Source organism: Deinococcus sp. HSC-46F16 (genome assembly GCF_024171495.1).
Classification (GTDB): domain Bacteria; phylum Deinococcota; class Deinococci; order Deinococcales; family Deinococcaceae; genus Deinococcus.
On sequence record NZ_JALJZW010000005.1, the window covers coordinates 162776 to 218130 of the forward strand.

At 70.4% G+C, this 55355-nt stretch carries 57 protein-coding genes (2 of these 57 running past the window's edge); 19 read left to right on the forward strand and 38 right to left on the reverse strand.

Annotated features, from left to right (window positions below):
- Positions 1–32 carry the 3' end of a hypothetical protein gene (locus L1280_RS11895; protein ID WP_253582513.1) on the forward strand. Its footprint begins 2170 nt before the window's first position, so 32 of the gene's 2202 nt are visible here — the last part of the coding sequence; the start codon falls outside the window, past its left edge; it ends in the stop codon at positions 30–32.
- Here L1280_RS11895 and L1280_RS11900 read toward each other — a convergent pair.
- Both L1280_RS11900 and L1280_RS11905 read right to left on the reverse strand, forming a co-directional pair.
- Positions 4–717, reverse strand: a complete 714-nt coding sequence (locus L1280_RS11900; protein ID WP_253582514.1) for a tRNA (adenine(22)-N(1))-methyltransferase TrmK — start codon at positions 715–717, stop codon at positions 4–6. The genes L1280_RS11895 and L1280_RS11900 overlap by 29 nt on opposite strands.
- Positions 714–1268: an MOSC domain-containing protein gene (locus L1280_RS11905; RefSeq protein WP_253582515.1), complete on the reverse strand. Its 555-nt coding sequence runs from the start codon at positions 1266–1268 to the stop codon at positions 714–716. Before L1280_RS11905 ends, L1280_RS11900 begins: the two co-directional genes overlap by 4 nt.
- A 193-nt stretch (positions 1269–1461) precedes the next feature.
- Between L1280_RS11905 and tyrS the strand changes: the two genes are divergently transcribed.
- Complete coding sequence (gene tyrS / locus L1280_RS11910) at positions 1462–2700, forward strand: tyrosine--tRNA ligase (RefSeq protein ID WP_253582516.1); 1239 nt, start codon at positions 1462–1464, stop codon at positions 2698–2700.
- A gap of 128 nt (positions 2701–2828) precedes the next feature.
- Here the strand turns inward: tyrS and pyk are convergent, their stop codons facing one another.
- From pyk to L1280_RS11980, 14 genes are all read right to left on the reverse strand, one after another.
- Positions 2829–4277 carry a pyruvate kinase gene (pyk, locus tag L1280_RS11915; RefSeq protein ID WP_253582517.1) on the reverse strand — a complete coding sequence of 483 codons (1449 nt, stop codon included), beginning with the start codon at positions 4275–4277 and terminating at the stop codon, positions 2829–2831.
- A 109-nt stretch (positions 4278–4386) separates the two neighbouring features.
- Positions 4387–5655 (reverse strand): phosphopyruvate hydratase, encoded by a 1269-nt coding sequence (eno, locus tag L1280_RS11920; RefSeq protein WP_253582518.1) that lies wholly within the window; start codon positions 5653–5655, stop codon positions 4387–4389.
- A gap of 134 nt (positions 5656–5789) precedes the next feature.
- Positions 5790–6872, reverse strand: coding sequence for a DNA polymerase III subunit beta (dnaN, locus tag L1280_RS11925; protein WP_253582519.1), 1083 nt, complete (start codon positions 6870–6872; stop codon positions 5790–5792).
- A gap of 382 nt (positions 6873–7254) precedes the next feature.
- On the reverse strand, positions 7255–8631 hold the full coding sequence (dnaA, locus tag L1280_RS11930; RefSeq protein WP_253582604.1) for a chromosomal replication initiator protein DnaA: 1377 nt from the start codon (positions 8629–8631) through the stop codon (positions 7255–7257).
- A 248-nt stretch (positions 8632–8879) separates the two neighbouring features.
- Entirely contained in the window at positions 8880–9869 is a 990-nt protein-coding gene (locus L1280_RS11935) for an SDR family oxidoreductase (RefSeq protein WP_253582520.1), read from the reverse strand.
- Positions 9870–9902: 33 nt separating this feature from the next.
- Positions 9903–10163 (reverse strand): hypothetical protein, encoded by a 261-nt coding sequence (locus tag L1280_RS11940; RefSeq protein WP_253582521.1) that lies wholly within the window; start codon positions 10161–10163, stop codon positions 9903–9905.
- A 7-nt stretch (positions 10164–10170) separates the two neighbouring features.
- Positions 10171–11259, reverse strand: coding sequence for a DNA-processing protein DprA (dprA, locus tag L1280_RS11945; protein ID WP_253582522.1), 1089 nt, complete (start codon positions 11257–11259; stop codon positions 10171–10173).
- 30 nt (positions 11260–11289) lie between these two features.
- Positions 11290–12672 carry an ATP-binding protein gene (locus tag L1280_RS11950; RefSeq protein WP_253582523.1) on the reverse strand — a complete coding sequence of 461 codons (1383 nt, stop codon included), beginning with the start codon at positions 12670–12672 and terminating at the stop codon, positions 11290–11292.
- Positions 12673–12756: 84 nt separating this feature from the next.
- Positions 12757–13419, reverse strand: coding sequence for a response regulator transcription factor (locus L1280_RS11955; RefSeq protein WP_253582524.1), 663 nt, complete (start codon positions 13417–13419; stop codon positions 12757–12759).
- Positions 13420–13830 carry a hypothetical protein gene (locus tag L1280_RS11960; RefSeq protein WP_253582525.1) on the reverse strand — a complete coding sequence of 137 codons (411 nt, stop codon included), beginning with the start codon at positions 13828–13830 and terminating at the stop codon, positions 13420–13422.
- A gap of 172 nt (positions 13831–14002) precedes the next feature.
- Positions 14003–15592 (reverse strand): dihydrolipoamide acetyltransferase family protein, encoded by a 1590-nt coding sequence (locus tag L1280_RS11965; protein WP_253582526.1) that lies wholly within the window; start codon positions 15590–15592, stop codon positions 14003–14005.
- Positions 15593–15626: 34 nt separating this feature from the next.
- Positions 15627–15860: a hypothetical protein gene (locus tag L1280_RS11970; RefSeq protein ID WP_253582527.1), complete on the reverse strand. Its 234-nt coding sequence runs from the start codon at positions 15858–15860 to the stop codon at positions 15627–15629.
- 13 nt (positions 15861–15873) lie between these two features.
- Complete coding sequence (locus tag L1280_RS11975) at positions 15874–16896, reverse strand: alpha-ketoacid dehydrogenase subunit beta (protein ID WP_253582528.1); 1023 nt, start codon at positions 16894–16896, stop codon at positions 15874–15876.
- The gene (locus L1280_RS11980; protein WP_253582529.1) at positions 16893–18008 is read right to left on the reverse strand and encodes a thiamine pyrophosphate-dependent dehydrogenase E1 component subunit alpha; all 1116 of its coding nucleotides are present in this window, start codon (positions 18006–18008) and stop codon (positions 16893–16895) included. The genes L1280_RS11975 and L1280_RS11980 overlap by 4 nt, the downstream gene beginning before the upstream one ends.
- Before the next feature lie 222 nt (positions 18009–18230).
- Here L1280_RS11980 and mnmG point away from each other — a divergent pair, with 222 nt between their 5' ends.
- The 4 genes from mnmG to L1280_RS12000 all read left to right on the forward strand — a co-directional run bounded on the left by mnmG (position 18231) and on the right by L1280_RS12000 (position 22421).
- Positions 18231–20039, forward strand: coding sequence for a tRNA uridine-5-carboxymethylaminomethyl(34) synthesis enzyme MnmG (mnmG, locus tag L1280_RS11985; RefSeq protein WP_253582530.1), 1809 nt, complete (start codon positions 18231–18233; stop codon positions 20037–20039).
- A gap of 69 nt (positions 20040–20108) precedes the next feature.
- Positions 20109–20843 carry a 16S rRNA (guanine(527)-N(7))-methyltransferase RsmG gene (rsmG, locus tag L1280_RS11990; RefSeq protein ID WP_253582531.1) on the forward strand — a complete coding sequence of 245 codons (735 nt, stop codon included), beginning with the start codon at positions 20109–20111 and terminating at the stop codon, positions 20841–20843.
- The gene (locus L1280_RS11995; RefSeq protein ID WP_253582532.1) at positions 20840–21589 is read left to right on the forward strand and encodes an AAA family ATPase; all 750 of its coding nucleotides are present in this window, start codon (positions 20840–20842) and stop codon (positions 21587–21589) included. The genes rsmG and L1280_RS11995 overlap by 4 nt, the downstream gene beginning before the upstream one ends.
- Positions 21573–22421, forward strand: coding sequence for a ParB/RepB/Spo0J family partition protein (locus tag L1280_RS12000; RefSeq protein WP_253582533.1), 849 nt, complete (start codon positions 21573–21575; stop codon positions 22419–22421). Before L1280_RS11995 ends, L1280_RS12000 begins: the two co-directional genes overlap by 17 nt.
- A gap of 235 nt (positions 22422–22656) precedes the next feature.
- Here L1280_RS12000 and L1280_RS12005 read toward each other — a convergent pair whose 3' ends face one another.
- From L1280_RS12005 to fdhF, 4 genes are all read right to left on the reverse strand, one after another.
- Positions 22657–24063: an OFA family MFS transporter gene (locus L1280_RS12005; protein WP_253582534.1), complete on the reverse strand. Its 1407-nt coding sequence runs from the start codon at positions 24061–24063 to the stop codon at positions 22657–22659.
- A 100-nt stretch (positions 24064–24163) separates the two neighbouring features.
- Positions 24164–24988, reverse strand: a complete 825-nt coding sequence (gene fdhD, locus L1280_RS12010) for a formate dehydrogenase accessory sulfurtransferase FdhD (protein ID WP_253582535.1) — start codon at positions 24986–24988, stop codon at positions 24164–24166.
- A 4-nt stretch (positions 24989–24992) separates the two neighbouring features.
- The gene (locus tag L1280_RS12015) at positions 24993–25493 is read right to left on the reverse strand and encodes a DUF1641 domain-containing protein (protein WP_253582536.1); all 501 of its coding nucleotides are present in this window, start codon (positions 25491–25493) and stop codon (positions 24993–24995) included.
- Complete coding sequence (fdhF, locus tag L1280_RS12020; RefSeq protein ID WP_253582537.1) at positions 25493–28492, reverse strand: formate dehydrogenase subunit alpha; 3000 nt, start codon at positions 28490–28492, stop codon at positions 25493–25495. The genes L1280_RS12015 and fdhF overlap by 1 nt, the downstream gene beginning before the upstream one ends.
- Positions 28493–28761: 269 nt before the next feature.
- Between fdhF and L1280_RS12025 the strand changes: the two genes are divergently transcribed.
- Positions 28762–29028: a hypothetical protein gene (locus L1280_RS12025; RefSeq protein WP_104992092.1), complete on the forward strand. Its 267-nt coding sequence runs from the start codon at positions 28762–28764 to the stop codon at positions 29026–29028.
- 79 nt (positions 29029–29107) lie between these two features.
- Here L1280_RS12025 and L1280_RS12030 read toward each other — a convergent pair whose 3' ends face one another.
- Both L1280_RS12030 and L1280_RS12035 read right to left on the reverse strand, forming a co-directional pair.
- Positions 29108–30355 carry a VanW family protein gene (locus L1280_RS12030; protein WP_253582538.1) on the reverse strand — a complete coding sequence of 416 codons (1248 nt, stop codon included), beginning with the start codon at positions 30353–30355 and terminating at the stop codon, positions 29108–29110.
- 67 nt (positions 30356–30422) lie between these two features.
- Entirely contained in the window at positions 30423–31448 is a 1026-nt protein-coding gene (locus L1280_RS12035; protein WP_253582539.1) for a YpdA family putative bacillithiol disulfide reductase, read from the reverse strand.
- Between the two features lie 92 nt (positions 31449–31540).
- Between L1280_RS12035 and L1280_RS12040 the strand changes: the two genes are divergently transcribed.
- Together L1280_RS12040 and fumC are read left to right on the forward strand one after the other, a co-directional pair.
- The gene (locus L1280_RS12040; protein ID WP_253582540.1) at positions 31541–32119 is read left to right on the forward strand and encodes a hypothetical protein; all 579 of its coding nucleotides are present in this window, start codon (positions 31541–31543) and stop codon (positions 32117–32119) included.
- 27 nt (positions 32120–32146) lie between these two features.
- Positions 32147–33556: a class II fumarate hydratase gene (gene fumC, locus L1280_RS12045; RefSeq protein ID WP_253582541.1), complete on the forward strand. Its 1410-nt coding sequence runs from the start codon at positions 32147–32149 to the stop codon at positions 33554–33556.
- A gap of 21 nt (positions 33557–33577) precedes the next feature.
- Here fumC and L1280_RS12050 read toward each other — a convergent pair whose 3' ends face one another.
- Complete coding sequence (locus tag L1280_RS12050; RefSeq protein WP_253582542.1) at positions 33578–34201, reverse strand: uracil-DNA glycosylase; 624 nt, start codon at positions 34199–34201, stop codon at positions 33578–33580.
- A gap of 183 nt (positions 34202–34384) precedes the next feature.
- On the opposite strand from L1280_RS12050, the gene L1280_RS12055 reads away from it, so the two are divergent.
- Both L1280_RS12055 and nth read left to right on the forward strand, forming a co-directional pair.
- Positions 34385–34582, forward strand: a complete 198-nt coding sequence (locus L1280_RS12055; RefSeq protein ID WP_253582543.1) for a hypothetical protein — start codon at positions 34385–34387, stop codon at positions 34580–34582.
- 55 nt (positions 34583–34637) lie between these two features.
- A complete protein-coding gene (gene nth, locus L1280_RS12060; protein ID WP_256488293.1) occupies positions 34638–35312 on the forward strand; it encodes an endonuclease III in 675 nt (224 codons plus the stop codon).
- Between the two features lie 3 nt (positions 35313–35315).
- On the opposite strand, the gene L1280_RS12065 is transcribed toward nth, so the two are convergent.
- Genes L1280_RS12065 through def form a run of 3 tightly spaced genes read right to left on the reverse strand, consistent with a single transcriptional unit; the run spans position 35316 to position 37568 of the window.
- Positions 35316–35930, reverse strand: a complete 615-nt coding sequence (locus L1280_RS12065) for a hypothetical protein (RefSeq protein WP_253582545.1) — start codon at positions 35928–35930, stop codon at positions 35316–35318.
- A gap of 16 nt (positions 35931–35946) precedes the next feature.
- The gene (fmt, locus tag L1280_RS12070; RefSeq protein WP_253582546.1) at positions 35947–36879 is read right to left on the reverse strand and encodes a methionyl-tRNA formyltransferase; all 933 of its coding nucleotides are present in this window, start codon (positions 36877–36879) and stop codon (positions 35947–35949) included.
- 29 nt (positions 36880–36908) lie between these two features.
- Entirely contained in the window at positions 36909–37568 is a 660-nt protein-coding gene (gene def, locus L1280_RS12075; RefSeq protein ID WP_253582547.1) for a peptide deformylase, read from the reverse strand.
- Between the two features lie 179 nt (positions 37569–37747).
- On the opposite strand from def, the gene L1280_RS12080 reads away from it, so the two are divergent.
- The 3 genes from L1280_RS12080 (at position 37748) to L1280_RS12090 (ending at position 40206) form a co-directional block, all read left to right on the forward strand.
- Positions 37748–38911, forward strand: a complete 1164-nt coding sequence (locus tag L1280_RS12080; protein WP_253582548.1) for a tetratricopeptide repeat protein — start codon at positions 37748–37750, stop codon at positions 38909–38911.
- Between the two features lie 73 nt (positions 38912–38984).
- Positions 38985–39527 carry a hypothetical protein gene (locus tag L1280_RS12085; RefSeq protein ID WP_253582549.1) on the forward strand — a complete coding sequence of 181 codons (543 nt, stop codon included), beginning with the start codon at positions 38985–38987 and terminating at the stop codon, positions 39525–39527.
- 181 nt (positions 39528–39708) lie between these two features.
- Positions 39709–40206 carry a sulfocyanin-like copper-binding protein gene (locus L1280_RS12090; protein ID WP_104991804.1) on the forward strand — a complete coding sequence of 166 codons (498 nt, stop codon included), beginning with the start codon at positions 39709–39711 and terminating at the stop codon, positions 40204–40206.
- A 49-nt stretch (positions 40207–40255) separates the two neighbouring features.
- On the opposite strand, the gene L1280_RS12095 is transcribed toward L1280_RS12090, so the two are convergent.
- On the reverse strand, positions 40256–41323 hold the full coding sequence (locus L1280_RS12095) for a prolyl oligopeptidase family serine peptidase (RefSeq protein ID WP_253582550.1): 1068 nt from the start codon (positions 41321–41323) through the stop codon (positions 40256–40258).
- A 34-nt stretch (positions 41324–41357) separates the two neighbouring features.
- Positions 41358–42332: a S9 family peptidase gene (locus tag L1280_RS12100; RefSeq protein WP_253582551.1), complete on the reverse strand. Its 975-nt coding sequence runs from the start codon at positions 42330–42332 to the stop codon at positions 41358–41360.
- Between the two features lie 79 nt (positions 42333–42411).
- On the opposite strand from L1280_RS12100, the gene L1280_RS12105 reads away from it, so the two are divergent.
- Positions 42412–43584, forward strand: a complete 1173-nt coding sequence (locus L1280_RS12105) for an MFS transporter (protein ID WP_253582552.1) — start codon at positions 42412–42414, stop codon at positions 43582–43584.
- A gap of 10 nt (positions 43585–43594) precedes the next feature.
- Here L1280_RS12105 and L1280_RS12110 read toward each other — a convergent pair whose 3' ends face one another.
- On the reverse strand, positions 43595–44317 hold the full coding sequence (locus tag L1280_RS12110; RefSeq protein ID WP_253582553.1) for a PIG-L family deacetylase: 723 nt from the start codon (positions 44315–44317) through the stop codon (positions 43595–43597).
- A gap of 96 nt (positions 44318–44413) precedes the next feature.
- Positions 44414–45337, reverse strand: coding sequence for a carbon-nitrogen hydrolase family protein (locus tag L1280_RS12115; RefSeq protein ID WP_253582554.1), 924 nt, complete (start codon positions 45335–45337; stop codon positions 44414–44416).
- A 61-nt stretch (positions 45338–45398) separates the two neighbouring features.
- Here L1280_RS12115 and L1280_RS12120 point away from each other — a divergent pair, with 61 nt between their 5' ends.
- Positions 45399–46253 (forward strand): metalloenzyme domain protein, encoded by an 855-nt coding sequence (locus L1280_RS12120; RefSeq protein ID WP_253582555.1) that lies wholly within the window; start codon positions 45399–45401, stop codon positions 46251–46253.
- A 288-nt stretch (positions 46254–46541) separates the two neighbouring features.
- Here the strand turns inward: L1280_RS12120 and L1280_RS12125 are convergent, their stop codons facing one another.
- Positions 46542–47168 carry a phosphoribosylanthranilate isomerase gene (locus L1280_RS12125; protein ID WP_253582556.1) on the reverse strand — a complete coding sequence of 209 codons (627 nt, stop codon included), beginning with the start codon at positions 47166–47168 and terminating at the stop codon, positions 46542–46544.
- Positions 47161–47400, reverse strand: coding sequence for a hypothetical protein (locus tag L1280_RS12130; RefSeq protein WP_253582557.1), 240 nt, complete (start codon positions 47398–47400; stop codon positions 47161–47163). Before L1280_RS12130 ends, L1280_RS12125 begins: the two co-directional genes overlap by 8 nt.
- Before the next feature lie 61 nt (positions 47401–47461).
- Here L1280_RS12130 and L1280_RS12135 point away from each other — a divergent pair, with 61 nt between their 5' ends.
- Positions 47462–48718 carry a phosphotransferase family protein gene (locus L1280_RS12135; protein ID WP_253582558.1) on the forward strand — a complete coding sequence of 419 codons (1257 nt, stop codon included), beginning with the start codon at positions 47462–47464 and terminating at the stop codon, positions 48716–48718.
- Between the two features lie 30 nt (positions 48719–48748).
- Positions 48749–50083, forward strand: a complete 1335-nt coding sequence (locus L1280_RS12140) for an MATE family efflux transporter (RefSeq protein WP_253582559.1) — start codon at positions 48749–48751, stop codon at positions 50081–50083.
- 10 nt (positions 50084–50093) lie between these two features.
- On the opposite strand, the gene L1280_RS12145 is transcribed toward L1280_RS12140, so the two are convergent.
- From L1280_RS12145 to L1280_RS12170, 6 genes are all read right to left on the reverse strand, one after another.
- Entirely contained in the window at positions 50094–50870 is a 777-nt protein-coding gene (locus L1280_RS12145) for an exodeoxyribonuclease III (protein ID WP_253582560.1), read from the reverse strand.
- Between the two features lie 61 nt (positions 50871–50931).
- The gene (locus L1280_RS12150) at positions 50932–51801 is read right to left on the reverse strand and encodes a metal ABC transporter permease (RefSeq protein WP_253582561.1); all 870 of its coding nucleotides are present in this window, start codon (positions 51799–51801) and stop codon (positions 50932–50934) included.
- Positions 51798–52730 (reverse strand): metal ABC transporter permease, encoded by a 933-nt coding sequence (locus L1280_RS12155; protein WP_253582562.1) that lies wholly within the window; start codon positions 52728–52730, stop codon positions 51798–51800. The genes L1280_RS12150 and L1280_RS12155 overlap by 4 nt, the downstream gene beginning before the upstream one ends.
- Complete coding sequence (locus L1280_RS12160) at positions 52727–53521, reverse strand: metal ABC transporter ATP-binding protein (protein WP_253582563.1); 795 nt, start codon at positions 53519–53521, stop codon at positions 52727–52729. The genes L1280_RS12155 and L1280_RS12160 overlap by 4 nt, the downstream gene beginning before the upstream one ends.
- Positions 53518–54420 carry a metal ABC transporter solute-binding protein, Zn/Mn family gene (locus L1280_RS12165; RefSeq protein ID WP_253582564.1) on the reverse strand — a complete coding sequence of 301 codons (903 nt, stop codon included), beginning with the start codon at positions 54418–54420 and terminating at the stop codon, positions 53518–53520. Before L1280_RS12165 ends, L1280_RS12160 begins: the two co-directional genes overlap by 4 nt.
- Positions 54417–55085 (reverse strand): metal-dependent transcriptional regulator, encoded by a 669-nt coding sequence (locus L1280_RS12170; protein ID WP_253582565.1) that lies wholly within the window; start codon positions 55083–55085, stop codon positions 54417–54419. The genes L1280_RS12165 and L1280_RS12170 overlap by 4 nt, the downstream gene beginning before the upstream one ends.
- A 99-nt stretch (positions 55086–55184) precedes the next feature.
- On the opposite strand from L1280_RS12170, the gene L1280_RS12175 reads away from it, so the two are divergent.
- A protein-coding gene (locus L1280_RS12175; protein ID WP_371922913.1) for an RNA polymerase sigma factor crosses the window boundary here: on the forward strand, positions 55185–55355 show its beginning. 384 nt of this gene lie beyond the right edge of the window; the window shows 171 of its 555 coding nt (coding positions 1–171); its start codon is at positions 55185–55187; its stop codon lies beyond the right edge, outside the window.

The window sequence follows — 55355 nt, forward strand, 5'->3', positions numbered from 1 at the left end:
GCCTCACGGCCCCTCCGGCCCCACCGCCGTGACGCCGCGAACACGGCCTTCCAGCACGTCAAGCGCCGCCCGCGCCGTCTCCAGCTCAGTCTGGGCGGTGCGGCCGGGGGCGGCGAGCGGCGTCAGGCGCACCACGTCGTCCCAGACCTGGCGGCGCAGCACGGGGGAGCCTTCGCGCAGCAGGTGGGGACCGTAGCGCAGGGCGGCGGCGAGGGGCAACCCCGCATAGGCCGGGTCCTCTCCTCCAGCCCGCTCCAGCCGCAGCACCGGGTAGGGCCAGTGGCCCGGAATCAGGCGCTCTGCCCGCAGGTGGTAGCCGTGTTCCCGCGCCCAGGTGCGAATGGGCGTAGGTGAATCGTTGGGCTGGAGCACCAGCGCGGGCGGCACCCGTTCCCCCCCCCGGCGCAGGATGCCCGCGATGGTGCCCGCCCCCATGCCAGTCACGCTGGCACTCTCCACCTCGCCGGGGGCCAGGGGACCGAACCCGTCGCCCTCCCGCACCTCCAGCGCCCCCTCCAGCCGCGCCCGCGCCACGTTGCGCCGGGCGAGGGCCAGGGGACCGGGATTGAGTTCGACGATCACGCCGCGCCCGATGCGCCCTTCCCGGATCAGGCGGATGGGGAGATGGGCGTGGTCCGAGCCGATATCGGCGTGCGTGTCGGCGCGAATGAGCGACAGGACCGCCTCCAGCCGGGCATCCAGCGGGGGGTGGCTCACAGCGGCGTCACCACGTCGCCCACCCGGACCACGCCCCCCCGAATGACCCGCGCGGTCAGCCCGCCGTGCCCGCGCACCGCGTTGTAGCCGCCCTCCCCCAGTGTCTCCTCCATCCGCGAGCAGGGATGGCACTCCCCGGTGCCCTCCAGCACGACCTCGCCCACCCGAAAGCGGGCGTCTTTCAAGGCCAGCAACGGAAGGCCGCTGACCACGAGGTTGCGGCGCAGCTGCTCGGGCGTGGCGGTCTCCAGGCCCGCGAGGGCGCCGATCACGGGCAGGTGCTCGGCCTGAATCAGCGTGACCTGCCGCCGTCCGGGGCCGCCGGGGATGGGCGGGGCATGGCTGGGGGTCGCCGCCTCGCCCGGCTCGCCGCTCAAGGCCCGCAGCCGGGGCGGGGCCAGCTTGCCGTGGTCCCCGATCAACCCGACGAGGGGGTGCAGTTCGGCTTCGGGGACGCTCCGCACCGCGGCGCGGCGGGCTTCCCGCAGCCCGATCCACTCCAGGCGACCGGGGCGGGGAAAGGTGGCCCGCAGCTCGTGGATCGTCTTCACGGGAGACAGAGTACGGGAGGCCGCGCCGCTTGCTATGCTGCGCCGCATGAGGCGTCTGACCCGACGTGCCCAACCCGATGAGCACTATCCGCCTCGCCGCTAGGGTGGGAGGGTCAGTCACAGCCTGAAATCCAACCCCGAAGCGGCGCACCGGCCAGAGAGCGAGTGCGCCGCTTTCCTTTGTGGAGACCCCATGACCGAGATTCGAAGAAACCTGCCCGTAGACGAACAGCTCGCCGTCCTGAAGCGCGGCGTCGTGGACCTTGTCTCCGAAGACGACCTGCGCCGCAAGCTCAGCCGCAGCCTGGAAACGGGTACCCCGCTGCGCGTCAAGCTCGGCGCCGACCCCACCCGCCCCGACCTGCACCTCGGGCACGCGGTCATCCTGCGCAAGATGCGGCAGTTTCAGGACCTCGGGCACCGGGTGATCATGCTGATCGGGGACTTCACCGCGATGATCGGGGACCCCTCCGGCAAGTCCAAGACGCGCCCGCCCCTCACGCTGGAAGAAACCCGCGCCAACGCCCAGAGCTACCTCGACCAGTGCAGGCTGATTCTGCGGAGCGACCCGGAGGTGCTGGAGCTGCGCTTCAACGGCGAGTGGCTCGAACCCATGGGCTACGCCGACGTGATCCGGCTGGCGAGCCGCTATACGGTGGCCCGCATCATGGAGCGCGACGATTTCAAGAAGCGCTTTGAGGGCGGCGTGCCCATCGCCGTGCACGAACTCCTCTACCCGCTCACCCAGGGCTACGACTCGGTGGCGCTGCGGGCAGACGTGGAACTCGGTGGCACCGACCAACTCTTCAACAACCTCGTGGGCCGCGCCCTGCAACGCGACTACGAGCAGGAACCGCAGGTCGTGATGACGCTGCCCCTCCTGGTGGGGCTGGACGGCACCGAGAAGATGTCCAAGAGCCTCGACAACTACATCGGCCTGACCGACGAGCCGCACGCCATGTTCGCCGGGCTGATGAAGGTGCCCGACCCTCTGCTGGAGAACTACTTCACCCTGCTGACCGACCTGCCGCAGGAGCGGATCGCCGAGCTGCTCGCCGGGCACCCCGTCGCCGCCCACCGCGAACTCGCCCGCGAGGTCGTGCGCTGGCTGCACCCGGACGCCGATCTGGACGCCGCCGAAGCCCGCTTCAAGGCGGTGGCGAAGGGCGCGATTCCCGACGACATCCCCAGCGTGCCCGTCCCCGCCGACCTCGCGGGCGAAGGGGGGCGCTACAGCGCCGTACGGCTGGCCGTCCTCGCGGGGCTGGAACCCAGCAACGGGGCGGCCAAAAAGCTGGTTCAGAACCGGGGCCTGAAGGTGAACGGCGAGGCCCTGACCGACCCACAGGCCGCCGTCGAACTTCCAGCGGAGGGTGTGGTGCTCCAGAAGGGCAAGGACCGCTTCGTGCGGGTGGTACCGGAAAGACTCTGAGCCACGGCCTCTCCCCCAGAGTTATCCACACCTCCCCTGTGGAAAAATCCGCGCCCTGTGGATAAAAATCCCGCTCCCGCCTGACATCAGCTTGACAGGCGGGAGCGGGATGAACCTGGGGGAAAGACCTAAACGCGGTCGCTCAGGTCTTCCTCACGCAGCCGCTCGACGCGCAGCATGTTGGTGGTGCCGCGCACGCCGAAGGGCACGCCCGCCGTGATGACGTATCGGTCGCCCACGTCGGCCAGACCGCTCTTTTTCAGCTCGTCGTTGGCGATGCGGACCATGTCATCGGTGTCGTGCGGGTCCTCGCTGAGCATGGGCGAGACGCCCCAGGTCAGGGCGAGCTGGTTGCGGGTCTGCTCGTTGGGGGTCAGGGCCAGGATCGCCACCCGGGGCCGGTATTTGGCGATGCGGGTGGCCGCGCCGCCCGTGCTGGTAAAGGTCACGATGGCCGGGGCTTCCAGCTTCTCGCCGATGGAGCAGGCGGCAAAGGCGATAGAGTCCTGCGCGAGTTCGGTCTCCACGACCATCTGGCGCTGAAGGAGTTCGTAGTGCTCGCTGCTCTCGGCCTCGCGGGCGATGCGGTCCATCATGGCGACGGCCTCGACCGGGTACTGCCCGGCCGCCGACTCCGCCGAGAGCATCACGGCGTCGGTGCCGTCGTAGATCGCGTTCGCCACGTCCGACGCCTCGGCGCGGGTGGGCCGGGGCAGACCGATCATGCTCTCCAGCATCTGGGTCGCGGTGATCACGGGTTTCCCAGCCTCGCGGCACAGCCGGATCAGGCGCTTCTGGATGGTGGGCACCTGCTCGGGCCGCATCTCCACCCCGAGGTCCCCACGGGCAACCATGATGCCGTCGACCTCGCGCAGGATGTCCTCGAAACGCTCGACCGCCTGCGGCTTCTCGATCTTCGCCATCAGCTTGGCCCGGCTGCCGAAGCGGGCGAGGTAGTGCCGGGCGAGCAGCAGGTCGTCGCGCGAGCGCACGAACGACAGGGCGACCCAGTCCACCCCCAGCGCGGCCCCGAACTCCATGTCCTGCACGTCCTTTTCGGTCAGGGCCGGGACCGAGAGGTCGGCCCCGGGCACGTTGATGCCCTTGTTGTTCTTCAGGACGCCGCCGATCAGCACGGTGGTCTGGATGTCGTGGCCGCGTACCTGGTCGACCCGCAGGGCGAGGTTGCCGTCGTCGAGCAGCAGGGTCAGGCCGGGGTACACGTCCTGCGCCAGCCCCTTGTAGGTGCTGCCCACCCGCTCCTCGTTGCCCTCCACGTCGTCCATCGTGATGGTGAAGCGCCCCCCGGCCTCCAGCGTGACCTGCCCCTCCGCAAAGCGGGCGACCCGGATCTTGGGGCCTTGCAGGTCTTGCAGAATGCCGATGGTCAGCCCGCGCTCGGCGGCGAGTTCCCGCACCATATGCACGGTGTGGCGGTGGTCTTCCGGGTCCCCGTGGCTGAAGTTCATGCGGACCACGTTCAGCCCCGCGTCCATCATCCGCCCCAGCGTCTGCGGATTGCGGCTCGCCGGGCCAATGGTGGCGACGATCTTGGTGGCTCTGTCGAAGTGTTTCATGGGTGCCTGCTTTCTGGCTTGGAATCAATTCCAGAGGGTGAAACGTCCGGGGATCAGGTCTCAGGAAGTGCCCTCCCCTGACGCCTGATCCCCAGAACTGGACTCCGGGTTACCTCAACGCCCTGCGGCCGAGATAGATGGCCGAGCTGCCCAGCGCGTCCTCGATGCGCAGAAGCTGGTTGTACTTGGCGATGCGGTCCGATCTGGAGGCCGAGCCGGTCTTGATCTGCCCGGCGTTGGTGGCGACGGCGAGGTCGGCGATGAAGGAGTCCTCCGACTCGCCCGAGCGGTGGCTGATGATGGTGCCGTAGCGGCTGCGCTTGGCGAGTTCGATGGCGTCCATCGACTCGGTCAGCGAGCCGATCTGATTCACCTTCACCAGAATCGCGTTGCCCACGCCCGTCTCGATGCCCCGCGCAAGGCGCTCGGGGTTGGTCACGAAGAGGTCGTCCCCGACGAGCTGCACCCGGTCCCCGATCCGTGCGGTGAGCTGCTGCCAGCCGTCCCAGTCGTCTTCCGCGAGGCCGTCCTCGATAGAGACGATGGGGTAGCGCGAACTCCAGTCCGCCCAGAAGTCCACCATCTCGGCGGTCGAGAGCGTGCGCCCCTCACTTTCCAGGTGGTACTGGCCGTCCCTGTACAGCTCGGTCACGGCGGGGTCGAGCGCGATGGCGATGTCCTTGCCCGGCTCGTAGCCCGCCTTCTCGATGGCTTCCAGCAGTACTTGCAGGGCTTCCTCGTTGCTTTTCAGGTCGGGGGCGAAGCCCCCCTCGTCGCCCACGTTGGTGTTGTAGCCGCGCGAGGACAGCACCTTTTTCAGCGTGTGGAAGGTCTCGGCCCCGTAGCGCAGCGCCTCGCGGAAGGAGGGCGCCCCGACGGGCATCACCATGAACTCCTGAAAGTCCACCGAGTTGTCGGCGTGCGCCCCGCCGTTGATCAGGTTCATCATCGGCACGGGAAGCGTCTTGGCGTTGCTGCCGCCCAGGTAGCGGTAGAGGGGCACGTCCAGCTCGGCGGCAGCGGCCCGCGCGGTCGCAAGGCTGACCGCCAGGATCGCGTTGCCCCCCATCTGGCCCTTGTTGGGGGTGCCGTCCACCGCCATCAGCGCGGCGTCCACGGCCCCCTGCTCGGAGGCGTCGAGGCCGACCACGGCGGGACCGAGGGCCTCATTCACGTTCTGCACGGCTTTCAGGACACCCTTACCGCCGTAACGGTCGCCGCCGTCGCGCAGTTCGAGCGCCTCGTGGGTGCCGGTACTGGCCCCCGAGGGCACGATGGCGCGGCCCGAAAAACCGCTGTCGAGATGAACTTCGGCTTCCACCGTCGGGTTGCCGCGCGAGTCGAGCACTTCACGGGCGATCACTTTCTCGATGTTCATGCTGGGACCTCCTGGCCTGCACTCCCCCATGGGGGAAGGTGTATCGCTGACACTATACGGGGGGCGGGTTGGCTGCCTCGGGTGGGGGTGGGGGGCGGCGGAGGGAATGGCCCGTGCCGCCCCTGGGAGGCCCCTCAGACGCGCAGCGTGACCATGACCGCCATATACCCGCCCCCCCCGCTCGCGCGGAAGATGGCGGGGCTGGTGGAGCCCGAGAAAAGAAGTTCGGCTTCCCCCTCGATCGGCCCGAGGGCATCGAGGACGTGCCGGGCGTTGAAAGCGAGGCTCATGGCGGGTTCCATGCCACCCTGCACCACATCGAGGGTGTCCTGGGCGCGGCCGTAGTCGCCCTCGGCGGCGAGGCGCAGCTTGCCCTCGGAGACGAGGAACTCGACCCGGTTATTGGCGTTCTTGTCGGCCAGCACGGCCACGCGGCCCACGGCCTCCTTGAGCGCGGTGGCGGGCAGGGTCACCTGCAACCGGATGTCTTTCGGAATCACCCGCTCGTAGTCGGGAAATTCGCCGTCGAGCAGCTTGAGGTTCATCCGCACCCGCTCGGTGGTCACGCTGAGCATGCCCTCGCCGTAGGTGAAACGGGCCTCGCCGTCGCGCAGCACCCGAATCAGCTCGTCGGCGCTGCGGGCGGGGATGATCAGGTTGCGCCCGTCGCCGTTGGCCGGGAAATCACGCAGGGCCACCCGGTACCCGTCCGAGGCGACCACACGGGCCGACTCCTGCCGGTGCTCCAGCTTGATGCCCCGGAAGACCGCTTGAAACGCTTCGTTGCTCGCCGCGTAGCGCACGCTGCCCAGCGCCCGCGACAGCTCGGCGGCGTCGAGACTCACGTCGGCGTGGGTGGGGAACGAGAGGGGCGGGTACGCGTCGAAATCCCCGATCTGAAGCTTGAAATCGCTGCCGCCCGCCCGCACCGCGAGTTCATTGCCCGCGAGTTCCAGCTCGACCAGTTCGCCCCCCAGGTTCCGCACGATCTGCGCGAACAGGTGCGCGGGCACGACGAGGTTCTGCGGCTCCTGCACCTCGGCCGGCACGAAGCACGACAGGTCGATCTCGAGGTTGGTCCCGCTGAGGGTCAGGCCCTCGGTGCTCGCCTCGACCTTCAGGGACGTGAGCAGCGGGTTGCTGCTGCGGCTGGGGATGACCCGCTCCAGAAGGCCCAGGCCTTCACTGAGAATTTTTTTGGTGACGTGCGCTCTCATCTTCCACCTTTCCCCCTGGAGGGGTCTATCTCTTTCTGTCTTCTAGAAATTAAAAAAATAGTAGTAGTAGTAGTAGGGCCTGTGGATATTGTGGAAAACCTAGTTTAAACCGCACCCAGCGCAGAAAATTTATCCACAAGCGGCCTGTGGAAAACTCGAAAACCTGTGGATAACCTGTGGATAACTCGGGGGGTTTTCCACAGGCCCTTTCCCCCTGTGGAAAACTACCCCACTTATCCACAATTTTATCCACAGAAAATGGCGACTTATCCACAGGTTTTGAGGGTTATCCACAAGTTTGTCCACAGATCGTGAAACCTTGCACACCCTTTTGGAACAGAATTTGGAACTTATTTGCGCGTCAGCAGAACGCATCATGAAGTTACGCCTCTTTTCGCTCATCTTCCACATCTTTAAGCTGGCCCCGGAGGGTCTGGACAGCGGCTGTCAGCTCAAGGTCCTTACCCATCTGTTCAGTCACCTTGGAGACGGCGTGCATGACCGTGGAGTGGTCGCGGCCGAAAAACTGCCCAATCTCCGGCAGCGAGTGCCCGGTGAGGTCGCGCACGAGGTACATGGCGACCTGCCGGGGCACGACGACCTCGCGGGCGCGGCCCGAACCGCGTATCTGGTCGGGCGAGAGGCCGAAGTGCGCGGCTGTCGCCTTGAGCACGTCGATCATCTCGACCTTGACCTCCTGCGGCGCGAAGACGTTGCTCAGGGCCTTGGCAGCCACGACGCGCGACAGCGGCACGTTGTTGAGGCTGGCGTAGGCGACGACGCGCACCAGCGCTCCCTCCAGCTCGCGGATGTTGCTGGTGACCTGCCGAGCGATCAGTTCCAGCACCTCCTGCGGAATGGCCGTGTGACTCTGCTCGGCGTTCATCTTCAGGATCGCCACCCGCGTCTCGAACTCGGGAGACTGGATGTCGGTGATTAGTCCCCACTCGAAGCGGCTGCGGAGGCGGCCTTCGAGCGTCTGGATGTCCTTGGGCGGACGGTCCGAACTCAGGATGATCTGCTTGTGGTTCTCGTAGAGCGCGTTGAAGGTGTGGAAGAACTCTTCTTGCGTGCGCTCCTTGCCCGCCAGAAACTGGATGTCGTCGACCAGCAGCAGGTCCACCGAGCGGTAGCGGTTGCGAAACTGGGTCATCTTGTCTTCGCGAATCGCGTTGATCAGGTCATTGGTAAAAGACTCGGTGGAGACATATTCGATGCGCTTGTCGGGAAACCGCTCGGCGAGGTAATGCCCCACCGCGTGCATCAGGTGGGTCTTGCCCAGGCCCACGTCCCCGTAGATAAAGAGGGGATTGTACGCCTTGCCGGGCGACTCGGCCACCGCGAGCGCCGCCGCGTGCGCGAGGTTGTTGTTGGGACCGACCACGAAGTTCTCGAAGGTGTACTTGGGGTTCAGCGACTTGCGGTTGTCGGCGGGGGCGGGCGCGGCGGGGGCCGCCTTGCCGGGGCCGGGCCGGGGCGGGGGCGGGTCCTCGGGCAGGATCATCGCTTCTTGCACGGCGGGGAGCACCTGAAAGGTGACCTGCGGGTTTTCCGCCCCCAGGTCGCGCAGGGCGTCTTCCAGCAGGAGCTGGTATTGCCGCCGCACGTACTCCTGCGCGAAGGAGTTGCGCACCCCCAGCACCAGCGAGCCGCCCTGAACGCCCAGGTTCTTCATGGGGGCGAACCAGGTCTTGTATTCCACTTCCGAGATATTTTGGCGGACGTACCCCAGCACGTCCGCCCAGATTTCCTGCGTGATAAGGCGCACCTCCCCCGGTCTGCGGGCCGCTCAGTCTTGCGCGGCCAGCATACCACCGCCTTCCCCGTCTCCTTCGCCCCGCTTCTCCCCCCCGCCTGCCTCCGGCCGACGAAGTTCAGGTCCGGCACGCTCCGGGCGGCCCCGACCCGCGCCGCGCCCCCCTCGGCCCCAGACTCGTGCCGTGGGGCGGCGTCAGGGGCCGCCCTAGCCTCCGTTCGGCCGGGGCGGGGCTGCCCCTGCGCACGGGGTTACCCGTGTTCGGCCAGCACCGCTGCCTCGCGTTCGGGGGTCAGAAAAACCTTTTGCGGGGTCCCGGCGCTCCAGGCGCGGGTGTCGCGGGCCGTCGCCCCCGGGTCGGTGAGGGTCAGCCCGGCGGCGACGGCGCGGTCGTTCGCCACGTCCATCAGGCCGCCCTGCTCGCCACTCGCCGGGACGTAGATGGGCAACTCGTTCCAGCCGATGCCCTGCGCTTCCAGCGTGGCCGCGTCCACCCAGACAGCTTCAGCGTTCGCCCCGGTCGCCTCCCGCGCCACGTCCACGAACTCGCGCCACTCCAGACGCGGCCCGGCGAGGTTGAAGACACCAGGAATGTCCTGTTCCAGCACCGTCACCGTGAAGCGGGCGAGGTCGCGGGCGTCAATCACCTGCACGGAGTCCGAGCCGTCCCCCGGCGCGAGGAAGCGGCCTCCCTGCGCTACCCGGTCCACCCAGTACGTGTAGCGCCCAGTCGGGTCATACGGTCCCGCCACGATCTGCGGGCGCAGCAGGGTGGCCCGCTCGCCGTAGACCTCCTCCACGATGTCCTCGCAGGTGACTTTCAGCGGCCCATACGTCTCTCCCGTCACTTCCGTCACGTCCTCGGCAGCAGGAGGAAAACGGGGGTCGTCCTCTCGAACGGGGTGGCGGCCCTGCTCGGCGTACACGCTCACCGTACTGACGAAAACGTAGCGGCCCACCGAATCTCGCAGGGCCTCGGCGCTGGCCCGCACCTGCCGGGGCGTGTAGCCGCTCACGTCCACGCAGGCGTCCCAGGTGCGCCCGGAGAGGGCGGCGAGCCCTTCCGCGCCGCCGTCACGGTCGCCGTGAAGGCGCTCGACCGTCTCCGGCAACTCGTCGGGGGTGCGCCCGCGCGTGAACACCGCGACCCGGTGCCCGGCCGAGAGGAGCGTCTCCACGATATGCCGCCCCACAAACTGGGTGCCGCCCAGCACCAGCACGTCCATACCCTGTTTGGTCATGAGGGCAGCATTCCACGGCGCCGGAGGGTGCGGCTAGGGGGTCCTCCCCTTCTCCCACCCCGTCAGCGCCGCCTCGCCCCGTTCGGTGAGGGTGTATGTCGCCCTGGCCTGTCCGGGGCCGCCTTCCAGCGCGATCAATCCCCGCCCCTCCAGCCCCTTGACGGTGACCACGCCCAGCCGCCGCCCGGCCAGCGTGTAGTACGGGCCGCGCCCGGTCTGCCGCAGGTGCCGGACGAGATCGGCGCCGCCCCGCAGGGCCAGGAGGACCCGCGCCTCCGCGTTTGTCAGGCTCACCTCTCCCCTACCGCCGCGTCCAGCGCCCGCCCACCTCTTCGGCCAGGCCCATGAGTTGCAGCATCACCAGCGCCGTCTGAAGCTCCGCGAGGCCCAGCCCGGTGGCTCCACGCAGGTCGTCGAGGGTGGCGGGCGTGCTCAGCGCCGCGTACACGCGGGCCTGCTCGGGTGGGAGGTCGGGGAGGCGGGCGGCGGGGCCTTCCTCCCAACCCAGTTCGGCCAGCACGTCGCCCGCCGTCTCGGTGAGAACCGCTCCCTCGCGCAGCAGCCGGTGCGGCCCGGCGGCGCGGGGGTCCCCGGCGCGGCCCGGCACGGCGAAGACGGTGCGGCCACATTCCAGCGCATGGGTGGCGGTGATGAGTGAGCCGCTCTTGAGTTCGCCCTCCACGACCACCGCGCCCGCCGAAAGCGCTGCGATCAATCGGTTTCGCGCCGGAAAGTGGTGTTGCGCGGGGCCGGTCCCCAGCGGGTACTCGCTGACCAGGGTGAGCCGCCCGGCCAGCTCCGCGTTCTCGGCGGGGTAGATGTGGTTGACCGCGCTGCCCAGCACGCCGATGCTCAGGCCCCCGGCGTCCACCGCCGCCCGGTGCGCCTCGGTATCGATGCCGCGGGCCAGGCCGCTCACCACGACCACCCCCGCCCGCGCGAGGTCGGCGGCGAGGTCGCGGGTCAGCGAGCGGGCGTGCGGACTCGCGCCCCGCGTGCCCACGATGCCCACCGCGCGGGGCACCGCCGGGAGGTCGGGCAAGTCGCCGAGGACCCACAGCACCGCCGGGGGATCGCCCAGGGCCTCGAGCGCCTCCGGGTAGCCGGGCAGCCCGCGCCCCAGCAGGGTGACGCCCCCGGCTTTCGCCTTCCGCAGCTCCGCCTCGGCCTGCTCGCGGGGCCCCGGCGTGCCGATGGCGGCGACCGTCTTGGCCTCCAGGCCCGGCACCCCCCGCAGCGCGGTCAGGGGAGCCGCGAGCGCCGCCTCCGCCGAGCCGAAGTGCCGCCGCAGGCTCTCGGTGCGGCGCGGCCCCAGCGCGGGCGTGAAGCGCAGGGTCAGCAGCGCGAGCAGTTCGGCCTGGGCTGCGGCGGAGTCGGCGAGGGCGGTCACGCCCGGAGGATAGCGGCTTCGCCCCACCCGTCAGGACGCGGGTGCGGCCGTCCCGATGGGGGTGTCCCCGGGGTGGTCGTCGGCCTGCACCTCGTCTTCCTCGTCGCCCAGTTCCGGTCCCGGCAGGGTCAGGACGAACTCGGCCCCGCCCCCCGGCGCGTTGCCCGCCGTCAGGGTGCCGCCATGCAGCGCCGCGATCTGCCGCGACACACTCAAGCCCAGACCGCTGGAGCCGCTGCCGCTGACGAAGGGTTCAAAGATACGCTCGCCCAGCTCGGGCGGCAGGCCGGGGCCGCTGTCCTGCACGGTGAAGGTGACGTGCCCCGGCGTCTCACACAGGGTCAGCGTGACCTCGCCCTCCGGCCCGGCGGCGCGGCGGGCATTCGCCAGCAGATTCCGCAGCGCCTGGGTCAGGCGGTCGGGGTCGCACAGCAGCATCCCGCCCCAGTCGCCCGCGAAGGTCGTCCCCGGCACCAATCGGTCGAGCCGCCCACGCAGGGTCGCCGCCGGGATGAAGTGCCACGCGACCTTCATCTCCAGTTGCCCCCGCGCGAGCTGCATCAGGTCCTGGGTCGTGAAGGTCAGCTCGTCGGCCACCAGCGCGGCGCGGGCCACCTCGGGATCATCCGTGCGCTCGGTGGCCCGCGTGAGGCTGGCCCGCAGCACCGTGAGTGGAGCGCCCAGCTCGTGCACGATCTGGCCCAGCAGTTGCTTCTCGCGGGCCTGCACCGCCTCGATGCGGACCAGCAGGCGGTTGAGGGCCGCCAGGAGGCGGTGCACCTCGTCTTCCCGTTCCGGCAGCGGCAGGGTCGCCACGCTGCGGGTGGGGTCAATCCGGTCGGCGAGGTCGGCCGCCCCGCTGAGGTTCGCCAGCGCCCGCCGCCCCACCCACCAGCCCACGACCAGCATCACGCCGGGGGTCAGCAGCAGCGCGAGCAGCAGGGCGCGGGTCGCGCTCTCGCGGGCGTTCACGAGGTCGTCTTCCGGGAGGGCCACCCACACGGTGCCGAAGTCCTCCACCGGGCGGGTGGCCGCCCGCATCGGCGTGCCCAGGATGGGAAAGCGCATCTCCCCCGCGTAGGGAAAGGGGGCGCCCGATTCCAGCCGCAGCGACGGCGACGCCTGAATCACCCGGTTCTCGTCGTCCAGCAGCGCCGTGTACCCGCTGATGGGCGGCAGGCTCTGGCCCACGGTTTGCGCGGGGGAAAAGAGCCGCTCGGCAATGGCGTCCGCGCGGTCGTTGAGCCGGGCCTGGAACTGTTCGTCCATTCCGCGCAGCAGCAGGGTCAGCATCCCGATCCCCACCACCCCGATCACCACGGTCGCCAGCAGGGTGTACACCAGCGCCAGCCGAAAGCGCAGGCTGTGCCGCCACGCGACGCGGGCCGACTCGAGGGGGGCGGGACGGGTCACCCCGCCTCCCCCGGACGGCAAAGCCCCCCCACGCGGGCGCGGAGGGGGCAGGCGGCAGTCCACATGGGCGGCTCAGGAGGAAGGTCAGCTCGCCTGAAGCACGTAGCCCACGTTGCGGATGGTCCGAATCCGCAGGTCGCTGGCGGCGTGTTCCAGTTTCTTGCGCAACTGGCTGATGCGGACCTCGACCGAGTTGCTGTTGGGCGTCTCCCAGCCGTAGAGGTGCGACTCGATGTCCGCCCGTGAAAAGACCCGCTCGGGGGTGCGCATCATCAGTTCGAGGATGCGGGCCTCGTGCTCGGTGAGGTTGACGTTCTTGTCATTCACGGTGAGCAGCAGGCTGCTGGTGCTGAGGCTGGTATTGCCCAGGTTCACGCCCGTTCCGGCGGCGGTGCGGCGCAGCAGCGCGGTGATGCGGGCGTCGAGTTCCGGCATGGCGAAGGGCTTGGTGAGGTAGTCGTCGGCCCCGGCGTTCAGCCCGGCCACGCGCTCCTGCACCCCCGAGCGGGCCGAGAGCACCAGCACCGGCGTGCTGGAATACTGCCGCAGCGCCTGCACGAGGTCGAGGCCGTCGCCGTCGGGCAGGTTCAGGTCCAGCAGAATGAGCTGCGCCGAGTGGGTTCCCAGCCACGCCTGGGCGTCCCTCAGGGTCGCGGCGTGGTGCACGAGGTAATCGGCCGACAGGTATTCCTTGAGCAGCGGGCCGAGGTGGGGATCGTCCTCCACGACCAGAATCTGGGCGAGCATTCAGCGGCCTCCTTCAGGGGCAGGTTTCTCGGCGGTGGGCAGGCGCACGCCCGGCATCTGGCCCACGGGCTGGACGGTCAGCGTGAGCTTCAGCCCCGTCAGAAAGCGGGCCAGGGTCTGCTCGGTGTTGCCAACCTCCAGCGTGAGCTGCCCGGCCCTGAGGGTCCCCACGTAGCGGGGCTGGAGACTCAGGAACAGGCCCTCGTTGCGTTCGTCTTCACTGCGGGAAAACAGCAGCACCACGGGGCCGCTGTAGTTCCGGACAAGCTGCACGGTCATGCGGCCCCCGCTGCTTTCGCCGTAGCCCAGATTCAGTTGCAACTCCGGGTCCACCACCCGCAGCTTCAGCGCCCCGGCCCCGGAGGCCAGGGTCAGGAGCAGCAGCGCGGCAAGGGTACGGAAGCGGGTCATCACAGTCACTCTATCCAATCCGGCAGTCCGTGCCCGTGGGCCAGGACCCCATGACCACGCACCCTAGCGCCCCAAGCTGACGCCCCTTTGACCCGGCCCTGACCTCGCCTTCATGCTTTGAAAAGCAAAGCGGCCAGCCGGGGAGGGGCTGACCGTTGGGGGTGGCGAAGCTCTACATCGCTTCCAGCATCAGGCGGTCGGGGTTTTCCAGCAGCCGGATCACTTCCTTGCAGAAGCGGGCGGCTTCGGCCCCGTCGACCAGGCGATGGTCGAAGGACAGCGAGAGGTACATCATGTGCGCGACCTCAATCTCGTCGCGCTCGTTCACGATGGGCCGCTTCACGATGGAGTGGACGCCCAGAATGGCCGCGTCGGGCACGTTGATGATCGGGAAGGAGAACAGCGCCCCGATGGAGCCGATGTTCGTCACCGAGAAGGTGCTGCCCGCCAGCTCGTCGGGGCTGAGCTTGCCCGCCCCCGCGCGGCCCGCGAGGTCGGTGACCTGCCCGGCGAGTTCGAAGATGCTCTTGTGGTTCACGTCCCGCAGCACAGGCACGGTGAGGCCCGCGTCGGTGGCGACCGCCATGCCGACGTTGTAGTACCGCTTCATCACGATCTCGCCCGACGCCTCGTCGAAGGACGAGTTGAGGCTGGGGTACTTCTTCAGCGCGGCGGCGACCGCTTTGAAGATGAACGGCAGGTAGGAAAGCTTGACGCCCGCCGCCTGCGCGTCGCCCTTCACACGCTCGCGGAACTGCACCAGTTTGGTGAGGTTGACCTCGTCCACGGTCAGGGTGCGGACGGTGTAGAGGTGGCTGGCCTGCATCTGGTTGGAGATGGCGCGGCGCATGCCCCGCAGCGGCACCCGGTCTTCGAGGTGCTCGTAGCCCTTGGGCGTGCGGTACTGAACGGGGGGAACGGGCATGCCGCCCGCGCCTTTCGCCGCTGCCGGAGCGGGTTGGGGAGCCGGAGTGGGAGCGGGCTGTGCCTGGGGCTGGGGCGTCGGCGCCGTCACGGGGGACGGGGCGGCCTGCCCAGCCTGCCCGGCGTGGGTCACCACGTCGTCCACCCGCACCCGGCCGTTGGGGCCGCTGCCCGCGACCTGCGCGAGATCGATGCCGAGTTCCCGCGCCCGCTTCCGCGCCGCCGGGACCGCGAGGACCCGCCCGTCGGTGCGCCCGGAGGGGGTCTGCTGGCGGTTCAGGATGCTCCCGGTGCCCCCGGTGTAGGTACCCGGTGCCCCGCTTCCCGCGCGGTTCTCCAGCCCCCGCAGGCTGACCGTCTCGTCGGAGGCGAAAGCCTTGAAGAGGCTGCTCTCGTCCCCGTCGTCCTTCGGGGCGTGCCCGGCTTCCACGATGCTCCCGCCCATCTGCTCGCGCTCCTCGGCGGCCTGGGTGGGAAGCTGGGCGTCCACGGTCGTGGGGTTCTCCCCGGTGTCCTGAATCCCCTGGGTGACGCTGGGGGCGGAGGACTGAGCGGCGTTCTGCACCGTCTCCCCTCCCCCACTGGTGGCTCCGGCCGCCGCGCCCGCTTCCACGATGATGGCAATGGGCGCGTGGACGGCCACCACGTCGCCCTCTTGCGCGAGGCGCTGCTGGAGCACCCCCGCGTAGGGGCTGGGCAGTTCGACGGTGACCTTGTCGGTCATGACCTCGCACAGGGGCTGTTCGAGGGCCACCGTGTCGCCCTCGTTCACCAGCCACTTCAGGATTTCGCCCTCGACCACGCTCTCGGCGAGTTCGGGCAGCAGGACTTGTTTCATGCGTTACCTCGGCAGAAAAGGGGCGGAAAAACGGTCAGCGGAGAAAGAGGAGGCGGGCCAGGCCGTACAGCAGCAGCAGGCCCGCCACCCCCTGAATGAAGCGGTCGCCCTGCGCGTAACGCCACGTCGCCGCGCCCAGCGCCACGAACGCCGTTCCAGCCAGCAGGTCCGGCCACGGCTCCCGCAACCGGCCCAGCAGGGGGTACACCGTGAAGCCGATCGCCAGGCCCAGGGCACCCAACACCCACCGCCAGACGTCGGGCTTCACGGCTTCCCCGGCATCAGTAGTTCAGGGCCTGCACGCAGGCTGCGGCGATGCGGTTCGGGCCGGGAAGGTAGACCTTGTCCTGCACGTAGGGGTACGGGATGTCGAAACCCGCCACCTGCACCACCGGCGAGAGGAGCTGGTCGAACAGTTCCTCCTGAAGGACGTAGGCCACCTCCCCCATGAAGTTGGAGGTGCGCGGCGCCTCGCTGACGAGGACGGCCCGCCCGGTCTTGGAGACGCTCTCCAGCACCAGCTCGCGGTCCCAGGGCACCAGCGAGCGCAGGTCAATGACCTCGGCCTCCACACCTTCGGCGGCCAGCGCGGCGGCGGCCCGCTCGGCGTCGGGCATCACGCCGCCGTAGCCGATGATGGTGAGGTCCCGGCCCTCGCGGCGCACGGCCCCCTTGCCGATCTCGACGGTGTAGTCGCCCGTGGGCACCTCGCCCTTCGCAGCGCGGTAGAGCCGCTTGGGTTCGAAGTAGATCACCGGGTCTTCCCCGCGCACGGCGGCCTTGAGCAGCCCCTTGGCGTCGTAGGGGGTGCTGGGCATCACGACCTTGAGGCCCGGCGTGTGGGTGAAGTAGCTTTCCGGGCTCTGCGAGTGGTGGTGCCCACCCTTCACGCCGCCGCCCGAGGGGGTGCGGATCACCATCGGCGCCGTGAACTGCCCGCCGGAGCGGTAACGGATCTTGGCCGCCTGACTGATGATCTGGTCGAAGCCCGGCCCCATGTAGTCGGCGAACTGGATCTCGGCGATGGGACGCATGCCCCGCACCGCCATGCCGACCGCCGCCCCCACGATGCTCGCTTCCGAGAGCGGGGTGTCGAAGACGCGCGTCTTGCCGAACTCGGCCTGAAGGCCCGCCGTCGCCAGGAAGACGCCGCCACGGGCGCCCACGTCCTCCCCGAAGACCACGACCCGCTCGTCACGGGCGAGTTCCTCACGCATGGCCTCGGTGACGGCCTGAATCAGGGTCAGGGTGCGGGTTTCCCCCGCTCCTGTTCCGGCCTGTGCCTGGTTCTGGATGGCGGTCATGCGCGGCCCCCGGCGGCGGGCTGCTCGGCCCGCAGGAAGTCTTCCTGAAGCTCCAGATGCACCGGCTTGTCGGCGTACACGTCCTCGAACATGATCTCCCAGCCCGGCTGCCCGCTCGCCTCGGCGGTCAGGACGGCCTCGTCCACCTCGCGGTGGGTCGCGGCCACGAGGTCACGGATTTTCTGCGGGTCGATGGGCGCCCCGAGGTGCTCCAGCAGCCGCTCCACGCGGGTGATGGGGTCACGGGCCTCCCACTCGGCCACCTCCTCGCGGGTACGGTAGTGCTTCTCGGCGTCGGCGTCCGCGTTGGAGTGCGAGCCGATGCGGTAGGTCAGGCACTCGACGAGGGCGGGACCCTCCCCCGCGCGGACCCGCTCAGCCACGTGGCCCATCACTTCCATGACCGCCACGATGTCGTTGCCGTCCACGTAGTAGCCGGGCATCCCGTAGGCCTTGGCCTTGATGTGGATCGTCTCGCTGGCGGTCTGCTCGCGCAGGTGGGTGCTGATCGCCCACTGGTTGTTCTCGCAGACAAAGAGGCAGGGCGCTCCGGAGGCCCCCGCCATATTCAGGCCCGCGTGCCAATCGCCCTCGCTGGTCGCGCCATCCCCGAAAGTGCAGACGGTGATCTCGTCCGTGCCGAGGTACTTCTGGGCCATTGCTGTGCCCGCTGCGGGCGGCACCTGCGACGCGATGGACGAGGAGATGGACACGAAGCGCTTGTCCGCCACCCCGAAGTGGTGCGGCATCTGGCGGCCCCGGCACAGGTCGGAGTTGGTGCCCAGGCACTGGCTCACGATGTCCAGCATCGAGATGCCCATCGCCAAGCCCAGCGTGTGGTCGCGGTAATACGGCCAGACCCAGTCGTGCCCCACCCGCAGCGAGTGGGCGAGGCCCACCTGGGTGGCTTCCATGCCGCTGGCCTGGGCATAGAAGGTGGTGCGGCCCTGCCGCAAGAGCGTGACGAGTTTCTTGTCGAACTCCCGCGCCCGCACCATCTGGCGGTGCAGTTCACGCAGCAGCTCGGGCGTGAACCGGGCGGGCAGTTCCCGGATTGGTTGGCCGTCTTCAGACACCCAGCGCAGGGGGTCAGACGTGAACGGCTGAATCATGAGGGGCCTCCTGAGCGGCAGGGCCGGAGGGCGCCCAGGGGGCGCGGCACCGGACATACGACACATAACCTAACGCTCGTTCGGGATTCTAGACCATGCACCTGCGCCGCCGGAGGGATGGGCCACCTGAACCGGACGGAGTTCAGGTTTCACGTGAAACCTCCCCGGCACCGTGAGCCATTCCCGTGTAGGTGGGAGGCCGCCGCTCTACACTCCTTCCCGATGAGCGGCTGGAACGTGATCGTGATCGGCGGGGGACACGCGGGGCTGGAGGCAGCCTGGGCGGCAGCGAAGTTTGCCCGCACCGCCCTGCTCGTGGGCAATCCCGCCACCGTGGGCCGGATGCCCTGCAACCCGGCGGTGGGCGGCCCCGGCAAAAGTCAACTGGTGTTCGAGGTCCAGGCCCTGGGCGGACTGATGGGCCGCTTGGCGGACGAGACGGCGATTCATACCCGCGTGCTGAACGCGAGTAAGGGACCCGCCGTGCAGTCCCTACGCGTGCAGAACGAGCGCGACGCCTACGCCGAGCGTGCCCAGGACGTGATCTTCGGTCACCCCGGGATCGAGATCGTGCGGGGCGAGGCGGCCGACCTTGAACCCGATGGCCGGGGAGGCTGGTTCGTCGTGACGACAGATGGACGGCGCCTGGCGGCCCGGAGTGTGGTCGTTGCGGCTGGAACCTTCCTGCGCGGCGTGACCTGGTATGGCCGCCAGTCCCGTGCCGAGGGGCGTCAGGGCGAGCCGCCCGCCCGATTCCTCAGCCAACCGCTGGCCCGCGCGGGGCACCGGCTCAAGCGGTACAAGACCGGGACGCCGCCCCGCGTCCGGGCTGACTCCGTGCGCTTCGCCAACCTGCTGGAAATCCCCGCCGACCCGCAGCCGCGCGGCTTTACCGGACAGCCCGGCCCCCGCGCCGCCGAGTCACCGACCTGGCAGACCCACACGACCGCCGAGACGCACCGCCTGATTGGCGAGAACCTCCACGAGTCCCCGATGTACGCCGGAGACATCGAGGGTCTCGGCCCCCGCTACTGCCCGAGCATCGAGGACAAGGTCGTGCGGTTTGCCCACCACGATCGCCACCTGCTCTTTGTGGAGCCGGACGGGGTACAGACCAGCGAAGTTTATCTTCAGGGCTTCAGCTCCTCGCTGCCGCCACGCCTTCAGGACGCCCTGGTGCGGACACTGCCCGGTTTCGAGCGGGCGGTGATTCAGCGCTACGCCTATGCGGTGGAATATGACGTGGTGGATTCCACCGAACTCACCCTCAATCTGGAATCCCGGCTTCTCCCCGGCGTATTTACGGCCGGGCAGATCAACGGCACCAGCGGCTACGAGGAGGCGGCGGCACAGGGACTGGTGGCAGGCACAGCGGCGGCGCGGCGGGCCTTGGGTCTGGAGGAGCATCAGGTTTCACGTGAAACGGGGTACATCGGTGTGATGCTGGATGACCTCGTCTTCAAAGGCAGCGACGAACCCTACCGCATGATGACCAGCCGGGTGGAACACCGCCTGCTGGTGCGCCAGGACAACGCCGACGAACGGATGACGGGCCTGGGGCAGCGGCTGGGACTGGTGGGGGAGAGCACCGCGCGAACTGTCGCAGAGAAGTATGCGCGTGTGGAGGCGGGCGTCCAGGCCCTGCATCGGCAGCGAGTCAACGGCCAGCCCGCCGACGCCCTGCTGCGGCGCCCGGAATTCACCCTGGCCGATGTGGAGGCGCTGGGCGCCGTGCTGCCGCCCCTGGGGGAAGGCGAGCGCGAGGCCGTCGAGATCCGGGTGAAGTACGCGGGCTATATCGAGCGGGCTGAGCGGCAGCTCCAGGCCGAGGCGAAAGGCAGTGAGCTGAGCCTGGATGGAGTGGATTTCGCCGCGCTGGGCAGCCTGTCGAACGAGGCCCGTGAAAAGCTCACGCGGGCACGCCCCTCGACGGTGGGGCAGGCCGCGCGGGTCCCCGGCGTGCGGCACGCGGATATCAGCGCCCTGCTGGTTCATCTACGTCAGGCCCGGAGCGTTTCACGTGAAATCTGATGGCCCTGGCTCAGCCTCGCAGGGCTACCATGCCCCAGTGACGACTGAACAAACGGGCAGGTACAGCCTGTGACACCGGAGGCGACAGCGCTGCTGCTCCAGGGTGGGGGGGAGCTTGGCCTCGACCTCTCTCCACACGTGGAATCATTCACGAGGCTGCTGACGTTGCTTCGGCAAGGAGCGGCTCAGACCAACCTCACCGCCCTGCGCGACGAGCGCGACATCGTTCTGAAGCATTTCGTGGACTCGCTGACCTGCCTACGGGGGAGCTGGCTAGGCGGTGACGGCTGGGTGCTGGACCTGGGGACGGGCGCAGGATTTCCAGCCCTTCCCCTTGCCATCGTGCGGCCGGAATTGCGATTCACTCCGGTGGACGCCACCGCGAAAAAGATCGCCTTCGTGACCCGCACGGCGGCGGCCCTGGAACTGAGCAACGTCACGCCTCTAACCGCCCGCGCCGAGACACTGGGGCGGGACCCGGCCCACCGCGAGGGCTACGGCCGGGTCGTCACCCGCGCGGTGGCCTCGCTGCCCGCGCTGGCCGAACTCGCCCTGCCGCTGCTGCGGGAGGGCGGTCTCCTCGTCGCCCAAAAAGGCCCCATCTCCCCGGAGGAACTGGAGGCGGGCCGTCTCGCCGCCGCCGAGGTCGGGGGAGAGGTTCGGGCGGTGGACGCCTTTGCCCTTCCCGTGCTGGGGGAAGCACGGACGTTGGTGGTGGTCGAGAAGACTGGCCCTACCCCCGAGCGCTACCCCCGGCGCGAGGGCGTTCCAGCCCGCAAGCCGTTATTCTGGCGGGCGACGTGAAGACCCTCGGCATCGTGAACCAGAAGGGGGGCGTGGGCAAGACGACCACCGCCATCAACCTCGCCGCCTACCTCGCGGCGGGGGGGCGGCGGGTGCTGCTGCTCGACATGGACCCGCAGGGCAACGCGACGAGCGGCCTGGGCCTGCGCGGCGCCGAGGCCGGGCTGTACGAGGCGCTCGCCGAGCCCGGCCGGGTGACCGAGTTCATCCAGTCCACCTCGCAAGACGGGCTCGATGTGCTGCCCGCCACCCCCGACCTCGCCGGGGCCGGGGTCGAACTCTCCGACGACCCGGAGGCGCTGACGCGGCTGCTGGGGGCAGTGCAGGGCTACGATCTCGCTTTGATTGACGCGCCGCCCTCTCTGGGGCCGCTGACCGTGAACGTGCTGGCGGCTGCCGACGCCCTGCTGATTCCCCTCCAGGCCGAGTATTACGCGCTGGAGGGGCTGGCCGGGCTGATGGAGACGGTCGAGCGGGTGCGGGGGGGCCTGAATCCCCGGCTGCGGGTGCTGGGGGTGGCGATCACCATGTTCGACGGCCGCACCAACCTCGCGCAGGAGGTCGAGACGATGGTGCGCGGGCATTTCGGGGAACTGGTGTTCTGGTCGGTGGTGCCGCGCAACGTGCGGCTCTCGGAGGCCCCCAGCTTCGGCAAGCCCATCGGGGCCTTCGCGCCGCTCTCCAGCGGGGCCGCCGCCTACAAGCGCCTCGCCGAGGAGGTGATGCAGCGTGTCGAGAAAATCTAGCCTGGGGCGGGGCCTCGACGCGCTGCTCAGCAAGCCCCAGCCCACGCCGGACGCGCCGAGTGGTGGCGTGCAGACGGTCCCCATCGCCCGCATCGTGCAGGCGGCCTACCAGCCCCGGCAGATTTTCGAGCCGGAGGCGCTGGCCGAGTTGGCGGGAAGCATCCGCGAGAAGGGCGTCTTGCAGCCGCTCCTTCTGCGCCCGCGCGGCGAGAACTTCGAGATCGTGGCGGGCGAGCGGCGCTGGCGGGCCTCGCAACTTGCCGGGCTGTCCGAGGTGCCCGCGATCATCCGCGACCTGGGGGACAGGGAAGCGCTGGAGATCGCCATCATCGAAAACCTCCAGCGCGAGGACCTGGGGCCGCTGGAAGAAGCGCGGGCCTATCAGACGCTGCTGGAGCAGGGGCTCAACCAGGAGGGGGTGGCGCGGGCGGTGGGGAAGGGCCGCTCGACCGTCTCCAACGCCCTGCGGCTGCTGGCCCTGCCGGGCGAGGCGCTGCGGGCGCTGGAGGGCGGCGAGATCAGCGCCGGGCACGCCCGCGCGGTGCTCGCGCAGCCGGAGGCCGACCGGCTGTGGGCGCTGGACCAGATTCGCACCCGCCGCCTCAGCGTCCGGGAGGCCGAGGCCCTGAAGCGCGAGGTCCGCACGGGTTCCGCGCCCATCCCGGTCAACCCGCCCCGCGCCCACCGTCAGGTCGAACTGGCCCTCAGCCGCCGCACGGGGACCCGCGTCCGCATCACGGGCGAGGACAAGGGCCGCGTGGAGCTGAGTTTCGCCTCGCGCGAGGAACTCGACCGCCTGCTCGAGCTGCTGGGCTACGCCGCCGAGGAATAGACGGCGCGGGGCCACCAGTGGGGCGGGGCACAGGTTCATCGCCTGTGCCCCGCCCCACTGGGGAGCTGACTGACCCATCAGCCTGCTGGTCGCTGAGGACCCTCATCGGAACAGTTCGATCACCTTGATCAGGGTCTGCCAGATCGCCCACACCATCGGGATCAGGACCACGAGCCAGGCCAGCACGACGGCGGCGGGAGACGTTCTCGGTTCGCGCATGGGGAGGCTCCTGGGGTCAGTCGTCGGCAGCCGTCAAGGGATCTGCCGGGCGGGGGGCGTGGTAGCGGGCGGCGACGGGGCGCACGAGCAGGTTGGCGACGAAGCCCACCACCAGCAGGGCGGCCATGATCCACATGACGGTGGAGTACGCCTGCGCGGCGGGCACCCCGGAGGCGATCTGGCGGTCGCGGAAGCCGTTGACCAGCGAGGGGCCGACGATGGCGGCGGCGCTCCAGGCCAGCAGCAGGCGGCCGTGGATGGCCCCCACGTTCAGGGTGCCGAAGAGGTCGCGCAGGTAGGCGGGAATGGTGGCGAACCCGCCGCCGTACATGCTCATGATGACGCCGAAGGCGAGCACGAACAGCGCCAGGCTCGCCATCCGCCCGAACACCGGAATCAGGAAGTACAGCACCGTGCCCAGCGCGAAAAAGATCATGTAGGTCGGCTTACGCCCGATCCGGTCGGAGGTCGAGCTCCAGAAGAGGCGCCCGCCCATGTTGAACAGGCTCAGCAGCCCCACGAAGCCCGCCGCCGCCGTGGCCGTCACACCGTTTCCGGCGCCCAGCACCCGGTCGCTGAACATCTCCTGAATCATCACCGACGCCTGCCCCAGCACCCCGATTCCCGCCGTCACGTTGCAGAACAGCACCACGAACAGCAGCCAGAACTGCGGGGTCCGCATCGCCTGCTCCACGGTGACATTGTGGGTGCTGATCATGCCGTGGGACGCACTGGGGGCGGGCGGCGTCCAACCCTGGGGCGCCCAGCCCTCACGCGGGACCCGGATCAGAAAGGCCCCGAACATCATCAGCGCGAAATACAGGGCCGCCATCGTGACGAAGGTGGGCACGATCCCGAAGTTGGGGCCGCCATATGCCGTCATCAGCGAGGTGCCCAGCGGGCTGCCCAGCAGCGCCCCGCCGCCGAAGCCCATGATCGCCAGGCCCGTGGCGAGGCCGGGACGGTCCGGGAACCACTTCATCAGCGTCGAGACGGGGCTGATATACCCCAGCCCCAGGCCGATGCCGCCCAGCACCCCGTTGCCCAGGATCACCAGCCAGAGCTGGTGGGTCGCGACCCCGAGCGCCGCGACCAGAAAGCCGCCGCAAAAGAGCAGGGCCGAGGTGAACATGGTGCGCCGGGGTCCCACCCGCTCGACCCACTTCCCGAAGAGGGCCGAACTGGCTCCCAGAAAAAACAGCGCCACCGAGAAGATCAGGCCCACCTGAAATAGCGACCAGTCGCCCGGCGCCCCCGTCTCGGCGGCCAGGTCGCCGCTGATCAGGCGGCTGAGCGGTTTGTTGAACACGCTGTAGCCGTAGATCTGCCCGATGGACAGGTGAACGGCCAGCGCCGCGGGTGGCACCAGCCAGCGGTTGAAGCCGGGCGGCGCGACGGAATGCTCACGGTCGAGAAAGGACATGTGGACCTCCTGGAACGAGAACGGGGCGGGAGCGGCCGGTCAATGGGGGGAAGGGGACAGGGCGACCTCCTCAGAACATCAAACGGGGGAGAGTGAAGGATTACAGGTGCAGGCGCTCGGGAAAGCTGTACACGTTGAAGCGGCCCCCCCGCACGAAGCCCAGCAGCGTCAGGCCGAAACTCCCGGCCAACTCGGCGGCGAGGCTGGTGGGGGCAGACACGGCGCACACGACGGGAATCCCGGCCAGCGCGGCCTTTTGCACGATCTCGAAGCCCGCGCGGCTGCTCACGGCGAGGACGTGGTCGGACAGCGGCAGCCGGTCCCGCGCGAGCGCCCAGCCCACCACCTTGTCGACCGCGTTGTGGCGGCCCACGTCCTCATGGACGACCAGGCACTCCCCGTCCGCGGTGAACAGGCCCGCCGCGTGCAGCCCGCCCGTCGCGTCGAACAGGGGCTGGGCGGCCCGCAAACGCTCGGGCAGGGCACAGACCATCCCCGGTGACAGGGGAGGACGGGCCCAGACGGCGGGCACGGCCCGCAGGGCCAGCCGCTCGATGCTGCCGGTGCCGCACACCCCGCACGCGCTGGACGTGAAGGTGTGCCGCGAGAGGGTCCGCACGGCCGCGAAGCCCGAGCGCAGTTCCACCCGCAGCACGTTGGGCGTGCTCAGCTCGCCCTCCCGCCACTCGGAGATGCTCAGCACGTCCTCCGCCCGCCGAATCGCCCCCTCCGCGTAGAGGAAGCCCCGGACAAGGTCGTGGTCCGCGCCGGGCGTGCGCATGGTGACGCCCACGGGCTGCTCCTCGCCCCGGTGCACCAGCCGGAGTTCGAGCGGCTCCTCGACGGCCATCCGGTCGTCGGCGGACGTGACCCCGCCGCGCTCGTAGCGCAGAACGGGGCGGGGGGCAGGCTCGGCGGCGGTCATGGGCTCAGGTGTGGGGCACCGTGGGAGCATTGCCGTATTCCTCGCGTTCGCGTAGGCCCCGGCCAAAGCCGCGCAGCACGTCGACCAGTGCTCCCAGCGCGATGCCCAGGTCAGGGTCGCGGCTGAGCGTCAGCAGCTCCTTCATGCCGATCTGCTGGCGGTGCTGCACCCGCTGCGCCCCCGCCCGGATGCCGTCGGCCAGCGCCCCAGACACGGTGGTGATCGCCTCCGGCTCGATGCTCCCCAGCAGCTTCACGAGCTCGAGCAGGTTGCGAATCGCCCGCACGCTGCCCGGCTCGTTCAGCACCTCCAGCGCGTGAAAGGCGAGGCCGCCGCCCCCCTCCACCACCCGGGTGAGGGTGTGCAGCACCTTGCGCTCGTGCAGCACCTGCAGCAGTTCGATGGCCTCCAGCAGGGCGTCGGCGCCCCCGGCCGTCCCGGTCGCCAGCCGCTCTTCCGGAGTGGGAAGCAGCGTCCGGGCGTCGAAGTCAATCGCTTTGGCCATCAGTCGTCCCCTCCCACGGGGTCAGGCTGCGTTCCGCGCAGCGCCGAGAGTCGGTTGTACAGGGCACCTGGGAAACGGTAGTCCGCCCGCTGCCACTTGCGCTCGACCTCCACGCCGCGCTGCGGGGTGGGGTGACCGTAGCGGTGGTTCACGCGCGGCAGCGGATTGTCGCCCATCTCCGGCAGCACCTCCAGACGCACCGCCGTGTCCTTGTAGGCGGGCGTGTGGGTGCTGGGATCGGTGTGGCTGCCGGTCAGGCGATTGACCGCGTCGCGGGCCGAGGGGTTGTTCATCGGCATGTAGAGTTGCTTGCCCTGCACCCGGTCGGTCACGTGGACCCGCACCCGCACCGCCCCGTGGCGCGAAACCAGCCGCACGAAGCGCCCGCTTTCGAGGCCGCGCTCGCGGGCGAGTTCCGGCGATACCTCCACGAGCGAGCCGGGCACCTTCTGGCTGATGCCCGCCGACTTGAAGGTCATGTTGCCCTCGTGGAAGTGCTCCAGCATCCGGCCGTTGTTGAGGTGCAGGTCGAACTCTTCGTTCGGCACCTCCAGCGGCGCGATAAACTCGGCCGGGTAGAGCCGCGCCTTGCGGTCGGGAAAGGGGAAGCCTTCCGTGAACAGCAGCGGCGTGTCGCTCCCGTCGGGCAGCACGGGCCACTGGAGCGAGCGGAAGCCCTCCAGCCGGTCATAGGTCACGCCGGAGTACAGCGGCACCAGCGAGGCGACCTCAGCCATGATCTCGGCGGGGTGCGCGTAGGTCCAACCCGCACCCATGGCGTTGGCGACCCCCTGGATGATCTCCCAGTCGGGGCGGCTCTGGCCCAGCGGCTCCAGGGCGCGGTAGAGGCGCTGGATGCGGCGCTCGGTGTTGGTGAAGGTGCCGTCCTTCTCCAGGCTGGGGCTGGCGGGCAGCACCACGTCCGCGAACTGCGCCGTGCGGCTGAAAAACACGTCCTGCACCACGAAGAAGTCGAGCTTCTCAAAGGCTGCGTCCACGTAGTTCGCGTTCGCGTCCACCAGGCCCATCTCCTCGCCCTTGAGGTACATCGCCCTGAGGGTGCCGTCGTGCACCGCGTGGACCATCTCGTGGTTGTCCAGGCCCTTGTTCTGCGGGAGGGGCACGCCCCAGGCCGCCGCGAACTTCTCCTGCACCGCCGGGTCCTCGACCTTCTGGTAGCCGCCGACGAAGCCGGGCATGGCGCCCATGTCGGAGGCCCCCTGCACGTTGTTGTGTCCGCGCAGGGGGTAGGACCCGGCGCCGGGGCGCATGTAGTTTCCGGTGATCAGCAGCAGGTTGGAAATCGCCGTGGAGGTTTCCGAGCCGCTGCACTGCTGGGTTACGCCCATCGCCCACATGATGCAGGTGCCGTCGGCCTGCACGATCTCGTGCGCGATCTGCCGCAGGGCGTCCTGGGAGATGCCGGTGACCTCCTCGGCGTGGGCGAGCGTGTACTGGGCGATGCTGGCCCGGTACTCGTCCAGCCCGTTGACCCACTGGTCGAGGAAGTCCTTCTTTTCCAGCCCCTCGTCGAGGATGTATTTCGCCACGGCGGTCAGCCACACGAAGTCGGTGCCGGGGGTGGGGCGCACGAAGAGGTCGGCCCGCTGCGCCATCTCGTGCTCGCGCAGGTCGGCCACGATCAGGCGCTGGCCGCGCAGCTTGTGCGCCCGCTTGACCCGCGTGGCGAGGACCGGGTGCGACTCGGCGGTGTTCGTGCCGATGCCGATGACCAGCCCCGCCCGCTCGAGGTCGTGGATGGAGCCCGAGTCGCCGCCGTAGCCCACCGTGCGCCACAGGCCCATCGTGGCGGGGCTCTGGCAGTAGCGCGAGCAGTTGTCCATGTTGTTCGTGCCCACGACCGCGCGGGCGAGTTTTTGCATCAGGAACGCTTCCTCGTTCGTGCATTTCGAGGAGGCGATAAAGGCCAGCGCGTCGGGGCCGTGCTGCGCCCGGATCTCCGTGAAGCGCCGGGCGATCAGCGCGAGGGCCTCGTCCCAGCTCGCCTCGCGGAAGGTGCCGTTCTCGCGAATCAGCGGCATGGTCAATCTCTGTTCGCTGTTCACGTAGTCCCAGCCGAATTTGCCCTTGATGCAGGTCGAGACGCCGTTCGCCGGGCCGTGGGTCGGCTCGACCTTGAGGATGTGCCGCTCCTTGGTCCACACCTCAAAGGAGCAGCCCACCCCGCAGTAGGTGCAGACCGTCTTCGTGCGCTTGACCGACCCCTCGCGCATCGCGGACTCGGTGTCGGAGAGTTGCAGGATCGGCCCGTACCCGATGGAGGGCTCGGCCGCCTTCACCAGATCGACCGCCGAGTTGAACACCGGCAGCGGCAGGTCGGTCATCAATCCCGCCTCGCCCAGCATGGACTTTTCCATCAGGGCGTTGCAGGGGCACACCGTGACGCAGTGGCCGCAGCTCACGCAGCTCGACTCGTTGATCGGAGCGCCGCCGTCCCACAGCACGCGGGGATGGGGGTCTTCCCAGTTGATGGAGAGCGTCTCGTTGACCTGAAGGTTCTGGCAGGCCTCCACGCAGCGCCCGCACAGGATGCACTGGTCGGGGTCGTAGCGGTAGAAGGGGTTGGACTCGTCCTTGGGATAGGGCTTGGGCTGGTACGGCGTGTCCTGATGCTCGACTTTCAGCAGTGCCGTCGTGTTGTGGACCACGCAGTTGCCGTTGTTGTTGTCGCAGACGGTGCAGTAGAGCAGGTGGTTGCCGAGCAGGCGGTCGAAGGCGGCCTTGCGCGAGGTGCGGGCGGCGGCTGTCTCGGTCCGCACGGTCTGGCCGTGGGCGACCCGCGTGCCGCAGGCCCGCACGAGTTCGCCGTTTACCTCCACGAGGCAGGTGTCGCAGGTCTGGATTGGGCCGAGCTGCGGGTGGTAGCACACCTGCGCCAGTTCGACCGAGGCGCGGTTGATCACCTCGACCAGCGGTTCTCCCAGGCGGGCAGGCTGCGGCACTCCGTTGACGGTCACGTGGGTATCAAAAGGCGGCAAGGCATCCTCCGGAGTCAGGTTCGGGATGAGGCGCGGCGGACTATGGGTTGTGGGCTGTGGCGGAAGTATAACGGCCGGGCGCGGCCGCCCGCAGGCCGGAAGGAGGCGTGGCCCCCACTCCCCTGGACAAGTTCCCGCTGACCGTTGCCGCGCACTCTGCGCCCGGCAGTGCGTTTTGGCTAGCGGCATCCGCCTTTGCGCGGCTTTAGCGATTCCTCACGGTCGGGAAGCCAGGAAGGGCGATGCTGCGGCTCTCAGGGGAGGTATTCATGTCAGACGACCCGACCACGCCCTACAAGACGCCCGAGCCTCCCGATCAGGACGCGGTGAACGAGCACCGGGAGGACGCCGAGGGGCCTTTCGGAGCCGACATGACGAACCTCCTGGGCGGCACCCGCGCCCCGCAGGAGAACGCGGCCACGCCCGCCCAGGGCACCGCCTACAGCACCGGCACGGACGCCGAGACCGGCGCCAGCGTGTTGGGCACCGACCCCCGCGCCCGCTCGGACCGCAACGGGAGCGGCGACGGGAGCTGAGCTTCTTTGTCGGCGGGGAGACCACGAATGGGGAAAGGGGCGACCGCATCTGCAATGGTCGCCCCTCTCCCCATGAACCTCAGCGCCCGACCAGATAGATGTTGGGCCAGGGCCGATACGTGCTTTTCAGGGTGTCTTGCCGGATCACCTTGCCCCCCCGGACCAGCTTGCGCGTCACTTCCATCGTGGCGCCGGGCGCGGCCCAATCCACCTGACGGCGCTCGCCGGGTTTCAGGGCAGTGCTGCGAATCAGGCGGTCGGCGGGGGAGGGCACCGTCTTCAGGACCCTGGGTTGGCCGAGTTCCACCGTGAAGTCGCGGGCCTTGCCGAAGACGCTGATCTCCAGATGTCCGTCGGCGTCGTTCCAGTCGGCCTGGAACCACAGTGCTCCGCCCGTGTCGTTGGCGAACTTCAGGTCGAGGGTGGGCTGGTAGATCGCCGCGTCGAGGCCCTGGGGCTGGTAGTAGTGCACCTGATAGGAGTGGGTGTGCCGCTCCACGACCGGGAGGCCCGCCCCGTACAGCGCCCGGAACGCCGTCGTGCTGACCTGGCAGATGCCCCCGCCCAGGCCCGTCTCGGTGCGGTCCCCGGCGATGATCAGGCCCGGCACGTATCCGGCCCGCGCCGAGATGTTGCCGATAAACTGATTGAAGGAAAAGGACTTGCCCTCGAAGAGGCGGTCCTGAAAGTTGCGGGTGCCCACATGAATGTTGGTCATGCGGGCGGCGCTGCTCCCGGCGTAGTTGGTGACCCCGGTCGCCAGATGCGCGGTGATGCCCTTGCCCGCGAAGAAGTCCAGCGTCCGCCCCGGCGCGACCTGCCCGGTCACGACCACGTTCGCCCGCACCGCGCGGGGGTCTTTCAGGGCGGCGAGGACGTTGGCGCGGGTCTGCTCGGCGTCCACCTTCAGGCCGTTGCGCTGCACGACCGCCCAGCCCGCCGTGCCGAGATTCTCGAAGCGGGCGTCTTGCCCCTGCGCGGGGAGGGAAGCCAGGAAGGTCTTGAGGTCGGCCTCCAGGCTCTCGGTGACCACGCCGCGCTGCCGCAGCACCGCCACCCGCTCGCCGGGCAGGTTCAGGGTGCTTACAAAGGGCACAGTGGTCTTTTTGCCGTTCACCAGTGCCGGGAAGTTCACCTGCACGGTGATCAGCAGCGGCGCGGTGCGGGCGGGCGTGGTGGCGGGGGCGGGCACGGGTGCCGGGGTCGCCGGAGCGGGTTCGCTGACTGGCGCCGGGGCCTCCACCGGAGGCACGGGCTCGGGGGCCGTCTGGGCCTGCGCGGCGCCCAGCAGCAGCCCCGCGAGGAGAAGGGTGCGGGCTTGAGTCATGCCCGGCAGTATTCCATGACCCCCGGTGCCAAACGTGCCAAACGCGTCTCGCCCGTGTGAGAGGGGGTTAATGGACCGAAAGCACCGTCTCCGGCGTCCCGTCCACCTGCCCCGGCGCGAGCTGCCGCTCGATCTCGGCCACCGCTGCCACCGCGTGGTGCCGCCCATTCTCGATAAAGACCTGATTCGTCTTGCCCGCGAAGCCCGCCGACCCCACCACGAACAGGCCCGGCACGCTGCTCTGGTAATGCTCATCGAGCACCAGGCACTCGTCGGCCTGCTGCGCGAGGTCCAGCCCCGCCAGGAAGGAGAGGTCCGGGCGGTACCCCGTCAGCGCGAAGGTGAAGTGGGTGGGCAGCTCGGAGGTGGTGCCGTCCTCCCGCTGCACGACGACGTGCTCGGGATGAATCTCGACCACCTGAGCGGTGAAGTGCGCGGCGATGCTGCCTTCCTTGATGCGGTTCTCTAAGTCCGGCCGCACCCAGTACTTGATGGTGGACTTCAGCTCGGGAGCACGCACCACCATCGTGACGTTCGCCCCGCCGCGCCACAGGTCGAGGGCGGCGTCCGCCGCCGAGTTGCCCGCCCCGATCACGGTGACGTTCAGGCCCAGGAAGGGGTGCGCCTCGGTGTAGTAGTGGCTGACGTTGGGGGAGTCCTCGCCGGGGATGCCGAGGTGCACGGGGTTGTCGTAGTACCCGGTCGCCACGATGACGCGCCGCGCTTCCACCACGCCCGGTGTGCCGTCCTGAGCCTCGACCTCCAGCGTGAAGCCCGCCGGGGCCGCGTGGACGCGCTTCACTTCCGTGTAAAGGCGCATGTTCAGCTCCTCGCGCTGGGCCACGAGGCGGTAGTACATCAGCGCGTCGCGGCGATCGGGCTTGTCGTGGCCCGTGACCATCGGGTGGTTGCCGATTTCCAGTTCGGGCGCGGTGGTGAAAAAGGTCATGTAGGTGGGGTACTCGAAAACCGCGTTGACCACGCAGCCCTTCTCCAGCACCACGTAGCTCAGTCCCGCCCGCTTGCAGGCGATGGCGGCGGCGAGGCCCACCGGCCCGGCTCCCACGATGGCAACGTCGAACATCTGGCTCATGGGGGGAAGTGTGGCATGGGGGCAGGGGCGAGACGGTGATCGAGGCGGGCAAGGTCGCGTGCGGGCGGTGAACTGAGCCGGTAGCCTGAGCCATGAACCTGAGGCGGTGGGGAAGGGGCAGCCTGATTCTGGGCCTGAGTGGAGTCGCGCTTGCGGGAGGCGGCGGCCCGCCCGGTCCCCTGACCCGTGACGCGGCCCTGCGGGGGCTGCCAGGGGTGACGGTCACGGAGGGGCTGGACACCACGCTGGGAGCCGAGGTGGCCTACACCCATGCCGTCCGGGTTCAGGTCGGCACGCGGGCCGAGCGGGTGCTCTTCTCCTCAGGCGCCGCCAAGAACAGCTCCACAGTCAACAGCCTGATCGCCTACGTGGAAACGGCCACACCGACGGCCTCTCAGCGGCAGGCCCTCGTCGCCGTGGCACGCGGTGTCCTGACCGCCTGTGCGCCTGACCTCGCTCCGCAGGCGCAGTCCGTCTGGGCTGGCCTGGCGCGGCACAACTGGGCTGGGGCGCTGGGGTGGCAGGACTGCCAACTGAAAGCCGTGCGCGTGGGCTGGAGCGGGCGCGAGGGGCTGAACGTGGCGGGCCGCGAGGTGGCCGGGCTGAGTGTCGAGTGGCCCGGCGGCTCCGGCCGCTGCGTCTTCGAGGCCGTCCCGTTTCCTGGAGGGTAACCGCAGCCCGCCCATTACACTCAGGCCATGACGCAGACGGCTCAGGGCCAGACCCGCAAAGAATCCGACACCATGGGCACGCTGGAGGTGGACGCCAGCCGCTACTGGGGCGCCCAGACCGAGCGTTCCATCCACAACTTCCCCATCGGACGCGACACCTTCGTGTGGGGCCGCCCCGTCATCCGGGCGCTGGGCATCCTGAAGAAGGGTGCGGCGCAGGCCAACGCCGAACTGGGCGAACTGCCGCAGGAGGTGGCCGACCTGATCGTGCGGGCCGCCGACGAGGTGATCGCCGGGCGGCTGGACGACCACTTCCCCCTCGTCGTGTTCCAGACCGGCTCGGGCACCCAGAGCAACATGAACGCGAACGAGGTGATCTCCAACCGCGCCATCGAACTCGCGGGCGGGCAGATGGGCAGCAAGTCGCCCGTTCATCCCAACGACCACGTGAACCGGGGCCAGAGCAGCAACGACACCTTCCCGACCGCCATGCACATCGCGGTGGTGCTGGAGCTGAATGAACGTCTGTACGGCAGCGTGGGCAAGCTGCGCGACACGCTGGCGCAGAAGGCCGAGCAGTACGCCGGGCTGGTCAAGGTGGGCCGCACCCACCTGCAAGACGCCACGCCCATCACGCTGGGGCAGGAGATCGGCGGCTGGGTGGCGCAGCTTGACTACGCGCTGGCGGAGGTGAGGCACGCCGAGCAGGGCCTCTACGACCTCGCCATCGGCGGCACGGCGGTGGGCACCGGCCTGAACGCGCACCCCCAGTTTGGGGACCTCGCCGCGAAGAAGTACGAGGCCGAGACGGGCTTCCCCTTCCGCTCCGCCGAGAACAAGTTCGCCGCGCTGAGCGCCCACGACGCCCTGGTACAGACCTCGGCGGCGCTGCGGACCCTCGCCGGGGCGCTGATGAAGATGGCGAACGACGTGCGCTGGCTAGCGAGCGGCCCCCGCAACGGCATCGGCGAGATCACCATTCCCGAGAACGAGCCCGGAAGCTCCATCATGCCCGGCAAGGTGAACCCCACGCAGAGCGAAGCGCTCACGATGGTCGCCACCCGCGTCTTCGGCAACGACGCCACCGTCGCCTTCGCCGGGTCGCAGGGCAACTTTCAGCTCAACGTCTTTAAGCCGGTGATGGTCCACGCCGTGCTGGAGAGCATCCGGTTGATCGCGGACGCCAGCCTCGCCTTCAACGACAACTGCGCGGTGGGGATCGAGCCGAATGTGGAGAAGATTCAGCACAACCTCGACATCAACCTGATGCAGGTCACCGCCCTGAACAAGCACATCGGCTACGACAAGGCCGCCGCCATCGCCAAGAAGGCCCACAAAGAGGGCACCAGCCTGAGGGAAGCGGCGCTCGCACTGGGGCACGTCACGGACGAGCAGTTCGGCGAGTGGGTCGTGCCGCTCGACATGACGCATAGCTGAGCCGGGGGCCGGCGAGAGGGGCTATTCCTCGGGGAGGGGAGTGGCCCCTCTCCTCGTCTCCGAGATGAGTCCGTACGCCGCCACCAGTGTTCCCAGCGCCCGCACCGCCGACGCCCGCCGCGACACGAAGTTCTGCGGGCTGGGATGGGGGCAGGTGAGGGCAGGCAGGGCCGACCCCACCAGCGGCCAGGTCCGCTCGGCGTGGCGACCGACGAGGACAACCACGCGCAGCTCGGGCAGCAGCGTCAGCAGGTGCCGGGTGAGCGGCGCGGCCTCGGCGTACTGGGCGGGCCGGGGGGTCACGACGCCGCCCTCGCTCATCTGCCAGGGCACGGCATTCCACACCACCACGTCGGAGCGGCGCAGGCCCGACAGGTGCAGCAGGCAGCGCAGGTTCTCCGCCGTGCCGTCCGGATTGTCTACCGAGACGAAGCGCGTGCGGCTGACGACCGGGCCGGGTGATTCGAGAAGAAGCAGCACCCGCGCCGCCACGCCGCCGTCCGCTGGGTCGAAGTAGGGAAGCCAGCGCCCGCTTTCCCTCTGAACCTGCTCCGCCCACTGGTTGAGGGGGCCGACAGGGGCCGCGAATATCTGCCCCAGCTTGGCCTGCCGAACCTCCTCCGACCTCAGCGTGCGCGTCTCCATCCCGGCATTGTGGCTCGCCCGTGCGTTCAGTTTCCGGCGGCAAAGGTTGACGAATACCGCATACCGCGCTATCTTATTTACATCACCGCCCGAAGAGGCGGCTTTTTTTGTGCCCGGTCGCCCCTAAATCTGCCTTTACCCGTGTCTCGCCCGGCCATGCGGAGCGGGGCGCAGGCTGGGGCCATGACCGACGACACCCAGAAGAAGGGTTACGACCCCGCCCAGACCTCACCTGCCGAGGGCCAGAGCCACGCCATTCCTGACGAGGCGCGGGGGCAAAATCCCGGCATCGACCCGGCCGACAAGGACCAGCCCGCCGAGGGGGGCCGGGACGAGGCCGGGGGCGAGGGCGCCGACCGCTCCAGCACGGCCCGTGACTGAGCCGACCCTGAACGCGGCCCGCCCTCCCGGGGAGCGGGCCGAACTGCTGACGTGGATGTATGAACGGCTGCACGCCGAGTACGGCGAGCGCCCGCTGATCGCCCGGCGTGCCCCCATGCACGAGCTGATCAGCACCATCCTCTCCCAGCGCACCACCCACCAGGACGAGGAGGCGGCCTATCAGGAACTGCTGACCCTGGGAAGTTGGGACGACATCACCCTGGCCCCGACCGAGGCGGTCGCGCACGCCATCCGCCGCAGCAACTACCCCGAGAGCAAGGCCCCGCGCATTCAGGCCACCCTGCGGGCCATCCGGGAGCAGCGGGGCGGGTATGACCTCGACTTCCTGGCCGAGTGGCCCGTCAAGGACGCCATGAAGTGGCTCACCGACCTGCCCGGCGTGGGGGTCAAGACGGCCTCGCTGGTGCTGCTGTTCAACTACGCGCGGCCCGTCTTTCCGGTGGACACACACGTCCACCGCATCAACACCCGCGTGGGCACGATTCCCCGGATGGGCGAGCAAGCCGCGCACCGGGCGCTGCTCGTGCTGCTGCCGCCCGACCCGCCGTACCTCTACGAACTGCACGTCAACCTGCTGCGGCACGGCCAGCGCGTCTGCACGTGGACCCGTCCGAGGTGCCCGGCCTGCGTGCTGCGCGACCGCTGCGACGCCCACGCGATCTACGGAAACAACGTGCCGAGCTTCAGCGAGAAGCCCGCCAAATCCTGAGCCTCAGCCCCGCTCCCGCTCGCGCAGCACGAGCTGAATCAGGCCCAGCGTGACGAGTTCGCCCTCCTCCGGCCGGACGGGGCGCAGGGCCTCCACCTCGAAGCGGCGCGAGAAGAGGCTGCGGCGCTTGCGGACCCGGAAGGCCGGTTCCCCGGCGGCGTCCCTCACCGTGTAGGTCGGGTTGACGAGGTAGTCGAAGCCCGCCGCGATCAGGTCGCCCACGAGCGGCACCGCACCGATCACGCCCTCCACCACGCTCATCCAGGGATGGTCGTCGCGCAGGGTGAAGGCGAGGGTCTCGTCCGCGCCCTGCAACTCGTAGCTCGCGCCCCAGAGGGTCCGGACACCGTGGGCCTGCAAGGTGCCCACCGGGGTGCCGTTCAGCCGCCGAATCAGCCGCCGCGCCCGCCAGTCCAGCGCCCCGGCCATCAGGCCCTGCGCCCGGATGGTGTGCGTCTGCTGGGTGCGCCCGTCGTCGGCGTACACGCGCACCTCGTCGCGGACGCTGAAGAATTTCTCCTTGACCAGCGCCACCAATTGCCCCTCGGCGTCGGTGACGCGCAGCTCGGTCAGCAGGCTGAACTTGAATTCCAGCGTGAGGGGAAAGGTGGGGTTCACGCTGAGGGGTACGGCCTTATTCGGGGGCAGGTTCCCAGAGGTCGAAGCGGGTGCCCCGCCCCACCCCCGCGCCCGAGGCCCACACGGCGGCGGGCTGGGCCTTGCGGGCCTCGGGCTGCACGGTTGCCACCCGCACGGCCCCCTCGCCGCACGCCACGGTCAGACCATCGGCATCCACGCCCAGCACCTCGCCGGGTTGCCCCAGCCCTTCCGCGACCGTCAGGCCCGAGAGCTTGAGCCGCGCTCCCCCCAGAAAGGCGGTCGTCTGCGGCCACGCGGCCACGCCCCGGTGACGGTTGACGACCGCCCGCGCGGAGTCAGTCCAACGCACGAAACCGTCCTCCTTGGTGAGCAGCGGCGCGTGGGTCGCCTGCGCGTCATCCTGCCGGATGGGGGAGAGGTCGGGCAGGCGCGACAGGGCCTCCACGATCAGGCGGGCGGCCTGGGTGCTCAGCGCGTCCGACAGCTCCAGACTCGTCCATTCGGGCGCGATGGGCAGTTCCTCTTGCAGCAAGATCGGCCCGGTGTCCAGCCCCTCGTCGGTCTGCATGATGGTCGTCCCCGTGACCGTCTCGCCCCCGATCAAGGCCCACTGGATCGGCGCGGCGCCCCGGTACTTGGGCAGCAGGCTGGTATGCGTGTTCAGGAAGCCGTATCGGGGCACCGCCAGCAGCGACCCTGGCAGAATCTTGCCGTAGGCGCAGGTGACCGCCACGTCCGCGCCGGAGTCATGCAGCCGGGCCTCGAAGGTGGCGTTGCCGCGCAACTTGCGGGGCTGGGCGAGGGGCAACCCCACCTCGGCGGCGCGGGCGGCGACCGGAGGCGGGGTGAGCTTCAGGCCCCGGCCCACCGGTTTGTCGGGCTGCGCGACCACCAGCACGACCTCGAAACGTTCGCGGACCGCGTCCAGCACGGGTACGGCGAAGGCAGGCGAGCCGAAAAAAGCCACACGGGGGGCCGCACCTCCGGGAGTTAGGCTCACTCCGGGCGCTCCCGCTGCGCCTTTTGTACCTCGGCCAGCTCCGCGAGGAATTGCTTGGACTTGCGCTGCATGGCGGCGAGTTCCTTGCGGTAGTCCTCGGTGACCTCCGGGGGCAGGCGGTCGAGGAAGAAGACGCCGTCAAGGTGGTCGGTCTCGTGCTGAAAGACGCGGGCGAGATAGTCGCCCGCCTCCAGCGTGCGCTCCTGCCCGTCGAGGTCGGTGTAGCGCACCTGCACCCCACGGGCGCGGGCGACCCCTTCCTCGTAGATGCCGGGGATGCTCAGGCAGCCTTCCTGATAGGAGCGGTCCTTTTTCTTGTCGGTGACAGTCAGGACCGGATTGAGCATCACGAATTCACGCAGGACGCGGGACCTCAGGGGCTTCTCGCCGCCCTCGTTCTCCTCTTCGTCGTCCTCGTACTCGACCGCCACGAACATGCGCACCGGGAGGCCCACCTGCGGGGCGGCGAGGCCCACCCCCCGCGCCTCGAACATCGTCTCCAGCATGGTGTTCGCCACCTCGCGGACGGTCTGCGGACCGAAGCCGGGGACGGTCAGGGTGCCCTCCGGCTGCACGGGCTTCGCCTTGCGGCGCAGCACGGGATCGCCGTACAGACGGATGGGATAGATGCGGGGCGGGGCGTCAGTGGCCTTCACAATGCCTCCGTTTTACCAGAGGCCGGTGGGCCTGCCCTGCACGCGGGCACCTTCGGGGCGAGAGGGGGGCGCAGATCTGGGACTTGAGCGGACTCTCACGCGGCGGCCATGCCCGCTGCCCAGCATCAGGGGACGCTTCTGGCCCTTTTGCCCCAATTCCTTGCCCCTAAGGAGGCCCCATGTCCACCCGTTCCCTGCTGCTGCTCGGCACCCTGCTGCTCGCCGCACCCGCCACCGCCCAAACGACGACCCAGACGGCGCCCGCCCAGTCCGTCGCGACCGCTCCTACCTTTGCGAGTGCCGCCCAGGCCATCGCGGAGGCCCGCCGCCTCGCGGACGAGGCCCGGCGCACCTACCCGGCGGGCAGCGCCAGCATCGACCAGGCGCTGTGGCGCTCGGCGGCAGGCGCGGCGGAGGCGGCGGTGGCCCTGGAGCCTGGCAACGTGGACGCCCTGCGCCTCCGCGCCCAGCTCTACACCGAGGTGGGGTTCTGGCGGCAGGCCGAGCTGGGCTGGCAGGCCCTCTTCCGCGCCGCGCCCGCCAGTCCCGGCAGCGCCGATGCCCGGCAGGCGGCGACCGCCCAGTACAACCTGGGGTACGCGGCCTACACGCGCAACCAGCCCAGTCAGGCGGCGGCTTCCTTCACGGCTTGTTTGGAACTCGACCCCGCCAGCGTCCCCTGCGCGACGTGGGCAGCGCGTACCGCCCTGGAGTCGGGCAACTACGCGCAGGCGCAGACCCTCTACGACCGGGCGCTCAAGCTCGCTCCCGGCGACCGCACCCTGACCTACTTCCGGGGGCTGGCCGCGAGTGCGTCCCGCTACGGCCCCGCCGCCACCCGCGCTTTCAGCCGCGCTTACGGCGAACTGGAGGCGGGCCGCAAGGCCCAGGCCCTCGCCGGATTTCAGGAAGCGGCCCGCAGCGCTCCCAACTTCGCGGAGGCGTGGCGGGAAGCCGGACGGTTGGCGCTGGAACTTGGAGATGCAGCGGCGGCCCGCACCGCCTACCAGGGGGCGGTGGCCCTCCCCGGCGCGACGGCCAGCGACCGCTACAACCTCGCGCTGGCGCAGGAAGGTGAACAGTTCGGGCTGCGGGCGGTGCAGACTTTCCGCAGCGCCTACACCCGTTACACGGCGGGCGACCGCGCTGGGGCGGAAGCCGGATTTCTGGAGGCCACCCGCCTGAACCCCCGCTACGCGAAGGCGTGGGCGTGGCTGGGCCGCGTGCGCTACGAGGCCAAGAACTCCGCGGGCGCGGCGGAAGCTTATGGACAGGCGGTGGCGCTGGACCCGAATGACAAGAGCAGCGCCTACTTCCTGCGGCTGGCGCAGCAGGGCAAGTAAGGGGAGAGGCCGGGAGGCAAGTTGCCCCTGGCCCTCTCACGGAGAAGGGCGGTGCGCGGCCTACGCTGGGGCCATGCGCCGCCTTTCCCTGCTGTTGCCCGCCGCCCTCTTGCTCGCTGCCTGCGGTTCGCGGGAGGTAAAGCCGCCCGACGCCTACGACCTCAGCGGCACGGTGAGCGGCAACTGGGGCACGAGTCCCCGGCTGCGGCTCGCACTGGTGGGAGCGGGCTTTCCCAGCGCGGTGACCAACGACGGCAACCAGGAGCAGAACGTGGTGAAGGTGGAGGGCCAGAACGTCTGGCAGTTCGGCCTCGACCTGCCGCGCAGCCCCTCGCTGGCGACGGTGGCGGGCGTCTATCAGGTCATCGTGTACAACGACGCGAACAACAGCGGCGACTTCAATGTCGGCGAGACCTTCGCCCGCAACCGCCAGTGGCTGATCTACAGCGAGTTCGGCGGCGACCTGCCCGCCGTCAAGCTCCCCGGCAGCGACGAGGTGCTTATCGAGGCGACCACGGTGGCCCGCGGCTGGAACCTCTACGACCGCGCCCGGCCGCTCGGCGCGGGCAATCCCCGTCCGGTGACCACCGTGACGGGCTATGACCTCAGCCGCTGACGCGGGGCGGAAGCCCGGCAAAACAGACATGCCGCCGTCCCGTCCGGGCATTCCCGCGGGACGGCGGCCCCCTGTACGGTGAACCCGAGCCGCCTTTCTTCAGCCCCAGCCCCGCCGCTCCTGTGCCCATGCGGGGGCAAAGTGGCACGCTGGAATTATCGGGCGGCCCAGGAGGAACACCATGAACCGACTCGCACTGTCCGCTGTGCTCCTGACGGCCCTCGCTCCCGCCCTCGCGCAGTCGTCGGGCACCGCCTCCGCCCCGCCCACCGTGACCTCGCGGGCGGCGGCCAAGACGGTGCAGGTGGCGTTCGTCGCCGGGCACGAGGGGCACAACAATGGCCTGAACTACAACGGGGACGCCAAAGGCGAGAAGACCCTGACCGTGCCGCTGGGCTGGACCGTGGAGGTCAGCCTCAGCAATGCGGGCAAGATGCCGCACGACTTCGCGGTCGTGGCGGGCAGCACGGTGCCCACCGACTTCAGCAAGGTGCGCCTCGCGTTTCCGAATGCGGCCACCAGCGTGATCGCGCCCGGCGGCGCGGCGGCGACCACCCGCTTCGTGGCGAACCGGCCCGGCACCTATCTGATCCTGTGCCGCGTCGGGCGGCATGCCCAGAACGGCATGTACGTGAAGATGACCGTCTCCAACAGCGTAAAGGCGCCCACCTACCGCTGAAGAGTCAGGCGAGAGGACCCCGCCGCGCAAGAAGGTGGGGTCTTCTCGTCTACAGGTGCTCCTGAAAAAAAGCCACACTCCGCCGCAGCGCCAGCCCCAGGTTCTGACTTAGGTTGTGGTCGTCGCCCTCGTAGCGGTAGGCGGTAAAGCTCTGCCCGGCTTCCCGCAGGTCGTCCGCCAGCGCCTGCTGAAAGCTGTAGGGCACGTCCTCGTCAGCGGTGCCGTGGTGAAGCTGGAGGGGCCGCCCGTTCAGGTCCTCCAGATACGCGTTGGGGCTGAGCGCCCGCAGGTAGCGGCGGTTCAGAGGGTCCAGCGTGGGCCGCTCCTCGCCGGGGCCTCGGCCCCAGTCGGTCGCCAGCACGTCGTACCCGGCGACCACGCCCGCCCACAGCGAGGCCGCCCGCAGCTCGCGGTCCACCAGCATCGCCCGCAGCGACAGTTGTCCGCCCATGGAATGCCCCCACAGCCCGAGTCGGCCCCGGTTGACCCGCCCGTCGCGCTTGAGGCTGGCCGCCGCGTTGAGCACGTCCACCGTATAGCCGGGGTCGTTGTAACCGCCCGTCGCCTCGCCCTGGGAGTCGCCGTGGCCCCGGTAGTCACTTTTCAGGGTGACGAACCCCGCCCGCGCGAAGGCGTCCTGATAGGCGACGTACCGCTCGGTGGTGCGGTACACGTCCGGCGGGATATAGCCGTGGTTGAAGACGATGGCGGGCCATCCCCCCTCCGGCGGGGTGCCGTTCGGAACCGTCAGCAGCGCGTAGATGGTCAGCCCGTCCGACTCGTAGCTCACGACCTGCCGCGAGTAGTTCACGCCGGGGGAAAGGGTCTGCACGACCGTCAGGGCGCTGCCGGGGTACTCGCGCTCCCGCAGCGCCTGAATGCTGATGGGCTGCCGGGCGACGAGGCGCCCCAGCGCGGCGTCCGTGACTCCTTCCAGCGCCCCGCCCGGCTCGGCGTTCTCCGGGGTGGGGGCGTCCTCCCCGCCTGTCGGTGCCCTCTGCCCGGTCCATGGGACCTCAAAAGGGAGGGAGAAGGGCAACCGCTCCGGCCCGACCAGCGCGACGTAGCCCGCGCCCAGGGCCAGCAACAGCAAAAGGAGTTGGAGGAGCCGCCTCACCGGGAGTCACCGGGGGCCAGACGCCTGCCGACCCTCACAGCCGCGCCTTGAAAAAGGCCACCGACCTCGCCAGGGCCGTCCCCAGATTCCGCGTCAGGTCGTGGTTGTCGCCGGGATAGACGTAGCTCTGGACCGGCTTGCCCGCCACCTTCATCTGCGTCACGAGGCGCTCGTGAAAGAGCACGGGCACGTCCTGGTCGGCGGTGCCGATGTGGAGTTGCAGGGGGCCGCCGAGGTCTTTCAGGTACGAGTTGGCGCTGAGTTTGTTCCAGAAGGCGGGGTTGGCCCCCGGCGTGCCGTACTTGGCGACGGCCTTCTGACGCAGTTCCAGCACGGCGCGGGGGATGGAGGCGGGGACCGGACTGTTCCAGTCGTTGATGATGGTGCCGTAGTCGCCCACCACCCCGGCCCAGATCACGCCCGCCCTGATGCTGGGGTCAATCGCCATCGCCCGCAGGGTGAGAAAGCCGCCCATGGAGTGCCCCCACATGCCGATGCGCCCGGCATTCACGCGGGGGTCGCGCTTGAGGCTGCCTAGCGCATTCATCACGTCCGTCGTGTATCCCGGCGCGAAGTAGCCGCCCAGTGCCTCCCCCTGGCTGCTCCCGTGGCCCCGATAGTCGCTCTTGAGCGTCACGAACCCCGCACGGGCGAAGGCGTCCTGATAGGCGACGTAGCGCTCGGTGGTGCGGTATACGTTCGGCGGGATGTAGCCGTGGTTGAAGACGATGGCGGGCCAGCCGCCTTTGGGCGGGGTGCCGTTGGGGACGGTGAGGAGGGCGTTGATCCGCAGGCCCTCCGAGAGGTAGCTCACCACGTAGCGGCGGTAGTTCACCCCGGCGGCCAGGGTCTGCCGCACGGTGAGCGCACTGCCGGGGTAACTCTTCTGCCGGGCGGCGGGGATGCTCATCTGCGCGGCGTCCACGCCCGCGAGGGCAGCGGCCGACTGCGCTCCGGCGGGGGCGGCGAGGGTCAGGGCGCCCAGCAGGGCGAGGAGGGGGCGGGTCATGGGTCCACCCTACGGAGGAGGAAAGCGCGGCACCGGAAGGGCGGCCACGCTTGGACGGACCCCTTACACTGGCGGGGCGATGCTCTGGACCCGCCCCCTGGTGATGCTGCGGCTGCTGGCCCTGCTGCTGCTGAGCGAGCTGGTCCGCACGGGGCTGCTGGTGTCGGTGCTGCCGCAGGCCGCGCCGGGGCTGGGCTGGGGGGCGGCGGCGGTCGGCCTGATCGTGGGAGCGCACTACCTCGCCGACGGACTGGCGAAGGGGCCGGTGGGCTGGCTTTCCGAGCGCCTGGGGCTGGGGCGGGTGCTGGCGCTGGGAGCCGCGCTGGGGCTGGGGCTGGTCCTGGGGGCACGGCTGGCGCCGGGGCCGGGCTGGGTGGTGCTGGCCGCCGGACTGTGGGGCGTGGGGTACGCGGCGCTCTGGCCGGGATTGATGAGCATGTCGCAGGCGCTGGCCCGGCCCGGCTACGCGGCGCGGGCGCTGGCGGTGTCGGGGGTGGCAGTGGCCCCCGCCATCCTGGGCGGCGTGCTGGGGGTCGGGCCGCTGATGCAGGCACGGCCGGAGGCGGCCTGGGCGCTGCTCGCGGGGGCGCAGGGAGCGGCGCTGCTGCTCGCGCTGAGTCTGCTGGGCCTGCGCCTCCCGGCGGCGGGCGCGGTGGCCGGGGGCGTGTGGCGTGGCTGGCGGCGGGTCGCCACCCTGCTCCCCGCCGCCTTCGCGCAGACGCTGGCGCCGGGGCTGTTCGTGCCGCTGCTCTACCCGCTGCTGGAGCGGCTGGGCCTGGGCTTGAGCGACCTGCTGGGGCCGGGGCTGCTCGCGCTGCTGGGCTTCGGGGTGGGCCTCACCCTCGCCGGGCGCCTCGCGGACCGGGCGCACCCGCGCCGCGCCCTGACGCCGGGATTACTGGGGCTGGCCCTGACCTTCGCGCTGGCGGCGCCGCCGGGAATAGAAGACCGCCTCCTCGTCCTCGCGCCGCTGCTGGGCCTGGGCTACGGGGCCTTTCTCACCGGGTGGAACGGGCTGGTGGGCCGGGTGCTGCCGGAAACCAGCCGCGCCGCCGCCTGGGGCACCGTCATGGCGGTCGAGGCCTTGGGTTTCGCGGTCGGCCCGGTGCTGGGCAGCCTCGCCTGGGCGGGCTCCGGGCCGGGGGGGGTCTTCGCGCTGGGGGCGCTCGTCTTCCTGCTCGCGGAGGCCTACTACCTGTGGCCGGGCCGGGCGGTGGCCCACATTCCGCCGCACGCCGACCGGACGCTGTGAGGGCCTCCCCTCAGAGCGCTTCCGGGTCGATCAGCAGCGGGTCTTCGGCCTCGAAGGCCTCGGCGTAGCGCACGCGGGCGAGGGTGCCCCAGTACATCAGCCGGGCGCGGCGGCGCTCCACGATCTCGGGGGTGACCGTCTCAGAAACGTAGCCGCCCCCGAACTGGCTGACGTGGGCGCGGACCGCCGCTTCCCATTCGGGCTGCACGGCCTCCACGTCCACGAGCAGGTTGGCCTGAATGTCGGCATTGCCCTGGTACAGCAGCACCCGGCCCACCCGGTGCGGCTCGCCGGGGACCTCCGCCCGCCGCAGCGCCGCGAGGTGCAGCGCCCGCCGGGCCAGGTGATAGGTCCCGAAATGGTCCGGGTGCCGGTCGCGGTGGTGCGGGACCACCAGCACGCGGGGCCGCACCGCCCGCAGCGCCGCCGCCAGCGCGTGGGCACCGCCCGGTGTGTCGGCCAGCCCACCGTCGGGCAGCTCGACCTGCCCGCGCCAGCCCAGCCCCATGAGCTCCGCCGCCGCCACGCACTCGGCCTCGCGCTCCTCCGGGGTGCCCTGGGTGCCGCGCTCGCCGCGCGACAGTTCGAGAATGCCCACCGCCCGCCCCGCCCGCGCGAGCCGAATCAACGTGCCCCCCGCGCCGATCTCGGCGTCGTCGGGATGGGGGGCCAGGCACAGCCAGTCCAGCGGCTGCGCGGTGCCGTACACGGTGCGGAAGGGCAGCGGGGTCATGGGAGGCAGCATAGGCCACCCCCGCGCCCAACGAAAAACCGCCCACGGGGGGCGGCGATGTTGAGAAATATAGCGTGGTATGCGCGGGAGGTCAAGTTATGCAGGCGCCTGCGCCGCAGACAGCGCCACGACCTCGGCCTCCCCCGGTCGCTGCGCCGCCGCCACGCGGTCACGCCAGTTCAGGACATGCCCGTCCACACGCACCTGCTGCGTCAGGGAGAGGTCGAGGTCCTGCACGACCCAGCCGGGCGTCTGCCACTCGCCCTCGGCGACGAGGCCGGTGTCGGGCAGGCCCACGTCGGCGGGAGAGTAAAAGGCCGCCTGCCCCACCGCCGTCTCGACCGCGTAGGTCCAGTCGGCGTCCGCGAGCAGCGGCGCGTGCAGGGCATAGAGCTGGTTTTCCAGGGCGCGGGCCATGCTGCCCACCCGGACGCGGGTGTATCCGGCCCGAGCACCCGTGAAGGAGGGGACGACCAGCAGTTCGGCCCCGCCTTCCGCGAGCCGCCGCGCCAGCCCCGGGAACTCGCTGTCGTAGCAGATGGCGACCCCGAAGCGCAGACCGCCCAGGTCAAAGACCCGCACCCCCTCGCCCGGCGCGATGTCCCATTCCTCGGCCTCGAAGCGGGTCATCAGCAGCTTGTCCTGATGGCTGTGGGTCCCGTCCGGCCCGAACACGTAGGCCCGGTTGACATACCCGTCCCCGTGCGCGACCGGGTAGCTGCCCGCGACAATGGCGACTCCATGCTCCCGCGCCAGCCGCGCGTGCAGCGCGAGAAAGTCCGGCAGCAGGGCCTGAAGCGCGGGCCGCATGCCCAGGATGTCGTGGTGCAGTTCCGGCGGCAGCAGCGCGATGAGTTCCAGCGCCGCGTACTCCGGGAAGACCAGCAGCCGCGCTCCCTGCCCGGCCGCCCCGGCCACCCAGCGCGAGAGCTTGGCCTCGTAAGCCGCCCAGTCGGGCAGGCGGTCCACCGGATAGGCCGCCGCCGCCACCCGCATCGTGTCCGTGTTCGTCGCCGTCATGGGGGGAGTGTAGCGGGGCCACTTCCCGCAGAGGGGAGGCCGGGCCGCTATCCTGCCCCGCATGACTGGCCTGGTGTGGCTCGCGCTGGACGGGGTGGGCCACCCGGCCGACGCCCCGCCGGAGTCGGTGTGGGAGACCGAGCTGCCTGCCCTGCGCCCCCTGGTCGATGGGGGAGAGGCGCTGGACGCCACCCTGGGTGTCCCCGGCCTGCCGCAGTCGGGCACCGGGCAGAGTTGCTGGCTGACCGGACGGGACGCCGTGCGCGTGATGGGCGAGCACTTCGGCCCGCACCCCGGCCCGACGCTGCGGCGCCTGCTCGCCCAGGAGAGCCTGCCCGTGCGCCTCACGCGGGCGGGGGGCCGGGCGGCCCTCGCCAACCACTACCCGCCCGCCTACCACGCGGCGCAGGCGCGGCGGCCGAGGCCGGGCTGTTTTCCCTATGCCTTCCAGGCCGCCGGACTGCCGCTTGGCCCCCCGGAGGTGCCTCCGGTGTCTCCCACGCTGGGGCTGGGGTACGCGGCGCCCTGGCCGGAGGAAGGCCCGCTGGCTGACCTCGCTCGGCTGGGTGAGCAGCTGGCCCGGGCGGCCCGCACCCAGGATCTGATCGCCGCTGACCTGTGGCTCAGCGACCTGCTGGGGCACCGGGGCCGGGTGCCCGTCCCGGCGGACGCGCTCGCGGCGGGCCGCGCCTACCTGCGCCGAGTCGACGCGCTGCTGGCCGGGCTGCTGGAAGGAGGCGCCCGCGTGATCGTGAGCAGCGACCACGGCAACCTGGAGAACCTGGCGGTCAAGGGTCATACGCTCGCGCGGGTGCCCTTCGCGGGGGCTGGCCTCCCGCTGCCGCCCGCCGGGAACATCGTGGCCGGTGGGCAAATCATCGCTGGAGTGCTGGGACTCCCAGTGTCCGGCGATTAGGACTGTGAAACACCACAAAGGAAGGTCGGCGTGTCTCTCCCAGGCGCCCCGCACCCAGGCGAGCGCGACCACAACAAGAAGAGTGACCCAGGGCAGATTCGGCGGTGCAAGTTATCCACAGCCTTTTCCACAGGGCCTGTGGACAACATCTCGCGTCTGGGCGCGGCTGGACCGACTCTAAGCCCATGGAATCGCGTCTGAGACGCGCTTTCTGTCCTAAACAGAGCGTTGACCAAGAGCTTGCCAGGTTATCCACAGTGAAACACCAGCCTGTGGATAACTTATGGCTCAGGCGCCGCGTGCGGCCTGGATAAAGGTCTGCACCCGCTCCGCGTCCTTGATTCCGGCCGCTGCCTCCAGGCGGGTCACCGCGTCCACGCCCGCAGGCTTCAGGAGGCGGACGGCCTCGGCCACGTTTTCCGGCCCCAATCCCCCGGCGAGCCAGCCCCCGGCGGGAAAGACATCCCGCAGGGCGGCCCAGTCGAGCGGCTGGCCTCCTCCCGGGTGCGGCGCGTCCAGCATGGCCGTCACGCCGGGAAGGTCCAGTTCCTCTGCGGTGGCCTCGCGTCCCAGGTCGGCGGGGCGCAGCACACGCAGGACGGGATAATACGCGGCGACCGTCTTCAGGTAAAGGGGCGCTAAAGGCCCGTGGAGCTGCACGGCGCTCACGCGGGCGGCCTCCGCCGTTCGCAGCACCTCACTCAGCCCCTGCCCCAGAAAGACGCCCACGCGGGCCACCACCGGGCCGACGCTCAGGCCCGCCGCCCGGGCGACCTCCGGCGAGACGAGCCGCTTGCTGGCGGGCGCGAAGATGAAGCCCAGCGCGTCCGCCCCCGCCTCGGCGGCGAGCACGGCGTCGCGGACGGAGGTGGTGCCGCAGACCTTGACCCGGACCGGGGAGAGGGGGTCAGTCACGGCGGGCCTCCAGCTCGGCCACCCGCGCTTCCAGCTCGCGGGTGCGGCGCAGCAGGGCGGCGAGCAGCAACGCGTAGTGGTCGTAGAGCTTGGGACGCTCCAGCCGCAGCTCGCCCGCCATCCAGTCCGAGAGCAGGCGCTCGGCCTCACGCAGCACCTCGTCGTCGGGCACGTCGCGGTAGGAACGGTCCCCCAGGATCGTCTTGGCGAAGTTGAGTTCGCGGTCGCTCATGCCCGCCATTCTGGGCCAAGTGGCGGATGCCGCGCCGCCGGGACCGTGCCACGCTGACCCCATGCCCCCGCGCCGTGAGACCGCCCTGCACCTCCTCCTGACCCACCCGGACGGCGAGCGGATGGCCCGGCACACCCTGACGGTGGACACGCGAACCTATTACGGGGCGAACGTGATGGAAGCGGCGCAGGCGGCGGACCTGTCCGTGCGCCTCCTGCGGCGGCTGGCCTTCAGCCCATTGGGAGAGCAGGACGGCGTGGTGCGGGCCGAGACGGTCTGGCACGTCCACGCCGACGACCTTCCCTCCGGCCTGGTCTGGCAGCGCCCCCAGGACTGGCCCGAGCGCGAGCGGCCCTGGGCACACGCCGCCCTGAGCCCCCACACCCCCCGGCGAGCACCCTGGTTTCATCCCGACTGGCCCGCCGGGACGCTGGCGTGGCTGGACGAGGAACTGCGGGCACAGGGCCTGACCCGGACAGGCGAGCCGACCGTGCTCAAGCACTGGCAGATCAGCCTGCTGTGGCGGGTCCCGACCTCGGGTGGGGCGGTGTACCTCAAGGCGGTGCCGGACTTCTTCGGGCGGGAGGTGCGGGTGACGCCCGCGCTGGCGGCCGGGGTGCCGGGCGCCGCGCCCCCCGTCCTCGCGGCGGACGGGGGCCGGGGCCTCCTCCTGCTGGCCGACGCCGGGACCGACGTGGACGCGCCCGACCTTCCCACCTTGATGCGGCACCTCGCGCGGGTGCAGCGGGCCTCCCTGCCCCTTCTCCCCGAACTCGGGCTGGAGGACCGTGGCCCCGCCCAAGTGCGCTCGCGGCTGGATGACCTCTTCTCCGACGAGGTACTGCTGGTGGGGGAGGAAGGCGGCCTGACCTCCGAAGAGGCGGGGCAGTTACGCGACCTGCGCCCCGAGCTGGAGGCGGCCCTGACCCGGCTGGAGGCCAGTTCCCTCCCCCTCACTCTGGGACACGGTGACTTGCACGGGGGAAACGTGGTCGAGCGGGCGGGCGGGTTCACCCTGCTGGACTGGTCGGACGCCTGCGTGACCCACCCCTTTCTGGACGCGAACGCCGCCTACCTGACCGCCCACGGCGTCCCCGCTCCATCTGAAGAAATCGCCGCCGCGCATGAGGCTTACCTCTCCGAGTGGGCCGACCTCGCCCCCTTGGCCGACCTCCGCGCCCTGCACGCCGACGCCCTCCGCGTGGGCGAGCTGTTCCGGGCGCTGGGGTACGTGGACAACATCCAGCTCCATGTGGAGGACCCCCAGGAATGGCGTGGGGCGCATTTGGAGCATCTCCGAAGACTGCTGCCGGAGTAGGTCAGGCGGGCGGGTGCTACCCTCCCCCGCGTGTCGGCCGCTGCCTCCTCCACCACCGCCCCGCAGGGCACCACCCGCGAACTGCTCACGCTGGCCGGGCCACTGATGCTCTCCAACCTCGCCTACACGGTGGTGGGCCTGACCGACACGCTGCTGATGGGCCGCCTCGGCGTGGTGGAGGTAGGCGCGGTGGGGTTCGCGCATATGTGCCTGCTGACGCTGGTCCTGCTGTTCCGGGGCAGCCTGAACACGGCGGCCACCTTCGTGGCCCGCTCGCTCGGTGCGGGGGATGAGGCGGGGGTGCGCCGCTGGGCGAGCGTCTTTCTGGGCTGCGGGCTGGTGGGGGTGCCGCTCGCGCTGGTGGGGCCGTGGCTGCTCGACGCCCTGTTCGCCCTGCTGCGACCCGACCCCAGCATTACGGCAGTGGCGCGAGCCTACGTGGGGATTCGCGTCTGGGAGGTCCCGGCCCTGCTGCTGGGGAGCGCGGCTCTGGCGGTCATGGTGGGGCTGGGCAACACCCGCACGCCGATGCGCCTCGCGTGGCTGGTGATGGTCGTCAACGCGGCCCTCGCCGTGCTGTTCGTCTTCGGCCTGGGGTGGGGAGTGGCGGGGGCGGCGTGGGCCTCGGTGATCGCCGTGACCCTCCAGAATGGGCTGGCGCTGTGGCTGCTGGGGCGCCTGCACGGGCCACGCTTCGGGCGGTTCTGGCCTGCCCGCCCCACCCGCACCGAACTCGGCAGCCTGGGGCGGGTGAGCCTCCCCGCCGGACTGACTGAACTGGCGGAGGTGAGTGCCTTTACCGTGTTTCAGGGGGTGATCTCCCGGCTGGGGCCGACCGAACTCGCCGCCTCGCAGATCGCCAACCAGCTCGCCAGTCTGGGATTTCTGCCCGCCTTCGCCCTCTCGTCGGCCACCGGGAGCCTGCTCTCGCGGGCGCTGGGGGCGGGCCGGGCGGACATCGCCGCCCGCATCGGCTGGCGGGGAACCGGGCTGGCTGCCGCCTTTATGGGCGTGCTGGGGGTGCTGTTCCTGACGCTGCCGGAGACCCTGATCGGCCTCTTCAACCGCAGCCCCGAGGTGCTTGCGCTGGGGGCGGGTGTGCTCGCGGTCATGGCCGCCTACCAGATTCTGGACGGGGTCGCCATCGTGCTCGGCGGGGCGCTGGGCGGGGCGGGCGACACCCGTTTCCGGCTGATCGTGACCCTGGTGGGCGCGTGGCTGGTGATGGTGCTGGGCGCGACCCTGCTGGCCCCCCGCTACGGGGTGGCCGGGGCGTGGGCGGCGGCACTCGTCTTTATCGCCTTTGCCGCCGTCGCCTACGCGGTCCGCTTCGCCTCCGGGCGCTGGGTGCGGGCGCGGCTGTGAGGGGAGAGCCTCAGTCCGCCGGGGCCGCGAAGGTGGCGACGACCGGGGCATGGTCGGAGGGCCGCTCGTGCTGCCGGGGTTCCACATCCACCGTGCAGGCCCGGCACTCGGCGGCCAGGGTGGGGGAGACGAGCACGTGGTCAATTCGCAGCCCCCAGTTCCGGGGAAACCCCAGGCGACCGTAGGGCCACCAACTGAAGACGCGCTCGGGTTGCTCGTGCAGTCGGAAGGCGTCGTGCAGGCCGAGGTCGAGCAAGGCACGGAAGGCCGCCCGCTCCGGTTCGCTCACCAGCACCTGCCCCTCCCAGCGCTTCGGGCTGTGCACGTCGCGGTCTTCCGGGGCGACGTTGAAGTCGCCCACAACCGCCAGCCGCTCATGCCTCGCCAGCTCCCCCCGCAGCCACTCCCGCGCGGCAGCCAGCCACTCCAGCTTGTACGCGTATTTGTCCGACCCCACTGCCTGCCCGTTGGGGACATAGAGGCAGGCGACCCGCACCCCGCCCACCGTCGCGGCAAGCACCCGCCGCTGCTCGTCCTCGAAGCCGGGGATGCCCGTCTGCACGTCGTCCAGTGGCGTGCGCGAGAGCAGGGCCACCCCGTTGTAGGTCTTCTGCCCGGAGAACGCGGCCGAGTAGCCCAGGGCGGCGAAGTCGGCGGCGGGGAAGCGGTGGTCCTCCAGCTTGGTTTCCTGCAACGCCAGCACGTCGGGCTGCTGCGCCTCCAGCCAGGCCAGCACCTGCGGCAGCCGCACGTTCAGCGAGTTGACGTTCCAGGTGGCGAGCTTCACCGGAACCTGCCGGGGGAGGAGGGAAAGGGAGCCTGCATGGGGCGATGATGCCACGCGGTCCCTACCGCCCGAGCGCCGCCCGTCCCCGCACCCGCCGCGCCCTTAGCGCCTGCGCCGCCAGCGCCAGCACGAACTGGAGACCCAGGACTCCCGCCACCGCCCCCGTGATGCTCGCGTCCAGCGCGAGGGCCACGGCGTACCCCAGCACGCTGGCACTCAGGCCCGCGCCCAGCGCGAGGGCGAGCGCCGTCCCCAGCCGCCGGGTCAGCAGCAGCGCGGTCGCGGAGGGCACGACCAGGAAGGCGACCACCAGCACCGCTCCCACCGCGTCGAAGGCCGCCACGACCGTCAGCGCGACCAGCGTGAGCAGCGCTCCCGACAGCACCTGGGGTGAGAAGCCCAGCGTGCGGGCCAGGCCGGGGTCGAAGGTGGAGAGCTTCAACTCCTTGAACAGCCCGCCCACGAACAGGGCATTCACCAGCAGCATCCCGCCCACCAGCACCCACGCGGCGGGCAGGCCCAGCCAGCCGGTCCGGAAGGGCGTGTACGCGATCTCGCCGTACAGCACCGCGTCGAGGTCGAGGTGGACGTTGCCGTAGTTCAGGCTCACCGCGATCACTCCGGCGGCGAAGAGGGCCGGGAAGACCAGCCCCAGCGCCGCGTCCTCCTTCACCCGGCCGCTGCGGGCGATCAGGGCACTCAGGCCCACCGTCAGCAGCCCGGAGAGCGAGGCTCCCACCAGCGCGGGCAGCGTGGCGAGGCTCCCGCCGCTGAGCCAGTACCCGGCCACGATCCCCGGCAGCGCGGCGTGGCTGATCGCGTCGCCCAGCAGCGCCTGCCGCCGCAGCACCAGAAAGAGGCCGGGCAGCGTGCACGCCCACGCGACGAGCACGGCGGTCCCCAAGATCACGAGGTCAAAGGGAAGGGTCACCGCGGCCCTCCCGCGAGGTCACGCAGCAGCCGTGCCCGTGCCCGCCTTTGCCGGGCCAGCCCCGCAAGCAACCCCCGCCCCGGGGCCAGCAGCAGCGACAGCACCGCCAGGGCCGTGGCGGTGAGCACGGTGACGGCCCCGGTGGGCAGCCCGGCCCCCCCCTCCGGGGAAAAGGCCAGGCTCAGCGCTGCCCCCAGCCCCCCACTCAGCGCCCCGAACCCTCCGGCCAGCCGCAGCATTCCGCTCAGACTGCGCGTCCACTGCCGGGCGGCGACGGCGGGCGCGATCAGCATCGCGGCCATCAACACCACGCCGACCGTCTGGAGGCCCAGCATCACGGCCAGCACCGTCAGCGCGGTGGACAACGCGGTCAATCCCGCCACCGGCCAGCCCTGCACGGCGGCGTAATCGGGGTCAAACAGGCTGATCTGGAGTTCCTTGTGCAGCGCGGCGACGGTGCCCAGCGCCAGCGCCCCCAGCACCGCGAAGCGGGTCACGTCCCCGGCGGTCAGCGCCGCCGCCTGCCCGAAGAGGAAGCCCTCCAGCCCCGCCTGCGCCGCGTTCCCGCTCTGCCCAATGGCGGTCAGCAGTGCGATCCCGATGCCGAAAAAGGTGCTGAAGGTGACCCCCAGCGCCACGTCCTCCTTCAACCGACTCTGGCGCAGGATGGCGAGGGCGAGCAGCGAGGCCAGCAGCCCGCTCAGCCCGCCCCCCACCAGCAGGCCCAGCGTGTCGCGCGTGCCCGTGAGCAGGAACGCCGCGCAGATGCCCGGCAACGCCGCGTGCGCCACCGTGTCCCCGATCAGGCTCTGCCGCCGCAGCACGCTGAAGCAGCCCAGCGTCCCCGCCACCAGCCCCAGCAGCGCCGACCCCAGCACGATGGAGCGCAGGGTGTAGTCGGTGAAAAAGTCGGCGGGGCTGAGGCTCATGGCTCTCCCCCCGCCAGCGCCGCCGCGAGTGCCCCGTGCCGCTCGCCGTAGGCGGTGCGGAGGTTGGCGGGCGTGAACGCCGTCTCCGTCGGCCCCGCCGCCACCAGCGAGACGTTGAGGAGCGCCACCCGGTCGAAGTAGTCGCGCACGGTGTCGAGGTCGTGGTGAACGACGACCACCGAGCGCCCCTGCCCGCGCAACTCGCGCAGCACGTCCACGATGGCCCGCTCGGTCACCGCGTCCACCCCCGCGAAGGGTTCGTCCATGAAGGTGAGGTCGGCCTCCTGCGCGAGCGCCCGCGCCAGGAACACGCGCTGCTGCTGCCCCCCCGACAGCTCGCTGATCTGCCGCCCCGCGAAGTCGGCCATGCCCACCCGTTCCAGACACGCCAGTGCCTGCGCCCGCTCGCGCCGCCCCGGACGGCGCAGCCAGCCCAGGCGTCCATACAGGCCCATCGTCACCACGTCCAGGGCACTCGCCGGGAAATCCCAGTCCACGCTGGTCCGCTGCGGCACGTAGGCCACCCGCCGCCGCACCCGTGAGAGCGGCGCACCGAAGAAGACTGCCTCGCCCGCCAGCTGGGGAACCAGTCCCAGCGCGGCCTTCAGCAGCGTGCTTTTGCCCGCCCCGTTCGGCCCGATGATGGCGGTCAGCGAGGCGGCAGGGACCTCGAAGGACACGTCCCAGACGGCGGGGTCCTCGAAGTAGGCCACGCTCAGGCCGCGCAGGGCCAGCGGGGGCGCGGCAGGTGCGTGGGTCGCGGAGGCGGTGCCCGGTACGGTGACCGTCATCGCAGCCCCTCCACGATGGTGGTGACGTTGTGCCGCACCATTCCCAGGTAGGTGCCTTCCGGCGTGCCGGGGTCACCCGCCGCGTCCGCGTAGAGGGAGCCGCCGAGTTCAACCGCGTGCCCCCGTGCCCGCGCCGCCTCGCGCACCGCCTCCACCGTGCGGGGCGAGACGGTGGATTCGACGAACACGGCACGGATGTCCCGCTCGTCCAGAAACGCCGCCAGTGCCCGCACCCGTTGCCCTCCCGCCTCCGCGACCGTGCTGATCCCTTGGACCCCCTGCACCTCCACCCCGTACCGCCGTGCCATGTAGTTGAAGGCGTCGTGCGCGGTCACGAGGACCCGCTGCCGCTCGGGCACCGTGCGGAACTGCGCGGCGGTCCAGCGGTCCAGCTCCTCCAATTCGCCCAGGTAGCGGGTCAGGTTGGCCGCGTAGACCTCGCGCCCGTCAGGGTCCACCCGCGTCAGGGCCTTGGCGGCCCCCCGCGCCACCCCCGCCCACAGGGTGGGGTCAAACCAGATGTGGGGGTCGGGCGCTCCGGCGGGTCCCAGCAGGCGGTCACGCGGCAGCGTCTCAAACAGGGCCACGCTGGGCGTGCGCGTATTCAGCGCGTGCAGCACATCCACCATCTTTCCTTCCAGGTGCAGCCCCCCGTACAGCACGAGGTCCGCTCCCGCCAGCCGCCGCACGTCGCCTGCCGACGCTTTGTAGAGGTGGGGGTCCACCCCCGGCCCCATCAGCCCGGTGACCCGCACCCGCTCGCCCCCGATCACCGCCGCGAGGTCACTCAGCATGTTCACGGTGGTCACGACCTGCACCCGCCCGTCGTCCGGGGTGGTGGGGGAGGGGGCACAGGCGCCCAGGCCCAGCGCGGCGAGGAGCAGGAGGCCACGCTTCATTCCGCCCCCCCATGCACCTGCACCTGCGCGGCCACGCCCAGCGCGAGGGTGAGGGGGCCGCCCGCCAGCGTCACGGTCAGCGTGCCCAGCGCCGCGTCCACCCGCGTGAGGGTCAGGGCCGCCCCTGGCGTCAGCCCCGCCGCCACCAGCGCCCGCAGCCCCGCCGGGTCGCCGTCGGGCACGCGGGCGACGGTCGCGGCCTCGCCCGGCGCGAGCTGCGAGAGTCGGCGCTCGGCGCGGGTGGGGACCTCGCCCCGCACCGTCGGAATGGGGTCCCCGTGCGGGTCGTGGGTGGGGTCGCCCAGCCACGCGGCGATGCGGGCTTCGAGCCGTTCGGACAGCGCATGTTCCAGCCGCTCGGCCTCCTCGTGCACCTCGTCGAGCGGCACGCCCAGCGCCCGGTGGAGGAACAGTTCCAGCAATCGGTGGTGCCGCAGGACCTCCAGCGCCACCCGCTCGCCCTCGGCGGTCAGGCGGGCACCCTGGTACGGCGCGTGCGCGACGAGGCCCTGCTCACTCAGCTTGCGGAGCATCCCCGTGGCACTGGCCGGGACCACGCCCAGCGCGTCCGCCAGGGCCTGCGTGTTGACCTTGCCGTCCTGTCCCAGCACGTACAGGTGTTTGAGGTAATCCTCGGCGGAGGGGGAGAGGAGGCGGGCCGTCATGCCCAAGTTTAGGCAGGCCAAAAATTAAGATTCAAGGGGGCAAACCCCCCCCATCCCTGCGGGAACTTTTTGGCCCCTTCCCGCCTCCTACCCTGTGAGGTGGCCTTGAATTCCCTCCCCGACGAGCAGCTTGTGCCCCTCGCCGCGCACCCCGGTCCCCACCGGGAAGCGGCCTTCGAGGTGCTCGTGCGGCGGCATTCGTCCCGGCTGCACCGCCTCGCCTCGGGGATGGTGGGGCCGGGCAGCGCCGACGACGTGTTGCAGGAGGTG

Excerpts from the sequence above, each read along its gene's own strand:
- L1280_RS12165 (WP_253582564.1), bottom strand. The coding sequence starts at position 54,420 with ATGAAGCGTGGCCTCCTGCTCCTCGCCGCGCTGGGCCTGGGCGCCTGT.
- L1280_RS12120 (WP_253582555.1), top strand. The coding sequence starts at position 45,399 with ATGACTGGCCTGGTGTGGCTCGCGCTGGACGGGGTGGGCCACCCGGCC.
- L1280_RS12105 (WP_253582552.1), top strand. The coding sequence starts at position 42,412 with ATGCTCTGGACCCGCCCCCTGGTGATGCTGCGGCTGCTGGCCCTGCTG.
- nth (WP_256488293.1), top strand. The coding sequence starts at position 34,638 with ATGTATGAACGGCTGCACGCCGAGTACGGCGAGCGCCCGCTGATCGCC.
- fdhD (WP_253582535.1), bottom strand. The coding sequence starts at position 24,988 with ATGACCGCCGCCGAGCCTGCCCCCCGCCCCGTTCTGCGCTACGAGCGC.
- pyk (WP_253582517.1), bottom strand. The coding sequence starts at position 4,277 with ATGAAACACTTCGACAGAGCCACCAAGATCGTCGCCACCATTGGCCCG.
- L1280_RS12055 (WP_253582543.1), top strand. The coding sequence starts at position 34,385 with ATGACCGACGACACCCAGAAGAAGGGTTACGACCCCGCCCAGACCTCA.
- tyrS (WP_253582516.1), top strand. The coding sequence starts at position 1,462 with ATGACCGAGATTCGAAGAAACCTGCCCGTAGACGAACAGCTCGCCGTC.
- L1280_RS12090 (WP_104991804.1), top strand. The coding sequence starts at position 39,709 with ATGAACCGACTCGCACTGTCCGCTGTGCTCCTGACGGCCCTCGCTCCC.
- fumC (WP_253582541.1), top strand. The coding sequence starts at position 32,147 with ATGACGCAGACGGCTCAGGGCCAGACCCGCAAAGAATCCGACACCATG.
- L1280_RS12050 (WP_253582542.1), bottom strand. The coding sequence starts at position 34,201 with ATGGAGACGCGCACGCTGAGGTCGGAGGAGGTTCGGCAGGCCAAGCTG.
- L1280_RS12170 (WP_253582565.1), bottom strand. The coding sequence starts at position 55,085 with ATGACGGCCCGCCTCCTCTCCCCCTCCGCCGAGGATTACCTCAAACAC.
- L1280_RS12015 (WP_253582536.1), bottom strand. The coding sequence starts at position 25,493 with ATGGCCAAAGCGATTGACTTCGACGCCCGGACGCTGCTTCCCACTCCG.
- L1280_RS11960 (WP_253582525.1), bottom strand. The coding sequence starts at position 13,830 with ATGACCCGCTTCCGTACCCTTGCCGCGCTGCTGCTCCTGACCCTGGCC.
- L1280_RS12035 (WP_253582539.1), bottom strand. The coding sequence starts at position 31,448 with ATGAGCCAGATGTTCGACGTTGCCATCGTGGGAGCCGGGCCGGTGGGC.
- L1280_RS12110 (WP_253582553.1), bottom strand. The coding sequence starts at position 44,317 with ATGACCCCGCTGCCCTTCCGCACCGTGTACGGCACCGCGCAGCCGCTG.
- L1280_RS12115 (WP_253582554.1), bottom strand. The coding sequence starts at position 45,337 with ATGACGGCGACGAACACGGACACGATGCGGGTGGCGGCGGCGGCCTAT.
- L1280_RS12030 (WP_253582538.1), bottom strand. The coding sequence starts at position 30,355 with ATGACTCAAGCCCGCACCCTTCTCCTCGCGGGGCTGCTGCTGGGCGCC.
- L1280_RS11980 (WP_253582529.1), bottom strand. The coding sequence starts at position 18,008 with ATGATTCAGCCGTTCACGTCTGACCCCCTGCGCTGGGTGTCTGAAGAC.
- L1280_RS12135 (WP_253582558.1), top strand. The coding sequence starts at position 47,462 with ATGCCCCCGCGCCGTGAGACCGCCCTGCACCTCCTCCTGACCCACCCG.
- L1280_RS12130 (WP_253582557.1), bottom strand. The coding sequence starts at position 47,400 with ATGAGCGACCGCGAACTCAACTTCGCCAAGACGATCCTGGGGGACCGT.
- L1280_RS11955 (WP_253582524.1), bottom strand. The coding sequence starts at position 13,419 with ATGCTCGCCCAGATTCTGGTCGTGGAGGACGATCCCCACCTCGGCCCG.
- L1280_RS12040 (WP_253582540.1), top strand. The coding sequence starts at position 31,541 with ATGAACCTGAGGCGGTGGGGAAGGGGCAGCCTGATTCTGGGCCTGAGT.
- L1280_RS11965 (WP_253582526.1), bottom strand. The coding sequence starts at position 15,592 with ATGAAACAAGTCCTGCTGCCCGAACTCGCCGAGAGCGTGGTCGAGGGC.
- L1280_RS12085 (WP_253582549.1), top strand. The coding sequence starts at position 38,985 with ATGCGCCGCCTTTCCCTGCTGTTGCCCGCCGCCCTCTTGCTCGCTGCC.
- L1280_RS12155 (WP_253582562.1), bottom strand. The coding sequence starts at position 52,730 with ATGAGCCTCAGCCCCGCCGACTTTTTCACCGACTACACCCTGCGCTCC.
- L1280_RS12080 (WP_253582548.1), top strand. The coding sequence starts at position 37,748 with ATGTCCACCCGTTCCCTGCTGCTGCTCGGCACCCTGCTGCTCGCCGCA.
- L1280_RS11935 (WP_253582520.1), bottom strand. The coding sequence starts at position 9,869 with ATGACCAAACAGGGTATGGACGTGCTGGTGCTGGGCGGCACCCAGTTT.
- L1280_RS11975 (WP_253582528.1), bottom strand. The coding sequence starts at position 16,896 with ATGACCGCCATCCAGAACCAGGCACAGGCCGGAACAGGAGCGGGGGAA.
- dnaN (WP_253582519.1), bottom strand. The coding sequence starts at position 6,872 with ATGAGAGCGCACGTCACCAAAAAAATTCTCAGTGAAGGCCTGGGCCTT.
- L1280_RS12025 (WP_104992092.1), top strand. The coding sequence starts at position 28,762 with ATGTCAGACGACCCGACCACGCCCTACAAGACGCCCGAGCCTCCCGAT.
- eno (WP_253582518.1), bottom strand. The coding sequence starts at position 5,655 with ATGAACATCGAGAAAGTGATCGCCCGTGAAGTGCTCGACTCGCGCGGC.
- L1280_RS12100 (WP_253582551.1), bottom strand. The coding sequence starts at position 42,332 with ATGACCCGCCCCCTCCTCGCCCTGCTGGGCGCCCTGACCCTCGCCGCC.
- mnmG (WP_253582530.1), top strand. The coding sequence starts at position 18,231 with ATGAGCGGCTGGAACGTGATCGTGATCGGCGGGGGACACGCGGGGCTG.
- L1280_RS12005 (WP_253582534.1), bottom strand. The coding sequence starts at position 24,063 with ATGTCCTTTCTCGACCGTGAGCATTCCGTCGCGCCGCCCGGCTTCAAC.
- L1280_RS12160 (WP_253582563.1), bottom strand. The coding sequence starts at position 53,521 with ATGACGGTCACCGTACCGGGCACCGCCTCCGCGACCCACGCACCTGCC.